Annotated in this window: 52 protein-coding genes and 2 other annotated features (1 of these 54 running past the window's edge); of the genes, 37 read left to right on the forward strand and 15 right to left on the reverse strand. The window is 35.6% G+C overall.

Going from position 1 to position 52,974, the window contains the following annotated elements; all coding sequences use genetic code 11:
- The 5 genes from dcuC to A5819_RS10680 all read left to right on the forward strand — a co-directional run.
- Window positions 1–300, forward strand: partial view of a C4-dicarboxylate transporter DcuC gene (gene dcuC, locus A5819_RS10660; RefSeq protein ID WP_086278775.1) — the final stretch only. Its footprint begins 1,074 nt before the window's first position; only the last 300 of its 1,374 coding nucleotides appear in the window; its start codon lies off the left edge, out of view; its stop codon occupies window positions 298–300.
- Between the two features lie 45 nt (window positions 301–345).
- The gene (locus tag A5819_RS10665; RefSeq protein WP_086278776.1) at window positions 346–813 is read left to right on the forward strand and encodes a GNAT family N-acetyltransferase; all 468 of its coding nucleotides are present in this window, start codon (window positions 346–348) and stop codon (window positions 811–813) included.
- Between the two features lie 16 nt (window positions 814–829).
- Window positions 830–1,729 (forward strand): ribokinase, encoded by a 900-nt coding sequence (gene rbsK / locus A5819_RS10670; RefSeq protein ID WP_086278777.1) that lies wholly within the window; start codon window positions 830–832, stop codon window positions 1,727–1,729.
- Between the two features lie 149 nt (window positions 1,730–1,878).
- A complete protein-coding gene (locus A5819_RS10675) occupies window positions 1,879–2,739 on the forward strand; it encodes a sigma-70 family RNA polymerase sigma factor (protein WP_086278778.1) in 861 nt (286 codons plus the stop codon).
- A 73-nt stretch (window positions 2,740–2,812) separates the two neighbouring features.
- Window positions 2,813–3,259, forward strand: a complete 447-nt coding sequence (locus A5819_RS10680) for a carboxymuconolactone decarboxylase family protein (protein ID WP_086278779.1) — start codon at window positions 2,813–2,815, stop codon at window positions 3,257–3,259.
- Window positions 3,260–3,307: 48 nt separating this feature from the next.
- On the opposite strand, the gene sdaAA is transcribed toward A5819_RS10680, so the two are convergent.
- Both sdaAA and sdaAB read right to left on the reverse strand, forming a co-directional pair.
- Window positions 3,308–4,195: an L-serine ammonia-lyase, iron-sulfur-dependent, subunit alpha gene (gene sdaAA, locus A5819_RS10685; protein ID WP_086278780.1), complete on the reverse strand. Its 888-nt coding sequence runs from the start codon at window positions 4,193–4,195 to the stop codon at window positions 3,308–3,310.
- A 25-nt stretch (window positions 4,196–4,220) separates the two neighbouring features.
- Window positions 4,221–4,889 (reverse strand): L-serine ammonia-lyase, iron-sulfur-dependent subunit beta, encoded by a 669-nt coding sequence (gene sdaAB, locus A5819_RS10690; RefSeq protein ID WP_086278781.1) that lies wholly within the window; start codon window positions 4,887–4,889, stop codon window positions 4,221–4,223.
- A gap of 302 nt (window positions 4,890–5,191) precedes the next feature.
- Between sdaAB and rplK the strand changes: the two genes are divergently transcribed.
- The 5 genes from rplK to A5819_RS10715 all read left to right on the forward strand — a co-directional run bounded on the left by rplK (window position 5,192) and on the right by A5819_RS10715 (window position 8,249).
- Entirely contained in the window at window positions 5,192–5,614 is a 423-nt protein-coding gene (rplK, locus tag A5819_RS10695; RefSeq protein WP_010765779.1) for a 50S ribosomal protein L11, read from the forward strand.
- 111 nt (window positions 5,615–5,725) lie between these two features.
- Window positions 5,726–6,415, forward strand: coding sequence for a 50S ribosomal protein L1 (rplA, locus tag A5819_RS10700; protein ID WP_086278782.1), 690 nt, complete (start codon window positions 5,726–5,728; stop codon window positions 6,413–6,415).
- Between the two features lie 68 nt (window positions 6,416–6,483).
- Window positions 6,484–6,611 (forward strand) — a sequence feature (ribosomal protein L10 leader region).
- A 128-nt stretch (window positions 6,612–6,739) separates the two neighbouring features.
- Entirely contained in the window at window positions 6,740–7,240 is a 501-nt protein-coding gene (gene rplJ / locus A5819_RS10705; RefSeq protein WP_086278783.1) for a 50S ribosomal protein L10, read from the forward strand.
- Window positions 7,241–7,300: 60 nt separating this feature from the next.
- On the forward strand, window positions 7,301–7,666 hold the full coding sequence (gene rplL, locus A5819_RS10710; RefSeq protein WP_086278784.1) for a 50S ribosomal protein L7/L12: 366 nt from the start codon (window positions 7,301–7,303) through the stop codon (window positions 7,664–7,666).
- A 340-nt stretch (window positions 7,667–8,006) separates the two neighbouring features.
- A complete protein-coding gene (locus A5819_RS10715) occupies window positions 8,007–8,249 on the forward strand; it encodes a GlsB/YeaQ/YmgE family stress response membrane protein (protein WP_176271410.1) in 243 nt (80 codons plus the stop codon).
- Window positions 8,250–8,339: 90 nt separating this feature from the next.
- Here the strand turns inward: A5819_RS10715 and A5819_RS10720 are convergent, their stop codons facing one another.
- Window positions 8,340–10,238, reverse strand: a complete 1,899-nt coding sequence (locus tag A5819_RS10720) for a BglG family transcription antiterminator (RefSeq protein ID WP_086278786.1) — start codon at window positions 10,236–10,238, stop codon at window positions 8,340–8,342.
- A gap of 596 nt (window positions 10,239–10,834) precedes the next feature.
- Between A5819_RS10720 and A5819_RS10725 the strand changes: the two genes are divergently transcribed.
- The 5 genes from A5819_RS10725 (at window position 10,835) to A5819_RS10745 (ending at window position 14,783) form a co-directional block, all read left to right on the forward strand.
- The gene (locus A5819_RS10725; protein WP_086278787.1) at window positions 10,835–11,158 is read left to right on the forward strand and encodes a PTS sugar transporter subunit IIB; all 324 of its coding nucleotides are present in this window, start codon (window positions 10,835–10,837) and stop codon (window positions 11,156–11,158) included.
- A 19-nt stretch (window positions 11,159–11,177) separates the two neighbouring features.
- On the forward strand, window positions 11,178–12,431 hold the full coding sequence (locus A5819_RS10730) for a PTS sugar transporter subunit IIC (RefSeq protein WP_086278788.1): 1,254 nt from the start codon (window positions 11,178–11,180) through the stop codon (window positions 12,429–12,431).
- 3 nt (window positions 12,432–12,434) lie between these two features.
- Complete coding sequence (locus A5819_RS10735) at window positions 12,435–12,779, forward strand: PTS lactose/cellobiose transporter subunit IIA (protein ID WP_086278789.1); 345 nt, start codon at window positions 12,435–12,437, stop codon at window positions 12,777–12,779.
- Window positions 12,780–12,797: 18 nt separating this feature from the next.
- Entirely contained in the window at window positions 12,798–14,222 is a 1,425-nt protein-coding gene (locus A5819_RS10740; protein WP_086278790.1) for a glycoside hydrolase family 1 protein, read from the forward strand.
- A gap of 303 nt (window positions 14,223–14,525) precedes the next feature.
- Entirely contained in the window at window positions 14,526–14,783 is a 258-nt protein-coding gene (locus A5819_RS10745; RefSeq protein WP_086278791.1) for a zinc ribbon domain-containing protein, read from the forward strand.
- Window positions 14,784–14,866: 83 nt separating this feature from the next.
- Here the strand turns inward: A5819_RS10745 and rlmD are convergent, their stop codons facing one another.
- Window positions 14,867–16,237: a 23S rRNA (uracil(1939)-C(5))-methyltransferase RlmD gene (gene rlmD, locus A5819_RS10750; RefSeq protein WP_086278792.1), complete on the reverse strand. Its 1,371-nt coding sequence runs from the start codon at window positions 16,235–16,237 to the stop codon at window positions 14,867–14,869.
- A gap of 137 nt (window positions 16,238–16,374) precedes the next feature.
- Here rlmD and recX point away from each other — a divergent pair, with 137 nt between their 5' ends.
- The 3 genes from recX (at window position 16,375) to bph (ending at window position 19,333) form a co-directional block, all read left to right on the forward strand.
- The gene (gene recX / locus A5819_RS10755; protein WP_086278793.1) at window positions 16,375–17,175 is read left to right on the forward strand and encodes a recombination regulator RecX; all 801 of its coding nucleotides are present in this window, start codon (window positions 16,375–16,377) and stop codon (window positions 17,173–17,175) included.
- Window positions 17,165–18,340, forward strand: a complete 1,176-nt coding sequence (mutY, locus tag A5819_RS10760) for an A/G-specific adenine glycosylase (RefSeq protein WP_086278794.1) — start codon at window positions 17,165–17,167, stop codon at window positions 18,338–18,340. Before recX ends, mutY begins: the two co-directional genes overlap by 11 nt.
- A 459-nt stretch (window positions 18,341–18,799) precedes the next feature.
- A complete protein-coding gene (bph, locus tag A5819_RS10765; RefSeq protein ID WP_086278795.1) occupies window positions 18,800–19,333 on the forward strand; it encodes a biofilm phosphatase Bph in 534 nt (177 codons plus the stop codon).
- 86 nt (window positions 19,334–19,419) lie between these two features.
- Here the strand turns inward: bph and A5819_RS10770 are convergent, their stop codons facing one another.
- The 3 genes from A5819_RS10770 to A5819_RS10780 all read right to left on the reverse strand — a co-directional run bounded on the left by A5819_RS10770 (window position 19,420) and on the right by A5819_RS10780 (window position 22,003).
- A complete protein-coding gene (locus tag A5819_RS10770) occupies window positions 19,420–19,854 on the reverse strand; it encodes a GNAT family N-acetyltransferase (protein WP_086278796.1) in 435 nt (144 codons plus the stop codon).
- A 236-nt stretch (window positions 19,855–20,090) separates the two neighbouring features.
- Window positions 20,091–20,351: a hypothetical protein gene (locus A5819_RS10775; RefSeq protein ID WP_086353049.1), complete on the reverse strand. Its 261-nt coding sequence runs from the start codon at window positions 20,349–20,351 to the stop codon at window positions 20,091–20,093.
- On the reverse strand, window positions 20,315–22,003 hold the full coding sequence (locus A5819_RS10780; RefSeq protein ID WP_086353050.1) for a C40 family peptidase: 1,689 nt from the start codon (window positions 22,001–22,003) through the stop codon (window positions 20,315–20,317). The genes A5819_RS10775 and A5819_RS10780 overlap by 37 nt, the downstream gene beginning before the upstream one ends.
- Window positions 22,004–22,224: 221 nt before the next feature.
- Here A5819_RS10780 and A5819_RS10785 point away from each other — a divergent pair, with 221 nt between their 5' ends.
- From A5819_RS10785 to A5819_RS10795, 3 genes are all read left to right on the forward strand, one after another.
- Window positions 22,225–22,413: a hypothetical protein gene (locus tag A5819_RS10785; protein WP_086278797.1), complete on the forward strand. Its 189-nt coding sequence runs from the start codon at window positions 22,225–22,227 to the stop codon at window positions 22,411–22,413.
- Between the two features lie 182 nt (window positions 22,414–22,595).
- Window positions 22,596–23,741, forward strand: a complete 1,146-nt coding sequence (locus A5819_RS10790; RefSeq protein WP_086278798.1) for an AI-2E family transporter — start codon at window positions 22,596–22,598, stop codon at window positions 23,739–23,741.
- 241 nt (window positions 23,742–23,982) lie between these two features.
- The gene (locus tag A5819_RS10795) at window positions 23,983–25,362 is read left to right on the forward strand and encodes a hemolysin family protein (protein ID WP_086278799.1); all 1,380 of its coding nucleotides are present in this window, start codon (window positions 23,983–23,985) and stop codon (window positions 25,360–25,362) included.
- A gap of 51 nt (window positions 25,363–25,413) precedes the next feature.
- Here the strand turns inward: A5819_RS10795 and A5819_RS10800 are convergent, their stop codons facing one another.
- The gene (locus A5819_RS10800) at window positions 25,414–26,907 is read right to left on the reverse strand and encodes a helix-turn-helix domain-containing protein (protein WP_086278800.1); all 1,494 of its coding nucleotides are present in this window, start codon (window positions 26,905–26,907) and stop codon (window positions 25,414–25,416) included.
- A gap of 511 nt (window positions 26,908–27,418) precedes the next feature.
- Here A5819_RS10800 and A5819_RS10805 point away from each other — a divergent pair.
- The 3 genes from A5819_RS10805 to A5819_RS10815 all read left to right on the forward strand — a co-directional run bounded on the left by A5819_RS10805 (window position 27,419) and on the right by A5819_RS10815 (window position 31,404).
- Window positions 27,419–28,996 carry a peptide chain release factor 3 gene (locus A5819_RS10805; RefSeq protein ID WP_086279675.1) on the forward strand — a complete coding sequence of 526 codons (1,578 nt, stop codon included), beginning with the start codon at window positions 27,419–27,421 and terminating at the stop codon, window positions 28,994–28,996.
- Window positions 28,997–29,202: 206 nt separating this feature from the next.
- Window positions 29,203–29,862, forward strand: a complete 660-nt coding sequence (locus A5819_RS10810; RefSeq protein WP_086278801.1) for a CatB-related O-acetyltransferase — start codon at window positions 29,203–29,205, stop codon at window positions 29,860–29,862.
- A 276-nt stretch (window positions 29,863–30,138) separates the two neighbouring features.
- Window positions 30,139–31,404: an MFS transporter gene (locus A5819_RS10815; RefSeq protein ID WP_086278802.1), complete on the forward strand. Its 1,266-nt coding sequence runs from the start codon at window positions 30,139–30,141 to the stop codon at window positions 31,402–31,404.
- 90 nt (window positions 31,405–31,494) lie between these two features.
- On the opposite strand, the gene A5819_RS10820 is transcribed toward A5819_RS10815, so the two are convergent.
- Together A5819_RS10820 and A5819_RS10825 are read right to left on the reverse strand one after the other, a co-directional pair.
- Window positions 31,495–31,809, reverse strand: a complete 315-nt coding sequence (locus A5819_RS10820; RefSeq protein ID WP_086278803.1) for a DUF1827 family protein — start codon at window positions 31,807–31,809, stop codon at window positions 31,495–31,497.
- A gap of 207 nt (window positions 31,810–32,016) precedes the next feature.
- Window positions 32,017–34,272 (reverse strand): ATP-dependent Clp protease ATP-binding subunit, encoded by a 2,256-nt coding sequence (locus tag A5819_RS10825; RefSeq protein ID WP_176271411.1) that lies wholly within the window; start codon window positions 34,270–34,272, stop codon window positions 32,017–32,019.
- Between the two features lie 330 nt (window positions 34,273–34,602).
- Here A5819_RS10825 and A5819_RS10830 point away from each other — a divergent pair, with 330 nt between their 5' ends.
- The 3 genes from A5819_RS10830 to ptsP all read left to right on the forward strand — a co-directional run bounded on the left by A5819_RS10830 (window position 34,603) and on the right by ptsP (window position 36,961).
- Window positions 34,603–34,794, forward strand: a complete 192-nt coding sequence (locus A5819_RS10830; protein ID WP_086278805.1) for a hypothetical protein — start codon at window positions 34,603–34,605, stop codon at window positions 34,792–34,794.
- Between the two features lie 173 nt (window positions 34,795–34,967).
- Entirely contained in the window at window positions 34,968–35,234 is a 267-nt protein-coding gene (locus tag A5819_RS10835) for a phosphocarrier protein HPr (RefSeq protein ID WP_010765749.1), read from the forward strand.
- Window positions 35,234–36,961 carry a phosphoenolpyruvate--protein phosphotransferase gene (gene ptsP / locus A5819_RS10840; protein ID WP_086278806.1) on the forward strand — a complete coding sequence of 576 codons (1,728 nt, stop codon included), beginning with the start codon at window positions 35,234–35,236 and terminating at the stop codon, window positions 36,959–36,961. The genes A5819_RS10835 and ptsP overlap by 1 nt, the downstream gene beginning before the upstream one ends.
- Window positions 36,962–37,029: 68 nt before the next feature.
- On the opposite strand, the gene A5819_RS10845 is transcribed toward ptsP, so the two are convergent.
- From A5819_RS10845 to A5819_RS10855, 3 genes are all read right to left on the reverse strand, one after another.
- Window positions 37,030–37,566, reverse strand: a complete 537-nt coding sequence (locus A5819_RS10845) for a ClbS/DfsB family four-helix bundle protein (RefSeq protein ID WP_086278807.1) — start codon at window positions 37,564–37,566, stop codon at window positions 37,030–37,032.
- Window positions 37,567–37,633: 67 nt separating this feature from the next.
- Window positions 37,634–38,539, reverse strand: coding sequence for a YafY family protein (locus tag A5819_RS10850; RefSeq protein ID WP_086278808.1), 906 nt, complete (start codon window positions 38,537–38,539; stop codon window positions 37,634–37,636).
- Window positions 38,540–38,669: 130 nt separating this feature from the next.
- Window positions 38,670–39,344: a helix-turn-helix transcriptional regulator gene (locus tag A5819_RS10855; RefSeq protein WP_086278809.1), complete on the reverse strand. Its 675-nt coding sequence runs from the start codon at window positions 39,342–39,344 to the stop codon at window positions 38,670–38,672.
- Window positions 39,345–39,415: 71 nt separating this feature from the next.
- On the opposite strand from A5819_RS10855, the gene A5819_RS19800 reads away from it, so the two are divergent.
- Both A5819_RS19800 and A5819_RS10865 read left to right on the forward strand, forming a co-directional pair.
- Entirely contained in the window at window positions 39,416–40,021 is a 606-nt protein-coding gene (locus A5819_RS19800; protein ID WP_086278810.1) for a flavin reductase, read from the forward strand.
- Window positions 40,022–40,167: 146 nt separating this feature from the next.
- Window positions 40,168–41,133, forward strand: a complete 966-nt coding sequence (locus A5819_RS10865; protein ID WP_086278811.1) for a DUF1002 domain-containing protein — start codon at window positions 40,168–40,170, stop codon at window positions 41,131–41,133.
- Window positions 41,134–41,219: 86 nt separating this feature from the next.
- Here the strand turns inward: A5819_RS10865 and A5819_RS19805 are convergent, their stop codons facing one another.
- Complete coding sequence (locus A5819_RS19805) at window positions 41,220–41,522, reverse strand: hypothetical protein (protein ID WP_254907256.1); 303 nt, start codon at window positions 41,520–41,522, stop codon at window positions 41,220–41,222.
- 885 nt (window positions 41,523–42,407) lie between these two features.
- Here A5819_RS19805 and A5819_RS10875 point away from each other — a divergent pair.
- The 8 genes from A5819_RS10875 (at window position 42,408) to tig (ending at window position 51,911) form a co-directional block, all read left to right on the forward strand.
- The gene (locus A5819_RS10875) at window positions 42,408–43,961 is read left to right on the forward strand and encodes a hypothetical protein (protein ID WP_086278812.1); all 1,554 of its coding nucleotides are present in this window, start codon (window positions 42,408–42,410) and stop codon (window positions 43,959–43,961) included.
- A 406-nt stretch (window positions 43,962–44,367) separates the two neighbouring features.
- Entirely contained in the window at window positions 44,368–45,186 is an 819-nt protein-coding gene (locus A5819_RS10880; RefSeq protein ID WP_086278813.1) for a toll/interleukin-1 receptor domain-containing protein, read from the forward strand.
- Window positions 45,187–45,201: 15 nt separating this feature from the next.
- On the forward strand, window positions 45,202–46,551 hold the full coding sequence (dgt, locus tag A5819_RS10885) for a dGTP triphosphohydrolase (protein ID WP_086278814.1): 1,350 nt from the start codon (window positions 45,202–45,204) through the stop codon (window positions 46,549–46,551).
- A 73-nt stretch (window positions 46,552–46,624) separates the two neighbouring features.
- Window positions 46,625–46,880 (forward strand) — a binding site (T-box leader).
- Window positions 46,881–46,944: 64 nt separating this feature from the next.
- Entirely contained in the window at window positions 46,945–48,060 is a 1,116-nt protein-coding gene (locus tag A5819_RS10890) for a 5-methyltetrahydropteroyltriglutamate--homocysteine S-methyltransferase (RefSeq protein ID WP_086278815.1), read from the forward strand.
- Window positions 48,061–48,085: 25 nt separating this feature from the next.
- On the forward strand, window positions 48,086–48,559 hold the full coding sequence (locus A5819_RS10895; RefSeq protein ID WP_086278816.1) for an S-ribosylhomocysteine lyase: 474 nt from the start codon (window positions 48,086–48,088) through the stop codon (window positions 48,557–48,559).
- A gap of 34 nt (window positions 48,560–48,593) precedes the next feature.
- Window positions 48,594–49,460, forward strand: coding sequence for a MetQ/NlpA family ABC transporter substrate-binding protein (locus A5819_RS10900; protein WP_086278817.1), 867 nt, complete (start codon window positions 48,594–48,596; stop codon window positions 49,458–49,460).
- Window positions 49,457–50,161: a 5'-methylthioadenosine/adenosylhomocysteine nucleosidase gene (locus A5819_RS10905; protein ID WP_086278818.1), complete on the forward strand. Its 705-nt coding sequence runs from the start codon at window positions 49,457–49,459 to the stop codon at window positions 50,159–50,161. Before A5819_RS10900 ends, A5819_RS10905 begins: the two co-directional genes overlap by 4 nt.
- A 466-nt stretch (window positions 50,162–50,627) precedes the next feature.
- Window positions 50,628–51,911 (forward strand): trigger factor, encoded by a 1,284-nt coding sequence (gene tig, locus A5819_RS10910; RefSeq protein ID WP_086278819.1) that lies wholly within the window; start codon window positions 50,628–50,630, stop codon window positions 51,909–51,911.
- 79 nt (window positions 51,912–51,990) lie between these two features.
- Here the strand turns inward: tig and A5819_RS10915 are convergent, their stop codons facing one another.
- Window positions 51,991–52,854 carry an alpha/beta hydrolase gene (locus A5819_RS10915; RefSeq protein WP_086278820.1) on the reverse strand — a complete coding sequence of 288 codons (864 nt, stop codon included), beginning with the start codon at window positions 52,852–52,854 and terminating at the stop codon, window positions 51,991–51,993.
- Window positions 52,855–52,974 lie beyond the last annotated feature (120 nt).

A 52,974-nucleotide genomic window follows, 5' to 3' on the forward strand; every position in this document is an offset into this window, starting at 1 on the left:
AGCGGTGCCACTACGTTGTTTGGTATTTTAAGCGGTGGCGGTTTAGCGATGTTTTATGCAGTAATCGAATTGATTCCTGATATTGCAGCTAAAGCGGGAATTGACGGAATTTTGATTTCTTTACCAATGCAAATGATTGCAAACTTAGCAAGAACAATTTCACCGGTAGCAGCAGTTGTGATGATCGTCGCTTCAACTGTTGGAGTAAGTCCAGTTCGCATTTTAAAAAGGACTAGTGTGCCTACCATTATCGGCATCATTTCTGTGATTGTATTATCGATTCTGTTACTACCGTATTAATGTGAATTGTAGGAGCTGAACTGCCTTTTTCGGAGATGAGTCTAAATGAAAATAATGTTAGCTGAAGCAATCGACTATCTAGAAATCAATGATTTGTATGAAGCGGCAAAACAATATATGCATCAAACAGAGGTTTACCAGTGGACGAACGATTATCCTAATGAACAAATCGTTCAACAGGATATCGCTGCGCAATGTTTGTATAAACTAGTTGATGATGGTCAGATAGTGGCGGTGGCTACCGTAGATATTTTGGATCAAGATACCTATATTTTAAGACGTATTGCCACCGATCCTAACTATTTATCTAATGGTTATGCATCAAACTTACTGAATGATATAATAAATAGTATAAAAGAAAAAAATGGGAAACATATTTATTCAAGTACAAATCACTCCAATCTCAACATGCAGCATTTTTTTAGAAAGCATGGTTTTGAAAAAATTTCAGCATACACTGAAGTTGAAAGAGAGCATCTGGGTTCTTTCTATAAGTATTTGAAGAAAATATAAGTAAGGAGAGTCCGCGATGAAAAAAGTTATAGTTTTAGGCAGTATCAATATGGATATGGTCATGGAAACAGATCGGTTACCAAAGGTTGGAGAAACACTGCTAGGAGAGACCATTGATTATTATGTTGGTGGCAAAGGCGCTAATCAAGCAGTTGCAGCTTCCAGAGTAGGAGCTGAGGTTTCCTTGATTGGGAAAATCGGTGACGATACATTTGGTTCAAAGGTGTACAAGCACTTAGAAAAAGAGCACATCGATGTGAATGCAGTAACGGTTGAAAAAAACATATTTACAGGCGTAGCATCGATTTTCAAGTTAAAAGAAGACAATGCAATTGTTGTTTTGCCAGGTGCTAATATGCTTTTGACTGATGTCACGAATGAATTAAACAAAAAAGTAAATGAGCAAGATGTCCTTTTAACACAGTTGGAAATTCCAATAACGACTGTGCAAAATGGTTTGAAGTATGCCAAAGACAAAGGAGCAATCACGATTTTAAATCCTGCTCCGTATAATGAAAAAGTTGTTGAAATGCTACCGTTTGTGGATATTATTACGCCAAATGAAACAGAATTTGAAGGTTTATTAGGACATTCGATCGCGCATGCTAATCAATTTGAACAGGAAATGTTGAACTGGTCACAAGCGAATCATACACAACTGATTGTCACTCGTGGCGGTGCTGGAATTTCCTATACAACTGAGAGTAACGTTGTGACTATTCCAGCAGAAAAAGTTGCGATTGTGGATACAACGGGGGCTGGGGATACTTTTAATGGAATTTTAGCTGCCTGTCTAGCCAAAGGTATGGCAATTCCAGAGGCAATTAAACTCTCTGGCAAAGGTGCCACTCTCTCAATCACTAAATTGGGCGCCCAAACTGGAATGCCGACATTAGCTGAAATTGAAGCATTTTAAGAACAACTAAAACTACCATTTCTTTCACTACTGAAGGAGATGGTTTTTTAGCATTTCGTTCAACATTGTATTGAATCATAATACCAACTATAATAAGGTACTAGTTGTATGAACAAAACAATGATTACTTGAAATGAGGAAGCCTAATAATGGATGAAGCTATTTTGATTTTTGAAAAATTCAACATTTTACTCTATTCAATTGCTTATCAAATCTGTCACTCGAAAGAAGAAGCAGAAGATATTTTACAAGAAGTTCAGTTGAAGTGGTTGGAACAGGATTTTACGTTGATTAAAAATCCTAAAGCTTTTTTATCCAAGCTAGTTGTTAATCGCTCAATCAATTACCTGAATTCTGCCCAAGTTCAGCGTGTGGATTATTACGGACCATGGATTCCGGAACCAGAAATAGAATATTCAGAAGATCCTTTGATTGGCAAAGAAAAAATCACCTACGCTTTATTAGTTATTTTAGAACAATTGACTCCGCAAGAACGTGTGGTTTTTCTGATGAAAGAAGTGTTTACCTATTCTCATAAGGAAATTGGAGAATTGTTGGATATTACAGATGAAAATAGTCGCAAGCTATTAAGTCGAGCTAAGAATGCAGTTAAGGATAACGATATTTCTGTGGACAATACCAGCCAAGCTGAAAACCAAAAATTTATTGATCTGTTCAACTTCAGTATCGAAAGTGGGGATTTAGCACCGTTGTTGGGTTATTTAACCACTGAAGCGAAAATGTCGATTGATGGTGGGCAAAAACGTCGTGCACCACTAAGAACTTTGATCAAAGCAACTCGGATCCTTACTTTTTTAAAAGGTGTTATGCCACACGATTTTTTTGGTGATGAACGTGTTATCGGTGAGATTTATCAACAACCTTGTCTCTTTATTAAAGAGCAAAACCAATTGAAAAGTATCTTATTTTTAGGACTAAACCAAGAAAAAACGAAGATCCAGCATATTTTTATTATTAACAATCCTGATAAGTTGAAAAATATTTTATAAATGCTGTCACGTTTTATACTGCTGATTGGTCTTATAAGTGTAACAACAAATATAGATCAAAGGGGATCATAAAATGAGCAAAACAAGATTTTTATTACCAAAAGAAAATAGTGCAGCTTATCAAAAAATTGCTGAACTAGATCAAATTGGAAAAACTGGCAGTATCAGTGAAAGCTTACAGGAACTGATTAAAATCTATGCTTCTCAATTAAACGGCTGTGTCTTTTGTATTGATATGCATTCAAAAGATGCCTTAGCAAAAGGGGAGACATTACAAAGAGTCATTGGATTAGTGGCCTGGGAAGAAGCCGTTTTTTATACAGCAGAAGAACGTGCAGGTCTAGCTTTTACGAAGGAAATCACGCTGATCCATCAAGGTGGTGTAAGTGATAAGACCTATCAAGAGCTACAGCAATATTACAATGAAAAAGAAATTGGAGAATTGTTGGTATTGATTGGGACGATCAATCTGTATAATCGAATTGGCATCACTACATTATTACAACCAAAAATGGATTAAAAAAGAACAGCTGCTAAAATGCTGACGTTTTAGCGGCTGTTTTTCTTATTATTTTGTTGTATTCTCAGTTTGATTATCCAAGATTTCTTTTGCTAATCGTTGAGCAGTGGGTGTTACGGCTAAGCCACCTTCAGCTGTTTCTTTAAAAATCTGTGGCATTTGACGACCAACTTGATACATTGCAGCGACAACTTCATCTGGTGGTATCACACTACGGATACCAGCCAATGCCATGTCTGCTGAAATAAAAGCTTGCGATGATCCTAATGCATTTCGTTTTACACAGGGAACTTCAACAAGTCCTGCTACAGGATCACAAATCAACCCCATCATATTTTTTAAAGTAATCGCAATTGCTTGAGCTGCTTGCTCAGCAGTACCACCAGCTACACAAACTAAAGCAGCACTTGCCATAGCACTAGCTGAACCTACTTCGGCTTGGCAGCCGCCTTCAGCCCCACTGATTGAGGAATTATTTGCAATGACCAGACCAAAAGCGCCGGCTGTAAACAAGAAATCTAATTGCTGTTCATGCGTCAGCTGTAGCTTTTCAATTGCTGCCATCAACACACCAGGGACGACTCCAGCACTTCCAGCAGTGGGTGTTGCACAGATCAAGCCCATGTTTGCATTGACTTCATTGACTGCAACGGCATTTCTGACCGCCGTTAAAATTGTTTCACCGCTTAAAAAGTTTCCTGCTTGAATATAGTCATTCATACGCACGGCATCGCCACCAGTAATACCCGTGACCGAAGTTACGCCATCCACACCTTCTTCGATCGATTGCTTCATAACAGCCAGATTTCGTTCCATGGTTTCAATGATTCGTTCTCGGCTATGACCATGATTTTCAATCTCAGTTGCGATCATCAATTCAGCAACTGATGAAAAATTTTCCGCTTGTTGCACTAATTCTTTTATAGATAGAAACATAACTAGTTTGCTCCTTTAATTTAAATTAATCAAAATAATTTACACTATAAATATGAGGGATCTGTACTAACTTCATCGTGATATCACCAATATCCGCATGATCGATCTCGATGATCATGATGGCTTTTTCCCCTTTTGATTCACGGGTCACAGTCATAGTACCAATATTGATATCTGTATCAGAGAGCAGATTAGTGACCTTGGCGATCATTCCTGGGACATCTTGATGCACGATAATAAAGGTTGGGGTTCCCATCGTCAATGAAATCTTAAAACCGTTTAACTCCGAAATTTGAATATTTCCGCCACCAATTGAGATTCCAGTGACAGAAAGTTTTCGATCTCCCTTAGAAACCAGTAATTTGACTGAATTTGGATGCTCAGCCTTTTCTTTAAGAGGCACAAATAAAACTTCCATATCCCGTTCATGGGCGATTTTTAAGGAATCAGCAAGGCGCTCATCATCAGGCTCCATATCGAGAAGACCACCAACTAAGGCGATGTCTGTACCGTGACCTCGATAGGTTTTTGCAAATGATTCATACAAATAAATATCTACTGTTTCTGGTTGTTCACCAAAAATGCTACGGACAATCTTACCAATTCGGGCAGCTCCAGCAGTATGAGAACTACTTGGTCCAATCATAACGGGACCGATAATGTCAAAAACACTTCTATAACGTAAATTTTCCATTGTTTATTTCACCTGTCCTTTGATTTAAAATCGGGATTTTTCTAACGAAAGTCTATCATAATTATGGCGAAGAAACTAGAAGCGTAATAAAAATGCGAGAAAAACTTATCTTCTTCCCATTTCAATTGCAAAAACAAAGGATAAAAAGAGTGAAAGGGTATTGAAATTTAATCAGAAGCAGAGTATACTATTTAAGTGTGCATTTTTGCATACAGGTTTTCTTTGATTCGTCAAAGAATGACGTGGGAGGAGAAATCTTCATCTCCAATTAACCACATCACGGACTCAAGGAGGTATGTCTCGTGGCAAAAAAAGTAGAAAAATTAGTTAAATTGCAAATTCCTGCAGGTAAAGCAACACCAGCTCCACCAGTAGGTCCAGCACTAGGTCAAGCGGGTATCAACATTATGGGATTCACTAAAGAATTCAACGCTCGTACAGCTGATCAAGCTGGTTTGATCATTCCAGTTGTAATCTCTGTATATGAAGATCGTTCATTTACATTTATTACAAAAACACCACCAGCTGCAGTATTATTGAAAAAAGCTGCAAAAATCGAAAAAGGTTCTGGTGAGCCAAACAAAACAAAAGTAGCGAACGTTACTAAAGATCAAGTGAAAGAAATCGCTGAACTTAAAATGGCAGACCTAAACGCAGCAGACGTTGAAGCGGCTATGCGCATGGTTGAAGGAACTGCAAGAAGCATGGGAATCACTGTAGGATAATTTTTATTCTAATAGAACCCAAAGAAGTAGCTTCTCAGTTTATTTCATATTCAAAGATATGAATTACGTGGGAGGTTCGACCGTTATAACCACAATCAAGGAGGAAACAAAATGGCTAAAAAAAGCAAAAAAATGCAAGATGCATTAAAAAAAGTTGAAGCAACAAAAGTTTACCCTGTAGCAGAAGCAATCGCTTTGGCTAAAGAAACAAATATTGCAAAATTCGACGCAACTGTTGAAGTTGCTTACCGTTTAAATGTAGACCCTAAAAAAGCAGACCAACAAATCCGTGGTGCTGTAGTATTACCTAACGGAACTGGTAAAACACAAAGCGTTTTAGTTTTCGCTAAAGGCGAAAAAGCGAAAGAAGCGGAAGCTGCTGGCGCTGATTACGTAGGCGATGCTGATATGGTTCAAAAAATCCAAGGTGGCTGGTTTGGCTTTGACGTAGTTGTAGCAACTCCAGACATGATGGCTGAAGTTGGTAAATTAGGTCGTGTCTTAGGTCCTAAAGGTCTTATGCCTAACCCTAAAACTGGTACTGTAACAATGGACGTAACAAAAGCTGTTAACGAAGTAAAAGCTGGTAAAGTAACTTACCGTGTTGACAAAGCTGGAAACATCCACGTACCAATCGGTAAAGTTTCATTTGATAATGAAAAATTACTAGAAAACTTCAATACAATCAACGATGTATTGTTGAAAGCTAAACCATCAGCAGCAAAAGGTCAATATATTAAAAACATTTCAGTAACAACAACATTTGGACCTGGAATCCACGTTGACCAAGCTTCTTTCTAATTAGAAAAGTTGAATGAATTTTAAATTTATTCTTGACTCACTCACTTTCCGTATGGTAAAGTGAGTGAGGTTAATAATTAACTGTACCGAAGACAGTAGGTGACGCAAGTCTTAATTTCCTACCGAGGACAATTGTTGATACATACAATTACGTCCCTCTATGTCAACGGTGGCATGGAGTTTTGTTGTTTTACACGACTTTTTGAAAAAAAGACGATGTAAAACAATACTTGGCGAACAAAGTGAGCGAAGTTTCTTTAGAAGCTTCTAACTAACTTATGATAACCCAAGCTCTACCCATCAATCATCAGGAGGTGAAAATAAATGAGTGAAGCAGCAATCGCTAAAAAAGAAACCTTAGTCGAAGAAGCAACAGCTAAGTTCCAAGCAGCAGCTTCTGTAGTCATTGTTGACTACCGTGGTTTAACTGTAGAAGAAGTGACAAACTTACGTAAACAATTGCGTGATGCAAATGTTGAAATGAAAGTTATCAAAAACTCTATTCTTTCACGTGCAGCTAAAAAAGCTGGATTAGAAGGTATGGACGAAGTATTTACAGGCCCTACAGCAGTCGCTTTCAGTAACGACGATGTAGTAGCACCTGCTAAAATCATCGACGAATTTGCAAGTACTGCCAAAGCATTGGAAATCAAAGGTGGCATTATTGAAGGTAAAGTATCTTCAGTAGAAGAAATGACATCTTTAGCAAAACTTCCAAGTCGCGATGGACTACTTTCTATGCTATTATCTGTATTACAAGCGCCAGTCAGACAAGTGGCTTACGCTGTCAAAGCAGTGGCAGAAAAAGAAGAAGAAGTTGCATAATTGCAGCTTAGCAATAAACTAAACTAAAAATAATGAATTATTAAAACGGAGGAAACCATAATGGCATTGAACATTGAAAACATTGTTGCAGAATTAGAAGGCGCAACTATTTTAGAATTAAACGACTTAGTAAAAGCTATTGAAGAAAAATTTGACGTATCTGCAGCAGCTCCTGTAGCAGCTGCAGGCCCTGCAGCAGCAGCTGGCGAAGAACAAACTGAATTCACTGTAGAATTAACTGCAGCTGGAGATCAAAAAGTTAAAGTTATCAAAGCAGTTCGTGAAGCAACTGGTCTTGGCTTGAAAGAAGCTAAAGCTGTAGTTGATGGCGCTCCTGCACCAGTTAAAGAAGGCGTTTCTAAAGATGAAGCAGAAGCTTTAAAAGCTGCTTTAGAAGAAGTTGGCGCTTCAGTAACAGTAAAATAATCTTTTTAAGATTAAATTTCAAGCTAGAATCCATTTGGATTCTAGCTTTTTTTGTATTATAAAATAATATAAAAAAGTATAGTAGTGAAGAAAAGAATCTGTCTCTTATACACATCTAGATGTGTATAAGAGACAGGAATAGAAGGAATGAAGATAAAGTGATAAAAAAATGATATAAAGCAAATGTAAAATGCATTTCTTTCGCAAGAAAGTCGATAATCTGTTAACATAATAAAGTAATCATTTTTATAGTTATTCTATTTAAAAGTACGTGTTCGTTGCCCTAGATGTTATCTAGTTTCGCAAGGTCGCTACACTTTTAAAAATAAGGGGGCACATTATGCATTGGTTATGGGTTTTAATCGTAGGTGGTGTTATCGGTGCAATTGCCGGGGCAATCACAAGTAAAGGTAAATCGATGGGCTGGATTTTCAATATTATTGCGGGTCTTGTCGGTTCATCAATCGGTCAATCACTTCTAGGAAGTTGGGGACCACAAGTTGCTGGTATGGCATTATTTCCATCAATTATCGGTGCTGTAATTTTAGTTGCAGTCGTTTCCTTTTTTGTAGGTAAAAAGTAAGCTGCACAAGTAGAAAACCGCTAGGAGATCAAATTCTCCTGGCGGTTTTCTTATTTACTAAATTCTTTAAGGGGCCTATTTAAATAATAATTAATTGAACAATTCATCAATAAACTCTTCATAATCTTCAACCTTTAAAAGGTTTTCCAATTTTTTCTGATTTGAAAATGTATCAATCATAAAATCAAATAATTGCCTAAATTTTTTCATATCATTCTGATTCATAACGATCATGATGATGACTTGCACGTAGTGGCTTCCCCATTTGACAGGTCGATCGTTTAAAATAATCGAGATTCCCGTTTTATTTGCACTCATTTCAATCGCATGAGGTAAAGCTACTGAATTATTGAATGAAGTGGCTGACATTTTTTCGCGCTCATTGATTAATTCAATAAAGTGAGTATCTATAAAGTTATGTTCAACCAATTGAGTACCCAAATAATCAATATATTCAGTAGGATTTTTTAAATAAATATTTCGTTGAAATCGTTCAGGTGTTAAGTAAGTTTGAATGCTTTCTTTTAATGCGTTCAGTAATTTCTCCTGTTTCACTATTTGGATGGATTGTTGGATTTTTTCAGTATCTTTTCCTGAGAAAAATGGTGAAATTTGGACGACATGCGTCAGCTCCTTCAATTCAATAGTTGCTAGAGTTAAATCTGCTTGCTTTATTTTTGCTAAACTTTCAGTGTCCAATCGATAAAAAGTTCCTAAAATATTTAAACTAGATTTGAATGTATCACTAATTTTATAAATCAAACGTTGGTGCATATCATAGTATTCCGGTGTATAAATCACACAACTTAATTTATTCTCAGTCTCGAATTTTTCCTCAAAATAAGAACCAATATGAAGCGCAATAAACGTGATTTCATCATCTGAAATTGGAATATTGATATGCTTTTGAATTTGTTTAGCTATAAAAACAGCTACTTCATAAATGAAAGCATAAGATTGTTTGATTTCTTCAGATAATGGATTCCGAACTTGTTTTCCGTTTTTTGCTCGTGAGATCAAGTTGGAAACGTGGATCGCTAAGTTCAAAACTAATTCATCTGAGATATGTGTAATAAAATATTTTTCTGCAACGGTTTCCATCATAGTTGAAATAAATGTATAAACTGAAGTTTCCATGTAATTTTTCAAAAAGGCATCGTTAGCTGGAGAGATTTTAGTCATTAATAAGAGAGTTAGATTGTTGATTTCATAAAGGTCCATTTCGACAGCAAAAGCTTGATCGAGATCTTTTCCAATCTGAGTAGCAAGTAAATATTCAAGTTGATCCTTCGTAAATAGTTCAGGAATAAGATCTGTCTCAAAGCGTTGATGATTGAGCTGACGATTGATAGCGATGGCAATGTGTAGTAATAAACTGTTGATTGCATAACCATTAATATAAAGGTGCTGGCTACTTAAGCGGTCGATCACGATTTTTTGGATCGTCTCAATAGAAATCTCTGGAAAGATTGTCTGAATATGGTCCAAAGATTGAAAGTTTTGTAAAGCTTCATCTTGTAACATATCGCCAGCCAGTTTTCTAAAGTTTGATTCATCACCTTCCATACTTAGAAAATGCCCATGTTTGATGATTTTCAAATGATATTTAGACATTTTTTTACGTAAGCGGAGGGTATCTTTTTCAATAGTTGGAATGCTGACAAATAATGTTTCTGCTACATCAAAGTAATCGACATTTTTATGCTTGATCAATAGGTTCATCAAGTAATTTATACGCTCAATAGGCGTATTTAGATCTTGCTCAGTTCGAGAAATAAAATCTTCGATTCTAAGTGTATTATCGATTTTATAACCTTGCCTAGAAGATTGGATCATTTCAAGCTTCGCACTTTGATTGATTCGCGATACATAATTGCGAATCGTTCGTGTTGATGTAGATAACGCTTCTGCTAGATAAGTTGCAGATAACCAATTGTGATGTTGGATTAATAGCTTTACTAGGGCCGTTTCTTTCTTGTTTAAGGACACAATGTCTGCTCCTCTCTTTTTTATATCCTCTATTATTCGTGCTTTTAAATAACAAATCAAGTACAGTTGTTTCCGCTAAACTGAGAAGACGAGGAAAAAATCATATTTGATAGAGAAGTGTAAATCATAGATGATAAGAATATAGTAACAAGCTGATTTTGCTTTATTCGAAAAAAGCGGTAGCTTCTTTTTTCCAGTCGGAGTTGAACGAGCCTGCTACGCTTTTACTTTGAAACATGCCAAGAAACACAACGAAGAACTGAGTTGATGTTGAATGCTCCTGCGATTACTCGTCGCACGAAAAGACTTGGTACAAGGTGACTGAAAGGAACGTTGCGTCCTTCTGTTATTAAAATGTTGAAAAGTACAAGTTGAAGTGAAGTGGAACGTTGTTACCATATGTTATCTAGCTATGCGGGCTAGTCACTACGCTCTACTTCGATCTCATCAATTCCTAAGAGCTAAAGCTCTAAGGATTGAAGGTCTCGGAAAAAAGAGAAAACCTGCCTGTGACAGAAAGCGTCACAAACAGATTTTCCTATTTTTCAGTCGAGACTGGACGAGCCCGCTATGCTTTTAAATTAGGAGGAGAAAACATGAGTGATTTAAACGTATTATTAGTCTGTGGGTCAGGTGCCAGTAGTGGGTTTATGGCAGCCAATATGCGCAAGGCGGCCAAAGTAAAAAATTTAGACATGAGTATTGTTGCAAGAAGTGAATCGGAGATCGAGAATTATATTGAGGAGATCGATGCTTTGATGGTTGGACCGCATCTTGAATATATCATTGATGAAATTGATGAGATTATTCACGGATTTCCAGTTAACGTGATTTTGATGAAAAAAGAATACTATGCAACGCTAGATGGGGATGCTGCAGTTGAACACTTGCTAAGTTCGTTAAAAGAAGACGAACAGTGAAGAAAAAGGAGACGTAAATATGAATAAGTTGATCTTTTGGTTGGAAAATAGTTTCTCACCTAAAATGAACAAAGTAAACAATAATCCTTGGATTGTCAGTATTAAAGATTCAATCATGCAGACGTTGCCTTTTATTTTCTTAGGGTCGATTTTTTCAATGTTGGCTATTTTGAATGAATATTTTCCAGCTCTACCAAGTTTTTGGGTGCCTTTTGGCTGGACGATGGGCAAAATTTCATTGTTTGTGGCTTTCTTGATCCCTTTTAACTTAATGGAGAAAAAAAGATTGCGCAAACAAAGAATTGTAGCTGGAATGAGCGGTTTAGTGCTGTTCTTGATGATTATTTCACCACAAATCGAAAAAGATGGTGTGGTCGGTTTTGGACATGATGCACTAGGTGCTGGCGGGATGTTTGTGGCAATTGTTGCGGGCTTGATTGCTGGATTTGTTTTAGTAACTTTAGGGAAATTTACGTTCTTTAAAGAAGAATCTGTGATTCCAGATTTTGTTAGAGCTTGGTTTGATTCAATGTTACCGATCGGCATTATTATTCTTTTTGGCTGGGTCGTTGTGTTGATCATGAAAGTGGATTTATATAATATTGTTTTAAGTATTTTCATGCCGCTATCTAGTTTTATGGAATCACCTGGAGGTTTTGTGGGAATGATGTTCTTGATTTGCTTCCTTTATTCTATGGGGATTTCTACTTGGGTACTAACGCCTGTGGTACAGCCCGTTTTACTAAAAGCGATTGCAGAAAATATTGCCCTTGTTCAAAATGGTACGGCTTCTGTTGAAACCTTAAATTTGGTGACAAGCAGTACTTTATACTCAGCTTATCTATGGATTGGAGGGATTGGTTGTACGATGCCGCTGGTGCTAATGATGATGCGGGCTCGCTCTAAGAAAATCAGTGCATTAGGGAAAGCTTGTATTGTGCCATCAATTTTTAATATTAATGAACCCGTGATTTTTGGAGCAGTTGCGTGGAATCCGTTATTGATGATTCCAATGTGGCTACAGGGAATTGTTTTGCCAATAGTGATTTATATTTTTACAAAAGTCATTCCCTTTGCGCCAATTCCTAAAGTTCAATTTGAATTATGGTATTGTCCATTTCCATTTGCTACGTGGTTTACGACCGGGACAATCACTGGAATTATTTTAATGCTGGTCATTTTTGCGATATCTACGGTTATTTGGTATCCATTTTTCAAAGCATACGATGATCAAGAAACCAAAGCAGAAAATCAAACGTTGAAGGAGGCTTAATAGATGGACGATTTATTGTCACAACAAGCCATGAAAATTATTTTATTTGCTGGAGATGCTAGAGTTAATTGTAAAAATGCCCTTATTGCAACTGAGAAAAACGATTTTGAAACAGCAGCTGAAGAAATGAAAGTTGCTAAAACCAATATAACAGCGGCACATAAAGTTCAGACAGAGGCAATTCAAAGTGAAATGAGTGAAGAAGTCAATGTACATGAGCATTCACTATTGTTTACACATGCTCAGGATACTTTAATGACGATTTATAGTGAAATCAACATGGCTAATCACTTGATTAAAATAGCGAAACAAATCGATGAACGCTTATCATTACTTGAAAAAAAATAAAGAAAAGAGGCCAAAGCTATGTATCAGGTACCAACTGGATTTCCAAAAGATTTTTTATGGGGCGGAGCTGTTGCAGCTAATCAATGTGAAGGCGCTTATGAATATGAAGGCAAAGGCACAAGCGTTGCGGATATCAATGAATTTAGAGCGGATCTACCACTAGAAAAAAGATCGAATGCTGAGATTTCTACAACCTATATTGAAGAAGCTCTTCATAGTAAAACAGGGATTTTCCCGAAAAGATGGGGGATCAATTTTAAAGAAACGTATCCAGCAGATTTAAAGTTACTAGGAGAGATGGGGCTAAAGTTATTTAGAACATCAATCGATTGGTCACGGATTTTCCCAAATGGTGATGAACTGGAACCAAATGAAGCAGGGCTACTTTTTTATGATAAATTGATTGATGAAATTATTGCTAATGGGATGGAACCGATGATCACTCTTTCTCATTATGAAATGCCACTGAACCTTACATTGAATTATCAAGGTTGGTATTCAAGAGAAGTAGTTGATTTCTTTGTTCGCTATTGTAAAGTTATTTTTGACCGCTATCAAGGCAAAGTAAAATATTGGATTGTCATCAATCAAATCAATTTGATCGGTCATGAATCGTTCAACCATTTAGGTATCGCAGAGGATCAAGTGGAAAATCTGCAGCAAGCGAAATATCAGGGCGTTCATCATATGATAGTAGCAACAGCTTTGGCTACTGAATACGCTCATCAGGTCGATGAAAATTATCAAGTTGGAATGATGCTTTGTGGCGGGCCAGAATATGCGGCTACTTGTAATCCAGAAGATGTGCTAGCAACCTTGAAAATCAACCAAATGCAGTATTTCTTTGCCGATGTATTACTACGAGGATATTATCCAGGTTATGCGTTTCGTTATTTTGAAGAACATGGCATTAAGCTTGAATTTGCTGAAGAAGATGAAACAATTTTAAAAAATACAGCCGATTATCTATCATTTTCTTATTACTATACTCAAATTTGCGATGCTAAACACGATGAGCCTTATCGAAATAAATCACTTCCTGCAAATCCTTGGGGGTGGACGATCGATCCACTTGGGTTAAGAACGTTATTAAATTCCTTTTATGATCGTTATCAATGTCCAATCTATATCACTGAAAATGGTATTGGTTGTTATGATCAGTTAGAAGAAGATGGTAGTGTTCACGATGACTATCGCATCGATTATTACCGAGCACATATCGAGCAAATGAAAGAAGCAATCAAAGACGGTGTTGATCTTAGGGGATATTGTGCTTGGGGACCCATCGATATTATTAGCTGCTCTTCTTCGGAAATGAGTAAACGCTACGGGTTTATTTATGTAGATCAAGATGATTATGGAAAGGGAAGTCAAAAACGTTATTTAAAGGATAGTTACGTTTGGATGAAGCAAGTGATTGCAAGTAATGGGGAACAGCTTTAAGAATAAAAGAAGTGACGAAGATACAGCTCATAGAGTTTTGTCTCTGTCACTTCTTTGCAATTAATTTTTAGCTTAAAAATTTAAATCAAATTAAACGACCAATTAATCCCGAACTTATCTGTTACCTGACCGAATAATTCCGACCAGTCTGTTTTTTGTAAGACATGACATTTGTCGCATCTTCCGATAATTTAGTGAAATAATGAGTTAATTTATCAGGATCAGTTACTTCTATGACCAAACCGACATTTCTACCATAAGGAATTTTATTCATAAAACTTGGTGTATCATAGAGGTGAAATTATGAGTAAATTTTGTCAAAGCTGCGGTATGCCACTGGAAGAAAGTACCCATGGGACAGAATCAAGGGGGTCATTATCAGAAAAATATTGTCATTTATGTTATGAAAATGGTCAATTTATTGAACCAGATATTACCTATGATCAGATGTTAGCAAGAGGAAAAAAGAATTGCAGAGGAAGCGGTAGTGGTATTGGTCAGTTCTTTTTATCAACATTTTATCCATTTCAATTAAAAAAATTAGATCGTTGGAAAAAATAGTTGAGCTTTAGAATCACTAAAAAACCGAAGATTAAAAATCTTTTTCATGATTTTTAATCTTCGGTTTTTCTTATTTTAGCATGTTACCTCTTAGTCAATTTCACAACCACTTCGCAACGTGCAGTTTGTGGAAACATATCTACAGATTGTAAGTATTGCACATCAAAGACTTTAGTTAAATCAACCAAGTCTTTTGCAAGTGTGGATACGTTACAAGAGATATAAACCATCTTCTTCGGAGGTTGCTTTAAGATTGCTTTTAGTAGCTTTTGATCCAATCCAGTTCTTGGTGGATCAACAATGATCGCATCAGGTTTAAAACCATTCTGAAACCATTCTGGTAGCAACTCTTCGGCTGTTCCTACTTCATAATGGGTATTTGTGACACCTAAGCGTTCAGCATTCATTTTTGCATCTTCGATCGCAGCTGGAATAATATCCATTCCACGAACTTCTTTCGCTTGTTTAGCAATACTTAAACCAATTGTTCCAACACCACAGTAAGCATCTACAACTGTTTCGTTGGGCTGTAAATCCAACGCTTTCACAGCTTCGCTGTATAACACTTCAGTTTGTTCAGGATTTAACTGGAAAAATGCTCTAGGAGATAAATCGAAGGTTATTTCATTGATCTTCTCTTCAATACTTTCTTTGCCCCAAACATGGATTGTCTCATCACCCATGACGATTGAAGTTCTTTTGTTTTGAACGTTTTGCATGATCGATACCACTTCTGGTAAGTGCTGCGTAATTTCATCGATCAAGGCTTTTTTTTGTGGGAATTTTACGGATTGTGTGATAAAAACGACCTGAACTTCATTCGTTTTAATACCGACACGCACCATGAGTGTTCGGAAAATGCCACTGTTTTTCCGTTCGTTATAGATTGGCAACTGGTATTTGTTCAGCAATTCTACCAAGGCGTTCATGACTTTAGTTGTCGCAGGTTGTTGAACTAGACAATCATCGATAGGAACTAGGCGATGAGAATCAGCTTGATAAAGACCAGCTTCAACTTCACCATCGATTTTACGTAGTTGAAATTGCGCTTTATTACGATAATTCCAAGGATTTTTCATTCCCATAGTTTTAGGTGTTGAATAGTTTTCAAAATTTCTTGGTCTGAATTTATTTAATGATTGCTTCAATAAATCTTTTTTGAAAAGTAGCTGGGCCGGATAAGCTAAATGCTGCAGCTGACAGCCACCGCATGTTTCATAAACAGGACAGGGTGGTACAACCCGTTCAGGTGCTGCCTTTACTATCTTTTTTAATTGTCCTTCCACAAAACGTGGAGCTATTTTAGTGATTTCCACTGAGACATCTTCTTTTGGTAAAGCGCCTGGAACAAAAACAATCGTCTTTTTATAATAGCCAATACCTTCTCCGTTGATTCCTAAACGTTTTATTTTTAAAGGGATCGTTTGTCCCTCTTTTAAAAGTTGTGTGGTCATAATTCCATCCTTTTGATCCGAAGATCTGTTAATCAAATATAACGATATTTCTTATTTTAGCACAATTTGCCTAGTTTAGCTTCTAGCAAATGTATGTTATAGTAGAATATATGTTCTCACTAGAAAGGCGGAGAAAGATGGAAACAATTACAAAAATCACCAAAGACAAAGGTCAGTTTTATCTTATCTGGCTGTCTTCAGGAGAAAAATTACGGGTCTCAGAGGATACCTTAGTTCGTCAGCGCCTATTAAAAGGCCAAGAATTAACAGAATCTGAGATCGAACAAATAAAAAAATCAGGTTCTTATGATGTTGGTTTACAAATGTCTTTAAATTATCTGAGTTATCAATTACGCTCAAAAAAAGAAATTTTAGATTATTTAAAGGAAAAAGAAATCTTGCCAGAAGATCGCAAAACAATTGTGATCCGCCTGGAAGAAATGAACCTCTTAGACGATAAAATTTTTAGTGAAAGTTATGTCCGTACCTTAATGCGAACAAGTGATAAAGGACCCAAAATGATCGAACAACAACTAAAACGAAAAGGCTTGAATGAAGAAGACATTCAACATGGGTTAACTTTTTATACTATGGATGATCAAGTAGAAGTAGCAAAAGCAACAGCTGAAAAAGCGATGAGACGTTATCGAACAAAGAGTTTTAAAGATGCTGTACAAAAAGTTCAAATGCACTTGATGCAAAAAGGGTTCAATCGGGAAGTGATCGATTTAGCACTTGAAGAGCTATCCTTTGAAAAAGATGAAGAACAAGAATTAGATGTGATCAGAAAAGAAGGAGATAAATTATGGGAAAAACACCGTAAATTGGATCCCTATAAACGTGTGATGAAAGTTAAACAAGGGCTGTTTCAAAAACGTTTTGACTCAGATTTGATTCAGCAATATTTTGATGAAAAGGAATTAGAGAATGAAATATGAGAAGTATTGGGAAACTTGGAGTGCTACTGAACTACAGGCTTTTCAAGAAGAGTTTATTAATTGGTATGAAAAAGAAAAGCGAAATTTACCTTGGCGTGTTAATTTAGATCCATATCGTATTTGGATTTCAGAAATCATGTTACAACAGACTCGTGTGGATACGGTGATCGATTATTATTATCGTTTTATGGAGTGGTTTCCAACGATCAAAGACTTAGCTGAGGCACCGGATGATCGTTTATTGAAAGCATGGGAAGGGTTAGGTTACTATTCAAGAGCAAGAAATTTAAAAGTTGCAGCGCAACAGATCATGACTGAGTTTGACGGTCAGATGCCTCAAACCATTGAAGAAATTCGCCAACTAAAAGGAATTGGCCCATACACGGCTGGTGCGATTGGCAGTATTGCTTTTCAAATCCCCGAACCTGCGATCGATGGCAATGTTATGCGGGTGGTCAGCCGTTTATTTGAGATCAGTGATGATATTGCCAAACCAAGCAGTCGAAAAGTGTTTGAAGAAGCAATGTATAGAATCATTGATCAGAAGCGGCCAGGTGATTTTAATCAGGCAATGATGGATCTGGGTTCAGGTATTTGTACCCCGACATCACCAAAATGTGAAGAGTGTCCAATCCAATCGTATTGCTTGAGTTACAAAAATAATACGATGACAAATTTTCCAGTTAAATCAAAAAAAATGAAACCAAAAGATGTTTATTATATCGGAGGAATCATTGAAAATAATCAGCAAGAATTTTTATTAGAACAGCGTGATTCTAAAGGCTTACTAGCGAATATGTGGTTGTTTCCAATTGCAGAAGTCAACAAAGACCGCTTTGAATTTCTACAGAAAATGTGGGTGAAAGATGATCAGCAACTATCACTTGATTTTGAAGAACCACTGTTAGTTGCTGAAGAAAATCCAGAAATTTTCGAAGATCATTCACAAGTTGTTTGGCAAAAGCGAACCTTAGGTGAAGTAACACATATTTTCAGTCATTTAAAATGGCATATCCTAGTTTTCTATGGGCGTCAAACAGGATTAACAGCTAAGAATGAAAACCAAGCTTGGGCAACAAAAGAAACATTCTCAAACTATGTTTTTCCAAAACCCCAGCAAAAGATGTTAGATCTGTACAAAAAAGAATTTAGAAAAAAAGAATAATTTCTTGGTGCAAACCCCAAGTGCACATAAAAAGCCTAGGAGATTCGCACCAGAATTTTGCTGAAAATAGCGGTAGAAATAGGCTTTTTCTCATTTTGATTTAATGTTATACTAGTTTTAGTGGTGGAATGGTGGAGATATGTCATGTATTTTAACCAATTTCACGGTCTAGCTCTGTTTAGAGCTAGTAGATTGAAATATAGGTTGGTACTCTACGTTAAGTGTTGGGGACAGAGGTAGCCTTTCTTTAAAAACATCTCAATTTCAACTTTATAAAAAAACTAAAAGCAAGCCCTATATTTCAAAAGATATTCCTCATCGCTGTGAGAAAACAAACTACTTAGTATGCAAAGCTGAAAATTATGATATAATTATAATGATATCGGTGTAATGAACACCCAAACGAAGAGTAATCAGCTTTGAGAAGCGATTTTTCGTACTAGGGAAAGTTGGGGGACTATGGCAATTCCAAAAGAAGGTGAATTTGTAACGATTCAAAGTTACAAACACGATGGACATTTGCATCGAACATGGCGAGATACTATGGTATTAAAAACAAGCGAGTATTCTTTGATTGGTGTCAACGATCATACTTTGGTGACAGAGTCTGATGGTAGGCGTTGGGTTACTCGTGAACCAGCTATTGTTTATTTTCATAAAAAATACTGGTTTAACATAATAGCGATGATTAGAGAAAAGGGGGTTTCTTATTACTGCAATCTGGCGTCACCTTATCTTTTAGATGATGAAGCGTTGAAATATATTGATTATGATTTGGATATCAAAGTTTTTCCTGATGGGGAAAAACGCTTATTAGATGTCGATGAATATGAATTTCATAGCAAAATAATGGAGTATCCTGAAGATATTGATTTTATTCTAAAAGAAAATGTTAAGACGTTAGTGGATTGGATTAATAATGAAAAAGGCCCATTTTCTGAAGCCTATGTCGATATTTGGTATAAGCGATACCAAGAGCTATCAAAGAAATAGCCAATGTAAGATGTTAAATGAAAAAAGTCACCCAAGTAGAACTTGATTAAGTTTTTCTTGGGTGACTTTTTATTTGGCTAAATAAACTAAAACTGTTTATTCATCTGATAATGTTCAATAGCGGCATCAAGAAACATTTCACCTTCTTTGATATACCCCATTTTTTCATAGAAGCCAAGTGCGGTAATTTGAGCACCTAAAGTAATTGTGTTGTATCCTTGCTCTTTTGCAAATTGCTCAGCGCTTTCTACGATCACGCGACCATAATCATGACCTCTAAACTCTTTTTGAACGGCCATGCGCTGTAATTTTATCATTCCCTCTGCAAGCGGTAATAAACGACAAGTAGCAATAGATTCGTTGTTATCGCCATACAAAACAAAATGAATACAAGCTGCTTCATATTTATCGATTTCAATTTCACCAGGAACTCCTTGTTCCAACATAAACACCTGACGACGAATTTTAACTGCATCTAAGTAGATATCACTCATAGTATCTTTAGTGTGAACAATTTTCATTTGGCACCTCTGTCATAAGTATTTTGTTTATTGTACCTTAAAATAAAGAGAGTTGTTAGAGTTATTTAAATAGGAAAATGAAAAATTAATTATTTTGGAATATTTTCTTATGAAATGAATAGTTATCAATTCTTTAATTTTAGCAATATATAGTTAACTGTTAAAAAAGTCACAATATTTTATTGTGACTCCTTGATGGTTTGGATTATTTTTTGAGAGTGGAAAAAATTATTAAATTAATGATTAACAGATACACCTGTTTTGTTAATAAACCCAATCCATTTTTTATTATTATCGTATAAAGAATAATAAACTGTACCTGAAAAGTGATTGTAACGTCCTTGTGCATGGTAAACTTTTTTGTATATATTATTAGTAGTTCCTTTTTTTGAAGAAAAAGTGTTAATATCTCCCCAAATAGTGTAATCTTTTTTTGCAATCGTCACTTGTTCATTATTGCTTATCCAAGCGCCTTGTTTCCCAGCACCTCGTTCCACATCTCTCTTGTTGATGAACCCTTGCCAGATACCTTTACTATCATATAAAGAATAGTAAACTTGTCCCGAAAAGTGATTGTAACGACCTTGAGCATGATAGGTTTTTTGATAAAGACTAGTGGCTGTCTCTTATACACATCTAGATGTGTATAAGAGACAGTACCTTTACTATCATATAAAGAATAGTAAACTTGTCCCGAAAAGTGATTGTAACGACCTTGAGCATGATAGGTTTTTTGATAAAGACTAGTGGTACTGCCTTTTACGGAAGAAAAATCATCAATGTTGCTCCAAATAGTACCGCCTTTTTTTATAACGGTGACGAAGTCATCATTTTTCATCCAAGCGCCTTGTTTCCCAGCACCTCGCTCCACATCTCTTTTGTTAATAAAACCTTGCCAAGCGCCATTACTGTCATATAAAGAATAATAAACTTGTCCCGAAAAGTGATTGTAACGACCTTGAGCATGATAGGTTTTTTGATAAAGACTAGTTGTACTACCTTTTACGGAAGAAAAATCATCAATATTGCCCCAAATAGTACCGCCATTTTTTGTAACGGTGACAAAGTCATCATTTTTCATCCAAGCGCCTTGTTTCCCAGCGCCTTTTTCTACGGCCTTGGAATTGACATAGCCTTGCCAAGTTCCATTGCTGTCATATAAAGAAAAATAAGTGATACCGTTTGAATGGTTATATTTTACTTTAGCTTGGTAGGTGTTATTAAGTATTTTGTCGGAAGTAGTCTTTATTGACCAGTCAAATGAATTATAGATATCGTATCCTTTTTTAGTGATGGTGACATACGAGCCATCATTAATAGGTTCTCCTTGAGCGACAGGATCTGATAAGTTCATTTTTAAGGCAAAGCTAGGTGGAAATTCTGACCACCAAATCTGAGATACTTCAACATTAGTATCATAGTTTGGAGCATGAATATATTGTCCATTACCAATGTAAAGTGCTACGTGATAGGTAGCACCAGTATTTCCCCAAAAAAGAAGATCCCCTGGTTGTAATTGCGAAATCGTTGCTTTAGAGATAGATACTTTTGTTCCTGATTTTTCTTGTGGTACAGTCCAATCACCAATATTTTTCCCCGTTACTTGTAAAAATACATAGCGAGTCAGTCCAGAACAATCAAACTTGTTCGGTCCTAATCGATCAGGATGTTTTTGTGTATAAGGTTTTCCTAAATGCTTTTTTGCTTCTGCTACAATTTGATCTCTTTGGGTTCCTGCACTAAAAGCGCGGGCAGCGGGCAGATCAGATTGAGTAGGAGTCAATTTTTTCAACGTTTCAATGAATGATTTATATTCTTCAAATGACATAACACTACTTCTGTAATCTGCTTCAAATTGTTTTCTTAATTCCTCTTCATCGTCAGTAACAGGAACTGGACTGGTTTGTTCAACATTATTAATCTGATTAGTTTCATCAGCGCTACTAATTACTGTTTCTTTTGTGCTAGAAGAACTACTAGCAGTTTCCATTGTGTTTCCTGTAGTTGAATCTTTCGATAGGGTAGTACTTTCAGAAATTTCGGTTGATGTTTGCTCAGCTGAAACAGTTTCTGTGAAAATTGCTGTGCTAGTTGATAATGAGATAAAAGTGATCGCCAACATAAGATACATATTATTTTTTATAAACATAAAAAAAACTCCTTTTTCGTTTGTGGAATTAATATCATTATACCATACCCTTTTATCTGTATGTGCTGTTCTCTTTTTGAAAGAGAATTGACAATTCTGTTATATTGATTATATCTAAAAAAAGATAGTAGGATTTTAAGAGAAATTGATGTATAACTTTTGTAAAAATAATAACAGCGGTGTACAGTAGAAATAACAAAAAAAGAAAGGTTGTGGGCGTCATGAATCCAGATGAAATTGTGCAAAAAGTCAAAGAGTTGATTGGTGAAGGAAATTTTGAAAAGGCTAAGCAATTCCTTGAAGAACACAAAGATGATATTGGTGAACAATATGAAAAAATTAAAGGAATGATCCCTGATGTTGATGCAGGAGGACTAGCCGATAAGGTCAAAGGCTTCTTTAAAAAATAACCAAATCAAACAATCACTAGAAACATCCGGACAGCTAATTTGGCGGATGTTTTTTTATATAAGTTCAATCGGCATTTTAGAAAGCAAACTAGTACAGAAAAATAGTGCTATCCTATTTAGTAACAATTATGCTAAAATCTATTAACAAGCAATCATTTTTTATTGATAAAGGAGGATCCTCTTTGTTTGAAAAATTAAGACAATCAAAGTTATTTTTTTGGTCGGCAGAGTTATTAGTCATCGTCACGTTGATTTTTGTTTCATCAAAGATCAATTTTATTTTTACGCCGATAGGGACATTTTTTTCAACCTTATTCGCACCAGTTTTGGTAGCCGGATTTTTGTATTATATTTTAAATCCAATCGTCAATTTATTGATGAAAACCAAAATGAAACGAATCTTTGCGATTTTGATCGTATTTTTACTATTGATCATAGCACTTGTATTGCTTTTAGTTAGTGTGATTCCTAGCCTGATTTCCCAATTATCTAGTTTAGCTTCTAATATGCCAGATGTTTTTAAAAGCGTGGAGGCATGGGTGTATCAAATGGCGGAGTTACCGATTTTTAAAGATTTTGATTTAACGAAATATATTGAGCAGTTAGATATTTCATATGGTAACATTATTCAACAGTTTATTAGTGGATTGTCTAGTAGCTTAGGCTCGATTGTATCAACCGTTGCATCGACCACAATCATTATTGTTACTGCGCCATTTATTCTGTTTTATATGTTAAAAGATGGGGATCGGATGGTCCCAGGAATCAAACGTTTTTTACCTAAAAAGCGTCAGAATGACATTGTTGAGTTGTTAGGAAAATTAAATAAAACATTATCAAGTTATATTAGTGGTCAGGCAATTGAATGTTTATTCGTAGCCACCTTTACTGTTATCGGTTACTCATTAATCGGTGTTCGATATGCATTTTTATTTGGTGTGATTGCTGGTATAACCAATTTGATTCCTTATTTAGGACCATATATCGGACTGGCTCCAGCGGTTTTTGTGACCGTTTTTGATGAACCTTTTAAAGCCTTACTATGTTGTTTGGTTGTATTGATCGTCCAACAAATCGACGGGAATATTATCTATCCAAACGTAATCGGTAAATCATTGCAAATCCATCCATTGACAATTATTCTTATTTTACTAGTTGCTGGGAATATCGCTGGACTTTTAGGGATATTCTTAGCAGTACCGTTTTACGCAGTGTGTAAAACAATCGTTGTCCATATTTTTCAAATGTTTCATCAGAATAAACTAGACGAACAACCAATCCTTGAGTTGCCTGACGAAATAAATTCGCCAGAAAGTAAGGAAAAATAGTTGCTGAATATTGAAATCAGCTCGTGTTTGTGATAGGATTTTAACGTGACTACCTCATGTAGTCACGTTTTTTTAAAACAAAGAAAGCAACCCTTTCTAGATTTGGGATTTGTTTGAAATACGAACTAAATTTTTGAAAAAAATAGTACGAATAAGATAACAAAAATCTGTTCATGGCGTCTATTTTTATTGAATTAGCTCGTTTAGTCATTCCCGCAGACATTTAAGGAGAGAAAACATTATGAATAATGCTGACCCCGAGAGTCAGTCGCTTATCGCGCAAATTTTATTGTTGGTCGTTTTAACGTTGATCAACGCTTTTCTTGCAGCATCAGAAATCGCGGTAGTTTCTGTAAATAAGAATCGTGTCGAACAAAAAGCTGAAGAAGGCGATGCAAAGGCTAAGAAATTACTGAAAGTCTTACAAGACCCGACAAGCTTTTTATCAACAATCCAAGTTGGTATTACGTTAGTCAATATTTTATCTGGGGCCTCGTTAGCTGACTCATTATCAGCAAAATTAGCACCAGTACTTGGTGGCGGTGCTGCTGCAAAAAATATTGCGAATATTATTATTTTAGCTTTATTGACCTATGTATCGATCGTTTTTGGTGAGTTGTATCCAAAACGAATTGCAATGAATAAATCAGAAGAAGTAGCGCAAGCTACATCAGGGTTCGTACGTGTAATAGGTGTTGTTGCTAAACCATTCGTATGGTTATTGTCAGCTTCAACAGATTTACTTTCAAAGCTTACACCAATGAAATTTGACGATGCTGATTCAAAAATGACCCGTGATGAAATGCGCTATATGCTGGAATCAGAAGGTGTTTTAGATAATGATGAGTTGGAAATGCTTCAAGGAGTATTCTCTTTAGATACTAAAGTTGCCCGTGAAGTCATGGTACCACGAACAGATGCATTTATGATTGATATTGAAGATGATATTCAAAAAAATATTGATGCAGTATTATCAGAGAATTATTCGAGAATTCCTGTTTATAACGAAGATAAAGATAAAATTGTGGGTGTCCTTCATACTAAAAACTTATTAAAAGCAGCCCATAAATTTGGTTTTGACAATATTCAATTAAAAAATATTATCCAAGAACCGCTTTTTGTCCCAGAAACGATTTTTATCGATGATTTATTATATGAACTAAAAAGAACCCAAAACCAAATGGCTATTTTATTAGATGAATATGGTGGCGTTGTTGGTTTGGCAACATTAGAAGATTTATTAGAAGAAATTGTTGGAGAAATCGATGATGAGACAGATGAAGTCGAAAACTTATATGCAAAAATCAATGAACATGAGTATTTAGTTCAAGGTAGAATGCTGATTGATGAGTTCAATGAGGCCTTTGGAACCGACTTGCACATGAGTGATGTGGATACAATGGCTGGTTATCTGATCACAGCCTTAGGGACGATTCCAGATGAAGGAGAGAAGCTTTCATTTGATGTTGGCAACCTTACTTTAACATCTGAAGAAATGGAAGGAACGAGAGTTTTAGCGTTAAAAGTTGTCTTCCATGATGAAGATGTTGTTGATGAAGAACCAGAAGAAAATCGTCGTTTTTTCCGTAAAGAATTAGAGGATGACGAACCAAGAAGATAAAAATAAAAGAGAAGGAACAGAAATAGCCTAGCTATTTTTGCTCCTTCTTTTTTAGTACGTTGGATCAATACCTTTTTGATTATGGACTGCTTTAATTGCTTGATAAAGACCGATGTATTGTTCGTCATTATCGGCTGAAAAGCGAAAGACAAAAGCAGGTACACGACATTCTTCTGGTATTAAATAGGAGGAAGTAGCCACAACAAAGTCAAACGAAGAAAACTTCCCATGACTATAAGCGACTAATTGCACAAAAGGTAATTCCTCTATAAACTGTGTTAAAGGCTGAATAAGTAGATAATTAGATTCTGCAATCAACGCAATACGGACAATCTTATTGACTCGGTAAGATTCATAAAGAGGAACTAGTAAAGCGGCTAACGTATCTGATAGTTGTTCAATATTCTCTTTAAGCCAACCAAAGTTCTTTCTTTTCGTAATCTTATGAAATAAAGCTTTAAAATGGGTCAATAACTGATAATAATATTCATTTTTGGAGTATGAAGAATGATTGATCAGGTGAAACAATGTTGGAAATGGTTTTTCGCTGATTGTGGTCGAAAAAATAATATTTGCTATATTTCCAAATAGGATAGGAGCATCTTCCCATGAAAAGTCACTGGGCATAAATTCCTCCTTAAATACAGCACAAAATTCTTCTAGCAATTTAGTAGCAGAATTTGTTTGATTTTTTAAATAATCAGACAATAAGGTTAGACGATGATCATTATTTCTAAAAAAATTTGGTGTAGCAATCAATAAATAAGCAGCATATTGGGCTTCTGCTTCCAAGATGTTTGTCTCTTTGATCAAATCACCAAAGAAAATTTTTGCATAAGCTGGGCTCGTTGGAATGTAAGGAGCAATCGTCGTTTTTTCTGTCACTAGGTGACCAGATTTGACTCGTAGATAAATAATATCTAAGATCAATGTGATTTGTTTGTCCGCCGAGTAACTAAAGCTATCTGGAAAATAAGGACTGATCACTTTGGTTATTTCTATATAATCAATGGGATTATTATCTATTTTAGGTAAATTTGTTCCTTGAGATGCCAGCCAAATCAGTGTGTATAATGTAATTCTAATGATACGTTCATCACCATAAAGAGATAGTTTAGAAGTGTTCAGTTTAATGTTGAATTGTTTAAAATAATCACTTAATAGTTTGGATTTTCGAACAACAGTAGTTCTACTCTGATAATGTTTTTGACAAAATTTAGTAAGATTGTCATTGGGATAAAAAAGGATAGAAATTAGTAACTGATAAGGAATACTTTGAGTAATCAAGTATTGATAGTAGTTATCATATTTAATCTTTTGATTATAACGAACACCATCTACTTGAAGAATCTTCACCTCTTCGCCAGTAATCTTAGATAGGTCTTGTTGAATTAATTCCAGCAGATAAACTACACGGCTATAAGAATAATCAAGTCTTTTTTCAAAAAAGTTAATACTATACTGCTGATTAGAAAAAGTAGCCAACAATTTAAAAAGTGTCAGTTTTCGTTTAGCAGTATCTTCCAACATCATTGCTGCTAACATTTTTTCCTCCTTAAAATAAATTTGTCAATAAAGTAAAAGGTATGGACCTAATTTGAATAATTCGTAAAAAAAGAAATAATATAATAACGCTTTTAATGATAAATATGTTGAAATATAAGCTATTTGGTTTTAATAAATAACGATAATAAGCTGAAAATAACTGAGTTAGTCTGAAATTTTAGACATTTGCACATTTGAATAGCTAACTTTATACTTAATTTAGTTAAGTGTAAAGCAATTCTTATGAAGCAATGCTAGCTTTTTAGCAAAATTATTATTAAGATCAATTTCTTCCCCAATTAATAGAGATCAAGACAAAATTCGTTGAGTTTTGTTTTGGTCTCTTCGATTTTTTTTTTGAAACTTAGCTAAAGACTTTGAAAACTACGGTAATTCCATGATATACTACACTAGTTGAATAATAAAGAGTAGGGAGAATTTTCCGATGTAGAGATCCTTTAAATAAATAATGACTTTTTTCTTAGAAAATAATAATAGATTGGAGCAACAAATGAATAATCCACATTTAAAAGAACAAGTAGATAGCCGCCGTACCTTTGCGATTATTTCCCATCCGGATGCTGGTAAAACAACGATCACAGAACAGCTTTTACTTTTTGGAGGAGCGATCCGTCAAGCTGGAACGGTTAAAGGGAAGAAAACAGGGAATTTTGCAAAATCCGACTGGATGGAAATTGAAAAACAAAGAGGAATTTCTGTAACAAGTTCTGTTATGCAATTTGATTATGATGGAAAACGTGTCAATATTTTAGATACACCTGGACACGAAGATTTTTCAGAAGATACGTACCGAACTTTGATGGCTGTCGATAGTGCCGTCATGGTAATCGATAGCGCCAAAGGGATCGAGGCACAAACAAAGAAATTATTCCAAGTTGTTAAAAAACGAGGAATTCCGATTTTTACATTTATCAATAAATTAGATAGAGATGGTCGTGAACCGTTAGAGTTACTTGAAGAATTAGAAGAATTGTTAGATATTGAATCTTACCCAATGAATTGGCCAATCGGTATGGGAAAAGGGCTGCATGGGTTATATGATATCTACAACAAACGTGTAGAAGTTTATCGACCTGAAAATAATAATGGTGAACGCTTTATTCCATTAGTGGATGGTGATATTCCAAGTGATTTGCCATTACACCAAGACAGTGTTTATAGACAAGTATTGGAAGAAGTTGAGCTATTAGTTGAAGCAGGCGATGAATTTGATACGGAGAAAATCGCACGTGGGGATCAAACACCAGTCTTCTTTGGTTCTGCCTTAACCAATTTTGGGGTACAAACAATGTTGGAAACATTCTTACAGTTTGCTCCTTCACCATATGGTCATAAAACAGAAGAGGGACAAGAAGTTAGCCCTTATGAAGAAGAATTTTCTGGCTTTGTGTTTAAGATCCAGGCCAACATGAATCCTGCTCACCGAGATCGTATTGCTTTTGTCCGGATTTGTTCAGGCACATTTGAGCGGGGCATGGACGTTATTCTTGGTAGAACAGGTAAGAAAATCAAGTTAAGTAATGTAACACAATTTATGGCTGATGCCAGAGAAAATGTTGAGGAAGCCGTAGCTGGAGATATTATTGGAATTTATGATACCGGTAATTACCAAATCGGTGATACATTGTACGAAGGAAAATTAAAAGTTCAGTATGAAGAACTACCATCATTTACACCAGAACTATTTATGAAAGTCAGTGCCAAAAATGTGATGAAACAAAAATCATTCCACAAAGGCATTTACCAATTGGTTCAAGAAGGTGCGATCCAATTGTACAAAACTTATTTAACTGAAGAATATATCATCGGAGCAGTTGGACAATTACAATTTGAAGTGTTCCAACATCGTATGCTGAATGAATATAATGCAGAAGTAATCATGACACCGATGGGTTCAAAAATCGCTCGTTGGATCGATCCAGCTGATTTAGATGAACGCATGAGTTCTAGCCGAAACATCTTAGCTCGTGACCGTTTTGATCAACCGTTATTCTTATTTGAAAATCAGTTTGCGATGCGTTGGTTTGCAGATAAGTATCCAGACGTTGAATTGAAGAGTTTGATGTAAGCGAATATTAGTGAACGTTCTTATCAATGTTAAATTGATGGGAACGTTCTTTTTAGTATTTGACATTAAAGAGACATAACCATATAATCAATTTCATTATTGGAGTGATAAATATGAGTCGTCGTTTAAGACAATTAAAAAATGTTTCAGTGGTAGTAAGCTTCTAAGTCAAAAGAAAAATCAAACTTAGAAGCGAGGAAGAAAAAATGACAAATAATCACAATTTTGAAAAGTGGTCAGACACAATGTTCTTAAAGGATTTGGTGACAAATCCTTTGATTGAAGTAGGCAAATGTTCTTATTACTCTGGCTATTATGGCAGTCAAGAGTTCGAGAATGGTTGTGTTCGTTATTTATGGGGAGATCCATTGACAAGAGCAGCTTTCGATCCTATCAAAGAGATGGGCTGGCATTTAGATAAATTGATTATTGGAAATTATGTATGTATTGCAGCAGGGGCTACGATTTTAATGGGTGGTAATCACAATCATCATCCAGACTGGATCACTGTATATCCTTTTGCTAGCCATGTAGAGAAATCTTATGAACCAAAAGGGGACACAGTAATTAAAAGTGATGCGTGGATCGGGATGAATGCGATGATCATGCCAGGTGTTACAATTGGTGAAGGTGCCGTGATTGCAGCTGGTTCTATGGTTGTTAAAGATGTTCCGCCATATACGATTGTCGGCGGTAATCCAGCGAGAGTGATCAAACAGAGATTTTCAGATGAGGAAATTAAATTACTTTTAGAACTGAGATGGTTTGATTGGACGATAGAACAAGTGGAGTCAGCAAAAGATATTTTGATGAGTGATTCTATCAAAGAGCTGTATACGTATTATAAAAGATATATTTTAAAGTAGAGACCGAAAAAAAGTGTTTACCGTAATTTCAGCTTATTACGAAAAAGTTGCGACTATTCTTATCTTTTACTGGAATATAAAACGTTTAAGGAATAACCTCATGAGGTTATTCCTTAAACGTTTTTGTGTCTCTATATTAAATTTAATTCCAGTCTAAGATAGGGCGATAGTCTTAGTGAATACAAGACTTTAGCCTGAGTGTTGTATAAAGTCAGAATGGTAAACTTAGGTATCAAGGTATTTTAGCTTGATAAATAAGGTAGATAGGGAGAAAAAATGATGGGGAAAGTGAATAAAAATATTTTGTATTTGGTATTGGGACAGGTTATATCAGTTTTCGGCGGAGCGATTTTACGATTTGCTTTATCGCTTTATGTATTGGATAAAACAGGAAGGGCGGATATATTTGCGACGATTCTTGCCATTTCCAGTATTCCAGTCTTGTTTGCTCCGATTGGTGGAGCGATCGCAGATCGATTTGATCGTCGTTTGTTAATGGTTTTAATGGATATTACGAATGCAGTGTTAGCTGTAATATTATTTTTTATTTTAGGCTTGACTGATTCAATCGTCATGATTGGTTTGCTGTTATTTTTACTATCAATTGTTGGTAGTTTTGATACACCCGTAGTAACTGCTAGTATCCCTCTATTAGTAAAAAAGGACCAATTGGAGCAAATAAATGGGTTGGTTAATGCTGTTTTATCCATGTCAAATGTAGTTGCCCCTATTATTGGCGGTATTTTATATAGTATATTAGGTGCTCAAAAATTGATTGTAGGAAGTGCTGTATTTTTTATTCTAGCAGCAATTATAGAAACTTTTTTACGGATTCCTTTTGAAAAGCGACCAATGGAGTCTGGTGTTTTAAGTACATTAACAGGTGATTTAAAGGATGGTTTTAGAGAAGTTCGTAATAATCGAATTATTTTCAATTCTATTTTGATTGCGGCACTTATCAACTTTACGTTATCGGCCTTTTTTATTGTAGGGGTTCCCATTGTATTAAGAGTTGTTTTACAAGCAAGTGATACAGTTTATGGGATTGGGTTATCAGTAATTAGTTTATCAACAATTCTTGGAGCGATTTTTACTGGGGTTTTCACAAAGAAATTACGAATAAATAATCTTTATAAAATGTTTACGCTATCTGGTCTATTATTGATTTTAATGAACGTTGGTTTAATGTTTGCAGGAAATCCTATGGGAAATATGATCGGCTTTGCAGTATTTATCATAACTGGAATTCCAATTGGAATGATGATGAGCCTTATTTCTATTTACTTGATTTCCATGGTTCAAAGAATAACACCAAAAGAAAATATTGGTAAAATAATGGCCACGATTATGGCTGTTTCACAATGTGCAGTTCCAGTTGGTCAAATCATAATTGGTTTCTTGTTTAAAACGACTACGACGAATGTGTTTTTTCAGGTGATGATCGTTGCAGTGTCAGTGTTATTAGTTTCAGGACTATGCTGGTATCTATTTAAAAATTCAACAGATGCTGAAATCGGTGAGGTAAGTTACAGTAAGGAGTAAAAAGAGGACAGAAGTGTTTAATTAAAAGAAATAAGAAGAGCGAAATAAAACGATAGTCCGTTTTATTTCGCTCTTTTGTATTGAATTTATCTAACTTTCAACAAGGTTAGAAGTCATCGGAATCGAAATTTCAATAACATCTTTTAGTTCAATGATCGAAATTTGATTACGGTCATATTTTTCTTTTGGTATCCGTTTTAAAACGTAAGTCAGAATTTCATTGATTTCTGTTTTACGAACGGCACGTTTTTTATTTACGATCAATATTTCAGCATGTTGAGCAGCTTCTGTATAAACGACGGTCGTGTTACCCGCTGAATAAACTTTAACAAAGTATGCATCGGTATTTTCTAGTTGTTTATTGACTAACTGTTTGTAGCTGTTGGTTACATTGACTAATTTCATTTTTTTCACCTCAATTTAAGTAATTATTTTTTATGATAATAATAAAAAACAGAGTATTCACAGATTTAATAGAGTTGGAATAATCTTTCTTAAAATTTGATATAAATTTCACTCACTCTTATTATAAATTTTTTTAACCGAAATAAAAAGAAATTTGTCTCAAAAAACACAAAAAAGTCAATCAGTTTGCCTGATTGACTTCACTTTTTATTCTTTTTCTAGAGTTGCTTCGCTGGTATCACTAGGATCTATCGTAATTTCTCCTGTAACAATGATTTTTCCATCGTCATCTAGCTTAGCAACTAATTGATGTTCTTCTGGATGGTCTAAGAAGTATTCAGCAATGCCATCTTCGATTTGTTCTTGAATGGTTCGACGCAATGGACGAGCACCCATCGAAGGATCATAGCCTAGATCGACTAATTTTTCTTTGACATCCGTTGGAACTTCAATCTGGATTTTTTGATGAGCAAGTAAACCGTTGACTTCATCTAACATCAAGCTAACAATATTCATCAAGTTTTCTTTACTTAAGGCTTTGAATTCAATGATACCGTCAAAACGATTCAAGAATTCTGGTGTGAAGAAATTATTCAACTGCCCTAAAACAGATTTTGTAAGCCCCTCACGAGCAGCACCGAAGCCGACATTGGCCTCTACATTACCTGTACCAGCATTACTTGTCATAATAATGATTGTATCTTTAAAACTAACAGTTCTACCTTGAGCATCCGTCAAACGTCCATCATCAAGAATTTGCAAGAACATGTGCAATACATCTGGATGAGCTTTTTCAATTTCATCAAGTAAAATCAAACTGTATGGATTACGGCGAACTTTTTCTGTTAATTGTCCAGCTTCGTCATAACCAACATAACCTGGAGGTGAACCGATTAATTTAGAGACACTATGTTTTTCCATGTATTCACTCATGTCAAAACGGATCATAGAATCTTCCGAACCAAATAGTTCGTATGCTAATTGTTTGGCTAATTCTGTTTTACCAACACCAGTTGGTCCTACAAATAGGAAAGAACCAATCGGACGATTTTGTTTTCCTAAGCCAACGCGATTTCGGCGAATAGCTTTGGATACTTTATCAACTGCATCGTCTTGCCCAACGACATGAGCTTTTAGGTCGACCGCTAGATTTTTCAACTGTGTTTGTTCTTTTTCTTTTAAATCACCGACAGGAATGCCTGTTTTTTGTTCAACGATGGCCTCGATATTTTTCTCACCAATTACTGGCGTTTCTTCATCGCTGATTTGTTTTTCTTTCATTGCTTGCAGCTTATTGATTTGATCACGGTAATAGGCCGCTTTTTCGAAATCTTCTTCAGCAGAGGCTTGTTGTTTTTGTTGCTCAGCATCTGCAAGTTTCATTTCAATCGTTTTAGGATCGACAATTTGGATCGTCAAGTTCATTTTAGAGCCAGATTCATCTAAAAGATCAATTGCTTTGTCAGGCAAGAAACGATCTTGGATATAACGATTGGATAAAGTTGCAGCGGCTTTGATTGCTTCATCAGTGTATTTTACATGATGATAATCTTCATAGCGTTTTTGCAACCCTTTAAGAATAGCAATCGTTTCGTCGACAGTTGGTTCATCTACACGGACTGGTTGCATCCGACGTTCTAAAGCAGCATCTTTTTCGATGATACGATATTCATTTAATGTCGTTGCACCAACCATTTGCAACTCACCACGAGCGAGTGCTGGTTTTAAAATATTTCCAGCATCCATATTGCCGTCACCAGCAGCACCAGCGCCAACGATTTCATGTACTTCATCAATGAATAAAATGATGTTTTCTGCTTGCTTGATTTCTTCGATCAATTTTTGCATACGTTCTTCAAATTGACCGCGAATACCTGTTCCTTGAACTAATGAAACAACATCTAAACGAATGACTTCTTTGTCTAATAGTTTTTGCGGAACATCACCATCCACAATTTTTTGTGCTAATCCTTCAACGACTGCTGTCTTACCAACACCAGGTTCGCCAATCAAGACAGGGTTATTTTTCGTACGTCGATTTAAGATCTCAATCACACGTTTGATTTCTTCATCACGACCGACAACTGGATCAACATCACCATTTCTAGCGGCTTGTGTGATATTGATGCCGTATTCACCTAGTAAGCCATTCGATTGTCCAGCACCACCTCTAGGGGGCTGACCACCGTTAAAGCCGTTACCATCGCCAAATTGGGTCGGCGGAGTTTGACCATTAGGGTTTCCTTGTTGTTCTTGCATTTGACGTGATAAAGAGCGGTATAAATCATCTAAGCTTCCAAAACCAAATGGATCTTGTTGAGACATTGTTGGTTGAGTATCATTTGCTTGTGCTTTTAATTTTTGATAGCAACTTTGGCAATAGTCCAGTTGTTTTCTTTGACCATTAACATTTGCATATAAGTGGATCGTTGCTGGATTTTGTTGACAATTTTGACAAATCATAGGATAAAACACGTCCTTTCAAAATAAGACTGATTTTGTATCAAAGTCCTCTAGAAAAGGTCAAATAGTTCGCTGACCATTTTTGACCTTTGAAATTATTATAGCATCTTTTTAGTAAGAATCAAGCAATTGAACTCTAAATTGAGTCGATAAATAGCACAGTCAAACAAAGTGAGTGAGACGTTTAATTTACTTAAATAAAAATTATTATATTTTTCTAAAGTTGTCTAAGTTTATTTATATAATGAATAAGTATAATTTAGACAATTATCTTTTTTTGTCATACAATACCTAGAGGATAAAAATAAAAGTGAAAGCTGTGATCGATCAATGTATGAAAATCCATTTGAAGAACAAATCAATGCCTTAAAAGAAGGCACTATTTCTGAATTAGTGATAGAACCGCAAGACTTTACAGCCTTTAGAGAAGTTTGGAAAAATTTACCAGATCGAATGTCTTTTGTCGGGGAAGCTGGATTAAATGGACGAATTATATATCGTTATATGAAGGAAGAAAATTAATTGATGCTTTCAATCGATAAAAAATAGGTGAAAAGTGTTGTATCTACTCACAAAAAATGGTAATCTTAAAAATTGAAAGGGCATTTTCTCGATTCTAGTTTCACTTGAAACGTGTCAAGAAAGGAAAACCCTAACATAAAAAAATATTTTACTTACGAAGGAGACCGATTCATATGGAAAAGAAAGATTTTCACATCGTAGCAGAAACAGGGATTCACGCTCGTCCAGCTACATTATTAGTACAAACTGCAAGTAAATTCAACTCAGATATCAACTTAGAATACAAAGGTAAATCTGTTAACCTTAAATCAATCATGGGCGTTATGTCTCTAGGCGTTGGCCAAGGTTCAGACGTAACTATCTCAGTTGACGGTGTTGACGAAGCTGATGCATTAGCAGCAATCGTAGACACAATGAAAAAAGAAGGATTGTCAGAATAATGTCTGAAATGCTAAAAGGAATTGCCGCAAGTGATGGTGTCGCTATTGCTAAAGCTTACCTGTTAGTTCAACCTGATTTATCTTTCGACAAAAAATCTGTAGATGATACATCTGCTGAAGAAGGTCGTTTGGATGCTGCCTTGGCAAAATCTACGACTGAGTTGCAAGCAATCAGAGAAAAAGCAGCGCAAAGCCTTGGTGAAGAAGAAGCACAAGTATTTGACGCACATTTAATGGTTTTAGCTGACCCAGAAATGATTGGTCAAATCAAACAAAACATTCAAGATAACAAAGTAAATGCTGAATCAGCATTAAAAGAAGTGACTGATATGTATATCGGTATGTTCGAAGCAATGGATGACAATGCCTACATGCAAGAACGTGCAGCAGATATTCGTGACGTTGCAAAACGTATTTTAGCTCACTTACTAGGTGTAACGCTTCCTAATCCTTCAATGATTAACGAAGAAGTTGTTGTGGTTGCCCATGACTTAACACCAAGTGATACTGCTCAATTGGACCGTACGTATGTAAAAGCATTCGTTACAGATATTGGCGGACGTACATCACATTCAGCGATCATGGCTCGCTCTCTTGAAATTCCTGCAATCGTAGGAACAAAAGAAATCACTGCCAAAGTCAAAGAAGGCGATATTTTAGCGGTTAACGGAATCGATGGCGATGTTATCGTTCACCCAACTGATGCTGAAAAAGCTGAATTTGAAGCAAAAGGCAAAGAGTATGCTGATCTTAAAGTTGAATGGGAAAAACTAAAAAATGCTGAAACAGTAACTGCTGATGGTAAACACATCGAGCTCGCTGCAAACATTGGTACTCCTAAAGATTTAGAAGGCGTACACAACAATGGTGCTGAAGCTGTTGGTTTATATCGTACAGAATTCCTTTACATGGATTCTCCAGATTTCCCAACAGAAGATGAACAATATACAGCTTATACTGCAGTACTTGAAGGCATGAACGGCAAACCTGTCGTGGTTCGTACAATGGATATCGGTGGAGATAAAGAATTACCTTATCTTCAATTACCGCATGAAATGAACCCATTCTTAGGCTACCGTGCATTACGTATCAGCTTGTCTGAACGTGGCGACGAAATGTTCCGTACACAAATGCGCGCATTATTACGTGCTTCTGTTCACGGTAACTTACGTATCATGTTCCCGATGGTTGCAACGTTAAAAGAGTTTAGAGCAGCGAAGAAAATCTTTGAAGAAGAAAAAGCAAAATTAGTTTCTGAAGGAACAAAAGTTTCTGATACGATTCAGGTCGGTATCATGATCGAAATTCCTGCAGCAGCTGTAATTGCGGATAAATTCGCCAAAGAGGTTGATTTCTTCAGTATTGGAACAAATGATTTGATTCAATACACAATGGCAGCAGACCGTATGAACGAACGTGTTTCTTACTTGTACCAGCCATATAACCCATCAATCTTACGTTTGATCAAAAACGTAATTGACGCATCTCATGCTGAAGGTAAATGGACTGGTATGTGTGGAGAAATGGGTGGCGATCAAATGGCTGTACCATTATTGGTAGGAATGGGGTTAGATGAGTTCTCAATGAGTGCGACATCTATTCTTCAAACTCGTAGCTTAATGAAACGTCTAGACACTAAGAAAATGGCTGAACTTGCGGATCGTGCGTTGAATGACTGCGATACAATGGAAGAAGTTATTGACTTGGTTAAGGATTATACAAAATAAGAATTTAAAGCTTCTGTTGTTTAGAAATATTTCTAAACAACAGAAGCTTTTTTTGTATGAGAATTCTTTTATGATTTGATATGCTGCTTGATCTTTTTTATTGCCCATTCGTAGTGACTGGAAGTTGCGGAAACACAGTAGCTTCCTAGTGTAGATGTTCCAGTCCAAGGCAACGCATTTTTAGCGAATAATTCTTCATTTGTGAATGTCTCAATCATTTTTAACACCTCAGCATGGCTATTTTTTAGAAGCTCCTTTGCCTCATTCAGGGAGGTATTTTGGTGCTCTTCTATAAATTCTTCATTGAGTTTACCATAAGTTCGCCAATTATAGGGAGCGGGTATGAAAGGCTTTGCTTCACCGTTTTGATTAGAGTCTACCCAATTTAAAAGCAATTGATGCCATTCATATAAATGAATCAGCACATCCCGCAAATTCTTATCACGTTTCCAGTGAGCTTCCTTTCTTTTTTCCAAAAAGGTTTCACTAAAGACAAATGATGCACTCTGTTTCTCAGCAGACATAGAATCAATCAGCTGCCATAATTTTGAAAACTGTTCGTCTGCTGTTGTGATCAAGTCTATTTTAGTTGTAGGTCTGGGCATAATATACACTCTCCTTTGCATTTATACTTTCATAGTAGCATAGATAAGGTGACAGCTGTTTGTCACTTTATAGATCTAAATAATTTTTCTTTATCTCTTCGACCTGAGTCAGTAACTTTTTTTCTACATGTGCTGGTGAGAGGACTTTGACTGAAGCACCTAGAGATAAGAGAAAAGAGTATAACCAATAATCTTCCGGCAATAGTGTATCTACAAGCAAAGAACCGTCTTGGTTGATCTGGATATCCTGCGCATCAAATTCATCATATGCTCTAAAAGCAATCTCCTCTGTGAACAAAAGAGTTAAATGCAATAAAGTAGGGCTATCTTTTTCTTCAATAGCAGGAACTGTGTAGCTACTTCTCGAGAAAGCTTCGTCAAGTATTTCCAAATCAGTAATCCTATTGATTTTATAAGTTCTGTAATCTTGTTTTGAAGTGCAGTAAGCTTGTAGATACCAGGCTTTAGATTTAAAGAGCAGTTTTAATGGATAAACGATTTTTAAACTTGTTGATCCGTAAGAGGTTGCATAGGAAAAAGAAAGGGCTTTTTCTGTAAGCACAGCATTCTTCAAAAGGTCAAATTTTTGGTTGTCGGGATCAGTTTTTCCCCAACGTGAAAAGTCGACTTCGATCCAACTAGTGTCAGTCTTTTTAAAAAGAGTTTGTAGTTTTGATAAAGTCGTTGCAGCATTTAAGTGATGTGTCACAGCTAAGCTTTGAAGAGCAAAGAGAATTTGGTCTTGTTCGTCAGCTGAAATCATCGATTTGTCTAACACATAGTGATCAAGCAGCGAAATCCCGCCGCCTTTTCCTTTAGTTGTGTAGATTGGAATACCAGCGATAGATAATGCTTCTATGTCACGTAAAATCGTCCGTTTAGAGACTTCGAAATGTTTCGCTAACTCCGTTGTTGTGATCTTTTTTCTTTCTAGTAGAAGATAGACGATTTCAAACATTCTATTTAGTTTCATGATATGTCACCTACTTATTTTAAATATACGTAAAAAACTACTACCGTATAGAAAAGAACAAATTTTTAGATTTAAGAAAGGTAGTATTTTGAACAGAAAAGATAGAAATTATACAAAGTTTATTGATGACTTATGAAAACTGCTGAAAAAAATGTTTTCCTGATCGAGTTAAAGTGACACTTCGATTGTCTGAACTCTGATAAATATATTCTTTCCTAATAATCATCTCCAGAAAAGCTTTAGCTAAATTTCCGCTTAAGTGGAACGTTCGCTCAGTCCAGTCTAAACAGGGTTTAGCGAAGGTCCCAGCCCTTTTTTTCACTTCACTAGTGTCTATTTCAATACGATTCAAAAAGAGTATACCTTCATGCGTGAGTTCGACTTGGTTATTTGCTAAGATCAGATAATTTTTTGCAACCAGAAAATCAAAAAATGAGACACCTAAAGCCCCTGCCAGATGGTTGTAACAGGTTCGACCAAATTTCAATTCCTGGTATTCTTTATTTTGATTATAAGAGTTGATTGTCTTGATAGGACTGATCATCATCAAGCTTTCTAGAAGTTCTGCTATCGCAGGATTTATCAGTTGGTAATAAACATGGCGGCCTTGTTTGTAGTAGGTCACCCATTTCAAAGCCTCAAGTTTTTTCAAGTGGTATGAAGCTGTATGGTCTTTTATTTTCACTGCTTGCGCGATTTCATGGACCGTGTGAAATTTTCCATCCATCAGAAGCGTTAAAATTTCTAAGCGTGACTGATCGGCTAATAGTTTTGTTGTCTGCTGTAAATCTGGAAAACCATTCATTTTTTTCTCCTTTGACAGTTCGATACGTATCGAGGTTTATCGTTAGTATACTATATTTAGAGGTGAAAGATATGTTTAAAAAAGTAGAAAAGACAAGTTTTTATTATGGATTTCCAGTTGTGTTGATGACAACGAAAGATTTGGAGACTGCTCGAGACAACATCACACCAATCAGCTCTACTTGGACATTAGGCAAGTCAATTGTTCTAGGGATCGGTTTGCATAATAAGGGATTTTTGAATCTCAAACTTGGAAGTGAAGTGACGCTTAATCTTGCTGATGAAACACTTTGGAAAAATATTGAACAAATTGCGCAAGTTACAGGGACTAAAAAAATTCCAGAGTATAAAAAGCAGGCAGGCTATTCATATTGTGCAGATAAATTTGGTTTAGGGAACTTCACTAAGCTAGCTGGCCAAGAGGTTCAAACAGTGAGAATCAAGGAATGTCCAATTCAAATAGAAGCAACGGTCGCAACTATTTCGCTCAGAGAAGAGTTTGCAATCGTAGAGTTTACGATAAAAGGAATTTTTATTGATGAAAAAATCTTGCATGATGAGCGATACATAAATGTTGATCTGTGGCATCCGCTCATTTATAAATTTAGAGAATATACAACGACAACGCAAGGAATCGGTAAGAATTTTCGGTTCCAAGAATTTGATAGTACTATTTAGAAGGAACTTACAATAATTAGAAATTGGTATAACAAAAACACAAGATATCTCCTAAAATTTTCTTAAAAACGATCCTCCTTAAAGTATATTAAAAAATATTGTTGTATAGTAGTATGCAAGAAATACTTTTATAGGAGGATTTTTTTATGAAACATAAACAAAAAAAACTGGCACTTGCGATGACCTTACTTTTAATTTCTACAGGTGTTTATAGTGGAACGACTGCTTTTGCGACACAACAAAGCTCAACTGATAGCACATCAACTAGTAAATCATCAACAGCAACAAGCAGCTCTGAAGAAGCACTTCAAATCAATGCAGTTGCTTTAGGAAATGCTTTAACTCAAGAACAAAAAGACTATACCTTAAAAGCACTTGGTGCAAAGGGCGAAACGCCAACCTATACAACAAATGGATCAGATTTGATGAGTTTTATCCCTGATGGGGGCTTCACACCAGAATGGGCAGTGTATAGTTCTGTTCGGATGGAAACACAGAAAAAAGGGGCTGGAATCTCTGTAGATATTGCTACACCTAAAAATATCACGAAAATCACAGAAGCCCAGTATCAAAATGCAGCATTGACAGCAGGAATCACAGATGCTAAATTAACTGTTGCATCAGCTGTGCCAATCGATGGGTCAGGTGCTTTAGCAGGTGTTTATAAAATCGTCGAAGAATCTGGTGGGATCATCAATCGAGACCGTGTAGGCGTTGCACAGGACGAAATGGACGTACTCTCTAAGATCACAGAAGAAAATAAAGACAAAGATGGCTATTCCGATGAAGCCTTGAATGCGGCACAAGAACAAGCGAAAAAAGAATTAGCAGCAAAAACGGCTGATGGTAAAAATCTGACGCAAGCAGATATTCAAAAAACAGTTGAAAGTGCTTTGCAAAGTCAAGGGATCAAAGATGTGATGTCATCTGATCAGGTGAAAGAATTAACGACGTTGATGAGCGATATGAAAGACAAAAATATTTTTGAAGATTTTGTAAATCAACTCGATTTGTCTAAAACGAAAGAACAAATTCAAGAGAAATCTAAAGGACTTTGGGAGAATATTAAAGGCTTCTTTAGTGGACTTTGGGATTCGGTTACTGGGAAATAATGTTTCCTTAATATTTTTTATAAAAGATGGATGAGTGAAAACTATTTATTGGTTTCCACTCATCTATTTTAATTATTTTGAAGAAATTAAAAGACTTTAACAGAGCTTTTCAAAACGGTCATTTTCTCTAGTGTGTTCATAGTAAGAAATTGTTTGTTCACTTGTTCAGTAAGTGAATCATAATTATTTTTAAAGAGTTGAAACAATTGAGAACAAGCATAATAATCTTTCACAACCTGCTTCTTATTAATCGGCGTATTTGGATTAGTAAAATACTTCTCCAAAACCGCCAGCGGTTCTTGCCATGATTGCAATCGTTCAACCGTATCTCTAAGATCAATAATATCCTGATAAGGAACAGCTTTAAGACAAAGTGCAGAATTTTTCATAAGTACGTTCTCCTTTTTATTGTTTAGTTAAGCACCAATCAACAATTGAGAAAAAGAAAAAACTATAGAGATTGCCGCCTCTATCGTTGAGATGACTAATAGACTATAGCACGTTTCTTAGCCCAATTTGAAAAAAATTTCAAAAAATGTCTAGAAATTCTTACAAAAATTAGGTACAATAAAGAAGCTAGTGCTACGGTACTAGTAATCAGGCAACTTGGATAGATAGGTCGTAATGTCTATTCCGGGCTTCATTTACTGGGTGGTACCAGTAAGTGAAGTGCCTATTTTTTTATTCTTTTTCTCAAAGTTTATAGGATAGTAACAAAAAAACGACTACAGTTATACCTGCAATCGTTGACAATAGGCACTTCAAAAAATAGTTATTTTTACTCGTTTGTACTTGGAAGGAGAAGATTTGCGGTCTTCTGGTAGACAAAAGAATGTAAAAATAAAAAGTTGACGTACACTATTGGCGATTTGCTTAAGCAGGCCGTACTGTTTAAGCAAAACTTCTCTAGTTTGGTTGGTAGCCAGATCAGGAAGTGCCAATTATTTAGTTTTATCGTTAGGAGAAATTATATCTAATTCACTCATTTCGTGCTAAGTGAATTGTACTATTTCCCGTGTTAATTATTTCTATCCTATGGCTATTAGTATACCGAAAAAAACAACTGTTCGCAATAAAAAATCTAACATTCCTCAATTAAATAACACCCAAAACTCTCTCTCTTATATATAAAGAAAAATAACAAAAAAAATTACACACCTCAAGCAACTTAGCCCAAAATCCCATCGATTTCCTTCCACTATTTTAACCTTGATAATTCCAAAATACTTGCTACAATGAGACTATGGATAAAATGATAAAATAAGGAGAGTATTATGGATCAGGAACTCTTATACATTGAACTATTAGCAGAAATAGAAACAATCAAACAAAAATTAAGAAAAAATGCGAACCGTTCAATGTTACGTTTGTTAGGGATTTTGGGGATCACTATTTTTGTATTCATTGGTTTAACTGCAGTCATCCATTTTCGAATCAACTATTACGGTATGCGCTACCTGCAACTCATAAGAAGTTATCAAGCAATCATTGTAGTTGGGGGGACAATCTGCATTGGTCTTCTTGGATTAATGCTCGCAATTTACATCCGAAAAATTCGAAATCAACAAACTATTGATACATGGCTAAAAAAACAAATAGCACAAATCGTAGACTATGAAACGATCTACAGCGATGAAGAAAATTATTATCTAGCAACAAAACAAGCGCGTATCCCTCAAATAAAACTATCGAAGTCAAACACAATCTGTGTAACAACCTCTTTAGATGATGAACCAATCATGATGGGAACACAGAAAATAGTTGCTGGCTTTGAGCGAATCCAACTATTTATGATTACGGAAACTGAAAAAGAACTTCCATTTTCTTTTAAAAGCCAAATGCCGAACCAAAGTAAAGCGCTTATTTTATTCGTTACTGTGGGATTGGGAGTATTTCTTTTGTCCTTTGCCTATGTAAAAGACCTATATGCACGATTTGATGCGCCACTTGCAGCCGAAGATATCAGTGGAAACGAGGGAGAACAAGCAGATTCAGTTGGGGAAAATAGTTCAGTAGCACCGGTTAAGCAAGGGACAGCTCCCGACTATCAAGTCAGCGAGCAGATGAAATTAGAGTGGAATCAACAAACCGATGAACTATATATGACAACAGATAGCGGACAGAACTGGCAATTTGTGCCACTAAAACCAGCATGGCTACGAGCAGGTAATTATATGCTGACAGGTGGAGAAATTCCGCAAGGTTACTGGATGGATAAAAGCTATTCACTGGCACCTGATTTTTCGTGGTTTATTTTTTCACCAGATGAAACAGCACTATACACACTGCAAACAACCGATGGCGGAGAAAATTGGACGCAAGGGCTAGTAGAAGAACACATGGGACGTTTACGTTATCGCAAAGCAAGTTATTACACACCAGATAGCGGTATTTTAGTTACTTCTGGGGAAACAGATATGTCAGAAGAATCTATTTCAATCTATTCAACGGTAGATCATGGCGAAAATTGGACGAGGATTGGGGGAACTTCTATTAGTCAGCCGATTCAAAATAGTAGTTTTTTATCGCAAATGATGGGCTTTATTGCGACTAGAGAGCAGCTTTACTATACAACAAATGGCGGTTCGTCGTTTAAAGAAGCGATTATAACACTACCAGAAGACTATGAAAAGGGCGGATTAGACCTTTTTCAATCACCAAACGAAATCATTCAAACAGGAACCAACACATTAGAAGCTAAATTTTACTTGTTAAAAACGGGTGATATTGACCGTGGAAAAATGTTTGCTTGCTTATTCCGTTCTACTGATAATGGAGAAACATGGCAATTTGCCAAGGAACTAGCCAAGGTTGAATTAACTGATTAAGTACTTTTTTAGATTAAAAAAATATATTGATTATTTTTATTAATGTTTAACTAGAACGTATTAAAGATATTAATCTGAGATTATACTAATTAATTTGTCGGAAATGTAAAATGTTCTAAAAAGCTAATTTTTAGGTAAAATCTTTTAAGTCATAAAAAGTGAAAATGCTTAAAATGGTATCAGTTAAACGCACTGATACTATTTTTATATTCAAAATAAATCAAATTTTCTAAACATATTAGCCTAATTTAGGTATCAAATATCTCAAATTTGAGGTTATTTCGATTGTATAAAATTTTAAATAATCTATTTGGTTGTTATTTATTCTTATTTATTAAAAATAATTAACTGTTTGGTTATATTTTTGTTATAATAATTGATGAAACTAACTTTGGAGGGATCAGAAATGAGTAGAAAGCTTTTCATCAGTCATAGTTCTTTAGATCGGAAGTATGTGGATCAGTTTGTAGAATTACTGAAAAGATTTGGTTTTCGGGAGAAAGATATTTTCTATAGTTCAAATATTACAACAGGTGTAAAACCAGGCGAATTAATTTTCGATCGCTTAAAATCAGAACTTACAGATAGCCCAGTTGTTCTCTATTTTTTATCTAAAAATTATTATGAGAGTGTTATCTGCTTAAACGAGATGGGGGCTTCTTGGGTAATGACGGATAAACATTATCCAATTGCTTTACCAGATTTTTCACCTGACGAGATTGCAGGTGCAATAAAAAAAGAACGTTTAACTATCTGTCTGAATGAAAAAACCAATGTAAAAGCGATTCATTCTTTATTAAGTTGTCTCTCAAATGATACTGGCGTAACCGCAGATGAAGATGTGGCTATTGATATTAAAGGGAATATTGAGCCTTTTCAAGAAAAACTTCAAAAATTAATTGAGCAAGAAAATTATCTATTTCCTGATGAAGAAGGTTTTTTTGAAGCTGTTTTGGGCGAAGAAAGAAAGTTACCAAGTACTTGGCAAGAAAAATCCTCTTGTTTTAAGCTTTTCAACTTAATTGAGCCAAATTCATTAGGAATTGAAAAATTGCCAAAACAGGATAGTCATTGGTTGTTTTTTTACAGAGAAAAAGGGGAGTTTAAAGAAGGCGATAAAGTACGTTTCCAACTAAATACTCAGTCACCGTTTGAAGAAAAAAAGTTTAAAGATATTGGAAAATGTAAAAATATCTATGTTTCTCACATTGAAAAAACGGACTAAAACGGAGGATAAATCATGTATTGGAAAAGATTGGTTGGTACTTTTAGAATTTCATTAAAGAGTGATAAAGTTTGCCCAAATGATAAATTAGCGCATAAAAACTATTTGTTGGATTTGAGTATGGCTTTTAATAGTGATTATCGTCGAGTGATTAAAAGCGATTCTTTTAGACGCTTGCAGGATAAAACACAAGTTTTTCCATTAGAGAGGAATGACTTTGTTCGGACTCGTTTAACACACAGTTTAGAAGTAGCGATGCATACGAGGGATTTATTAATTGGTATGGTTAGTAGGCTAAATAGAAAAGGAATTATCATTGAGGAATTAGATGAAAGTTACCGTTTGTTAGAAACGGCTGCATTAATTCATGATATTGGAAATCCGCCATTTGGTCATTTTGGTGAAGAAGCTATTCGAATTTGGTTCAGTAAATACGGTAATGACCTTGTTTGTTGGTCAACTTTTTCAGAACAGCAAAAGCAAGATTTTTTAAAATTTGAAGGAAATGCGCAGACGATTCGATTGCTGACAAAGTTGCATAATGACAATGGTTCTTCAGAGACAGGAATGAACTTAACAGCCTCAACATTGGATTCGGTTATTAAATATATTGCTCCTTCAGATCAGGTAGACAAATGTAATTTATTAACAAAAAAGGTTGGCTATTTTTATTCTGAAGAAAAGGTATTTAAGAATATTAAGTTTGTAACTGGAACAACAGGTTGTAGGCATCCACTAGTATTTTTACTCGAAGCAGCCGATGATGTTGCTTATACATTTTCTGATATTGAGGATGCGTATAATTATGGGTTATATAGTTACCGAAAACTTAAATCTTTTATTGATATAAAGACAGGTACGGATAAATTTTTAGTGAAAAAAACTTCGGAAGCAGCAGCGATTCAAGAATTTTTAAGAGACACTCAAAAACTTGTCTACCAAAGTGCTAGTAAAACTTTTGCTGAGAATTATGATGAAATCATGGCTGGAACTTTTCATGGTGAAATTATCAACGAAGAATGTGATGAAGTAAAATGTTTTCATGCACTAAAGGAGTTCTCGTATGAACATGTTTTCCAGACAAAAACGATTCTGGATCAAGAAGTATTAGGATTTAATATTATTAATCGTTTACTAGATGAATTTGTTCCTGTGGTATTGAAATATGATAAAGAACCAATGAATAAGTATGAAGAGCGCTTATTTAATAATCTACCAAGAAGTGCAGATGAATTGTATAGAAGAGAATCGGAAAACTGTTCAGAAGCAGATAAGGATTATTATCGCTTAAAAATGGCAGTTGATTTTATCTGCAATATGACAGATGGCTATGCAAAAAAATTACATGATACCTTATTCAATTAAAATACCTTTGTAAAGTTAATTTTCCCATTTGACATCTAACTAACCATCTGCTATCATAATGAAAAATAAATAAAAAAACACGTAGAAAAAGAAAGTAAAATTCTGTGGAATTTCTAAAAGAGAGCCTTGGTAGCTGAAAAGAGGCGAAAGAAAACGAATTTGAAAATGGCTTTTGAGTGGGCATTTCGAGAAATGATTTTAGAGATGCACGGTTGTTCCCGTTACCAAGAATCCTAATATCAAGCAGTAGCGGCGTATTAGAGTAGAGGCAAAAATCGCTTATTTTTGTAAATTAAGGTGGTACCATGTAAGTTTATTACATCCTTAGAAGAGTCTTTGACTTTTCTAGGGATTTTTTTGTTTTCTATTTAAAAAATGAGGGGGAATTTAGTTATGTGTCAACATTCAGTACAACGGTATGAAATCGTAGGGAGCTTTTTACGTCCAGAATCGTTGAAAAAGGCGCGGGAAGAGTTTGCGTCTGGCGGGATTTCAGGAGATGAATTAAAAGTAGTTGAGGATCAAGCGATTCGGGATTTAGTTGCAAAACAAAAAGAAATCGGGTTGAACGTTATCAGTGATGGGGAATTTCGTCGTAGTTACTGGCATCTTGATTTTTTCTGGGGATTTAAAGGAATCGAGCATAATGTGATGGATCAAGGCTATTTATTTCACGGAGAAGAAACACGAGCAGATTCTGCACGACTAACAGGAAAAATAAGCTTTAATCCAGAACATCCAGTTTTTGAGGAGTACGAGTTTTTAACAGAAATTGCTGATGGGACGCCTGTTCGCCAAAGTATTCCAGCGCCAGCCCAGTTATTAGCGGAATTGGTTCGCAGTTCAAATGAAGAAAAGGTCAATGAATTTTATCCAGATCGGGAACGACTCTATCAAGATATTGCTAAGGCATATCGAGAAACGATTCTAGCTTTGTATGACTTAGGTTGTCGGGATATTAAGTTGGACGATTGCACTTGGGGTATGTTAGTGGATAAGAATTTTTGGACAACGATGACGAATGGGGAGTATGATACCCAGGCGCTACAAGAGTTGTATTTACGGTTAAATAATGCTGGGACTGCTGATTTACCTGAAGATTTGCATGTAACAACACATGTTTGTCGGGGAAACTACCATTCAACTTGGGCAACATCTGGAGGGTATGAGCCTATTGCAGATACATTGTTAGGCAAACAAAATGTCGAGGCCTTTTTCTTAGAGTTTGACGATGAGCGTTCAGGAGATTTTGAGCCATTGCGTTTTGTTCCAGAAGATAAACAAGTGGTTTTAGGCTTAGTTACAAGTAAAGACGGTAAATTAGAAGAGAAGGAAACCTTAGTGAAGCGAATTAAAGAAGCAAGTAAATTTGTCCCATTGGAGCGTTTAAGTTTAAGTCCTCAATGTGGATTTGCGTCGACAGAAGAAGGGAATATTTTGACGGAGGAAGATCAGTGGAAAAAACTATCGTTAGTGATTGATGTAGCGAATGAGGTTTGGGGTAACTAAATAATTTATTGGAAGGATGAGTTTTATGGCAGAGGTGGAAAGTTTTACATTAGATCATAATAAAGTGATTGCGCCATATGTGCGAGTAATTACAACAGAGGTTGGGAAGAAAGGAGACGAAATCACGAATTACGATTTGCGTTTTGCTCAACCAAATCAGGCAGAAATTCCGACGGCAGCGATTCACACGTTAGAGCATTTACTAGCTGATTTATTGCGTGATCGTCTGGCTGGGATTATCGATATTTCTCCTTTTGGCTGTCGTACAGGGTTTCATTTAATTGTTTGGGGCAACTATCCAGTCCAAGAAGTTGGGCAAGCATTAAAAGACACATTGACTCAAATCGTAGCAGAAATTCAATGGTCTGACGTTCAAGGGACGAATGCAAAAAGTTGTGGGAATTATAAAGATCATTCTCTTTTTTCAGCAAAAGAATGGGCTCAATTAGTATTAGATCAAGGAATCAGTACCTCAGCATTTGAGCGAGAAATAATTTAGGGTGAATCATAGTAAGGACTTGAAGGAGGCTGTTATGAAAAAGTGGATAGGATTTAGTATTTTAGCGGCTTTATTTTTGATGACAGGTTGTAATAGTCAAAATAAAAAAGAGACAATCGGAGAAAAGGATCAAACGACAAAAATAATTTTAGGATCAGTAGACAGTGATGCAGATATTTGGCGCTTTATTGCAGAGTCAGATTTAGCTAAGAAAGCTGGTTTAACGATAGAAGTTAAAGAAATCAATGGCGGTCCTCAACTAAATAATGCAACGGTTGAAGAACAAGTAGATGTAAATGCTTTTCAATCGTTAGGCTATTTAAACAGTTTTAATCAAGATAGCGATCAAAAGTTAGTACCAATCGCAACAACTTATATGGAGCCAATGGGCATTTATTCAGATAAATACAAATCTGTTACAGATATCAAAAACGGGGCTATCGTTGCAATCGCAGATAATCCAGCGAATACGGCACGTGGATTACGATTGATGGAAACAGCTGGTTTGATCAAATTAGCCAAGGATTTTGATAATGGAACAGGCACGCCATCGGATATCATTGAAAATCCTAAACAGTTAGAGTTTAAAATGATTGATGATACAACAGGACCAAGGGTGTTGCAAGATGTTGATCTAGCACTGATTAGCAATACAATTGCGTTTGAAGGTGGTTTGAATGTGTTGAAGGATGCTTTGTTTAAAGAAGAAATCGATGAAAATACCCAGCAAAGTATCAATGTTTTAGTAACAAAAGAAGAGCGTCAACAGGATCAAACGTTAAAAAAACTAGCAGCACTTTATCATAGTCAAGCAGTCACAGACTACATCCAAGAGCATTTTGGTGGTACGAAAGTTGATGTTCAAGAAGAGATTGGAAAGTTGTGGGAGGCAGATAAATGAAAATCGTCATAGCAGCAGCGATGGAAGAAGAATTAGAACCATTTCGTGGTTCCTATCGATTACAATCAATAGTTAAACGTGGTAAAACTGTGATCGAGGAGGTTTTAGATCAGCCAAGTTATTCTTTATTTTTAGTAGAAACGGGGATTGGCAAAGCCAATGCAGCAGCTTCAGCAAGTTTGCTTTGCGAAACAATTCAACCAGATGTGATCATTAATACAGGATCGGCAGGTGGCTTTTTAGGTGAGGTTGAAATTGGCGATGTTGTATATGGAACCAAACTTACCTATAGTGATGTGGATGCAACAGGCTTTGAGTATGAGCTTGGACAAGTACCGCAAATGCCAAGTGATTACGTATTAAATCAAAAATGGGTGGAAATTTTTGATTCTCTAGAAAAGCCTAAAGGGTATAGTTTACACAAAGGGTTGATTGTAACTGCTGATTCTTTTATGAGTGAGCCGAACTTTGTGACAAAGGTTAAAGAAGCGTTTCCAGAAGTGAGAGCCTCTGATATGGAAAGTACTGCCATCGCACAGATTGCTAATTTTTATGATATTCCCGTCGTAAATATTCGCGGAATTTCCGACATTGCAGGAATTAAAGCGGCCGAGTCTTTTGACAATCATTTAGATACCGCTGCGCTTCATGCTTTTCAAGAAACAAACCGTTTAATTCAGCTATTGGTGAAAGATAATTAACTGATTAAAAAGATGTTTGAGCTTTAACTGGCTGAACGTCTTTTTTGTTGCCAATGTAAGAAAGCTGTACGAATGATTTGTGCAAGCCAAAAGTAAAGAATTTAACGATTTAAAAGGAAATGGCTATATTTTTGAGTATATTAATATGTTGCCTATTCTGCTTTGTTCGACAAGTAGGAGGTGATTTTCTATGCTAGAATCATTTGTAAAGTAAGTATATCGTTTTTTTGTTCTATTTCAATACTATTATCTTGCTCGGAATTATGATTTTTAATAAGTTTGTACCTTTGCTTACTTGAGCTAAATTAGTAAAATTTTCTAATCTTAAATAAAATCAAAGAAAAAATCTGTGTTATTCGACTTCTTCTCATCTAAAATGTTTACATTTATCCAGTGATAGTGTACTATTTAAAGGTATGCATAACATAAATTCATGTATAAAATTAAGTTATTCGGAGGGAAACAAATGTCTGCGAAATTTGAAAAAAAAGGCACCAATGATGGTGTGTTAACTTTTTCAGTTGATCAAACTCTAATTGAAAAAGGCTTGAAACAAGCATTCGATAAAGTCAAAAAAAATCTTAACGTACCTGGATTCCGTAAAGGGAAAGTGTCACGTCAAGTATTCAACCGTATGTACGGCGAAGAAGCATTGTATGAAGATGCTTTGAACGCAGTATTACCAGAAGTATACGAAGCAGCTGTTAAAGAAGCTGGAATCGATCCTGTTTCTCAACCTAAAATTGATGTTGAAAGCATGAACAAAGGTGAAGATTGGGTCGTAACTGCTGAAGTGACTGTAAAACCTGAAGTAAAATTAGGCGAATACAAAAACTTAACAGTTGACAAACAAGACCGTGAAGTGACAGACGAAGACGTAGATGCACGCATCCAACGTGAATTAGAAGCACAAGCTGAACTAGTAATCAAAGAAGATGAAGCAGCCTTTGATGGCGACACTGTCGTGATCGACTTTGAAGGATTTAAAGACGGCGAAGCTTTTGAAGGCGGAAAAGGCGAAAACTATTCTCTTGAATTAGGTTCAAACTCTTTCATCCCAGGTTTTGAAGAACAATTAGTTGGCAAAAAAGCTGGCGAAGATGTTGAAGTAAAAGTAACTTTCCCAGAAGATTACCAAGCAGAAGATTTAGCTGGTAAAGAAGCTGTTTTCCAAGTGAAAGTTCACGAAGTGAAAGCAAAAGAATTACCAACATTAGATGATGAATTTGCGAAAGACGTTGATGATTCAGTAGAATCATTAGACGAATTAAAAGAAAAATATCGTAACGAATTAACAGAATCTAAAGAAGCTGCTGCAACAGAAGCAAAAGACGAAGCTGCAATCCGTCAAGCTGTTGATAATGCTGAAATCGTTGATCTTCCACATGTAATGGTACATGACGAAGTTCACCGTTCAATGGATGAATTCTTAAACAACATGCAACGTCAAGGAATCGCTCCAGATATGTACTATCAATTAACTGGAACAACAGAAGCTGACTTGCACAAACAATTTGAAGCAGAAGCAGAAGTTCGCACGAAAACAAACCTTGTAATCGAAGCGATCGCTAAAGCAGAAGATATCGAAGTATCTCAAGAAGATATGGATAAAGAAATCAATGAATTAGCAGAACAATACAACATGCCGATTGATCAAGTGAAAAAAGTCTTAACAGAAGACATGTTAAAACACGACATCCGCATGAAACGTGCAGTAGAAGTGATTACTGAAACTGCAACTGAAAAATAAAAAGTAATTTTAAAAGACATTCCTGAGTAATTGGGAATGTCTTTTTTACTATATTTAGAAAAGAATACTTATGTTAAAATCAAATAGTATTTATTGTTTTATCAAGCCATTCAATCAGGTTTTGGTAAACTTGAAGCCCTTCAGGTTTTGTGATATCGCCATCAAAATCATGAGGTAAATGTTCAATTTCCTCATAAGTAACATTAACTAACTTAGTGCGGGCAATACGCGATGTTTCCACAGGGACATCTTGATCAGCTGAGCTGTGAGCTAGAAATGCAGGTGGAAGTTTAGCAAGCTCTGTATCTGTTAAACTAAAGGTCTCTTTTTCACTAGGAGAGTTCACAAGATAACTTAGCCAATTACCAAATTGTCGACCAGACAAATAAAGTGAAAAACGTTCATTAATAGAAACTTCTGTGATTGGTTTAGGATATATTAGTGCTTGTGCAGTTAAAGGAGCAATCTTAGGAAACTGATTATAATAGCTACTTGGCTGACTGAAAGCTGAATTTGTTAAATCATAATAACCATAAAAACTAATCAAACCTTTTTGTTCTGGTTGCGGATAACGAGCAGATAATAAATAAGTAAGAAAAGCACCAGCAGACCGTCCAAATAAGAAATAAGTCGAATCTTTCAACCCTAACGTTGTTTGATAATTTTGCAAGAACCAATCAATAGCTTCTTTTAAACAAGTAACAATAGTAGGAAGCTTGACCTCAGGGGCTAATGGATAGTCAACAGTCAACAAGTTGTAACCACTCTCAACTAAAAGCTCGCAGTAAATTTCTGGCAAATCATCTCTAGTGCCATATAAAAGTCCACCACCATGAAAGTAGAGGAGTGTGGCTTTAGCTGAAAAGTCATTTGGGTTTGAGTAAAAGGTCATAGATAAATCTAAATCTTCTAGTGTGCTGTAAAGAAATGTTTGTTTTCTCATTAATGGTCCTCCTAAATTAAAAGCGTAGCGGGCTCGTCCAGCTCTGACAGGAAAATAGAAAAAATCGATTGTGGTGCTTTTCGCCACAAACTATTTTTATCTTTTTCCCGAAGAGTTAGC

This window comes from Enterococcus sp. 7E2_DIV0204 (assembly GCF_002140855.1).
Lineage (GTDB): Bacteria > Bacillota > Bacilli > Lactobacillales > Enterococcaceae > Enterococcus_L > Enterococcus_L lemimoniae.

Bases quoted from the DNA above. Each gene is read 5' to 3' on its own strand.
- A5819_RS10665 (WP_086278776.1), top strand. From the start codon at position 346: ATGAAAATAATGTTAGCTGAAGCAATCGACTATCTAGAAATCAATGAT.
- rbsK (WP_086278777.1), top strand. From the start codon at position 830: ATGAAAAAAGTTATAGTTTTAGGCAGTATCAATATGGATATGGTCATG.
- A5819_RS10675 (WP_086278778.1), top strand. From the start codon at position 1,879: ATGGATGAAGCTATTTTGATTTTTGAAAAATTCAACATTTTACTCTAT.
- A5819_RS10680 (WP_086278779.1), top strand. From the start codon at position 2,813: ATGAGCAAAACAAGATTTTTATTACCAAAAGAAAATAGTGCAGCTTAT.
- sdaAA (WP_086278780.1), bottom strand. From the start codon at position 4,195: ATGTTTCTATCTATAAAAGAATTAGTGCAACAAGCGGAAAATTTTTCA.
- sdaAB (WP_086278781.1), bottom strand. From the start codon at position 4,889: ATGGAAAATTTACGTTATAGAAGTGTTTTTGACATTATCGGTCCCGTT.
- rplA (WP_086278782.1), top strand. From the start codon at position 5,726: ATGGCTAAAAAAAGCAAAAAAATGCAAGATGCATTAAAAAAAGTTGAA.
- rplJ (WP_086278783.1), top strand. From the start codon at position 6,740: ATGAGTGAAGCAGCAATCGCTAAAAAAGAAACCTTAGTCGAAGAAGCA.
- rplL (WP_086278784.1), top strand. From the start codon at position 7,301: ATGGCATTGAACATTGAAAACATTGTTGCAGAATTAGAAGGCGCAACT.
- A5819_RS10715 (WP_176271410.1), top strand. From the start codon at position 8,007: ATGCATTGGTTATGGGTTTTAATCGTAGGTGGTGTTATCGGTGCAATT.
- A5819_RS10725 (WP_086278787.1), top strand. From the start codon at position 10,835: ATGAGTGATTTAAACGTATTATTAGTCTGTGGGTCAGGTGCCAGTAGT.
- A5819_RS10730 (WP_086278788.1), top strand. From the start codon at position 11,178: ATGAATAAGTTGATCTTTTGGTTGGAAAATAGTTTCTCACCTAAAATG.
- A5819_RS10735 (WP_086278789.1), top strand. From the start codon at position 12,435: ATGGACGATTTATTGTCACAACAAGCCATGAAAATTATTTTATTTGCT.
- A5819_RS10740 (WP_086278790.1), top strand. From the start codon at position 12,798: ATGTATCAGGTACCAACTGGATTTCCAAAAGATTTTTTATGGGGCGGA.
- A5819_RS10745 (WP_086278791.1), top strand. From the start codon at position 14,526: ATGAGTAAATTTTGTCAAAGCTGCGGTATGCCACTGGAAGAAAGTACC.
- rlmD (WP_086278792.1), bottom strand. From the start codon at position 16,237: ATGACCACACAACTTTTAAAAGAGGGACAAACGATCCCTTTAAAAATA.
- recX (WP_086278793.1), top strand. From the start codon at position 16,375: ATGGAAACAATTACAAAAATCACCAAAGACAAAGGTCAGTTTTATCTT.
- mutY (WP_086278794.1), top strand. From the start codon at position 17,165: ATGAAATATGAGAAGTATTGGGAAACTTGGAGTGCTACTGAACTACAG.
- bph (WP_086278795.1), top strand. From the start codon at position 18,800: ATGGCAATTCCAAAAGAAGGTGAATTTGTAACGATTCAAAGTTACAAA.
- A5819_RS10770 (WP_086278796.1), bottom strand. From the start codon at position 19,854: ATGAAAATTGTTCACACTAAAGATACTATGAGTGATATCTACTTAGAT.
- A5819_RS10780 (WP_086353050.1), bottom strand. From the start codon at position 22,003: ATGTTTATAAAAAATAATATGTATCTTATGTTGGCGATCACTTTTATC.
- A5819_RS10785 (WP_086278797.1), top strand. From the start codon at position 22,225: ATGAATCCAGATGAAATTGTGCAAAAAGTCAAAGAGTTGATTGGTGAA.
- A5819_RS10795 (WP_086278799.1), top strand. From the start codon at position 23,983: ATGAATAATGCTGACCCCGAGAGTCAGTCGCTTATCGCGCAAATTTTA.
- A5819_RS10800 (WP_086278800.1), bottom strand. From the start codon at position 26,907: ATGTTAGCAGCAATGATGTTGGAAGATACTGCTAAACGAAAACTGACA.
- A5819_RS10805 (WP_086279675.1), top strand. From the start codon at position 27,419: ATGAATAATCCACATTTAAAAGAACAAGTAGATAGCCGCCGTACCTTT.
- A5819_RS10810 (WP_086278801.1), top strand. From the start codon at position 29,203: ATGACAAATAATCACAATTTTGAAAAGTGGTCAGACACAATGTTCTTA.
- A5819_RS10815 (WP_086278802.1), top strand. From the start codon at position 30,139: ATGATGGGGAAAGTGAATAAAAATATTTTGTATTTGGTATTGGGACAG.
- A5819_RS10820 (WP_086278803.1), bottom strand. From the start codon at position 31,809: ATGAAATTAGTCAATGTAACCAACAGCTACAAACAGTTAGTCAATAAA.
- A5819_RS10825 (WP_176271411.1), bottom strand. From the start codon at position 34,272: ATGATTTGTCAAAATTGTCAACAAAATCCAGCAACGATCCACTTATAT.
- A5819_RS10830 (WP_086278805.1), top strand. From the start codon at position 34,603: ATGTATGAAAATCCATTTGAAGAACAAATCAATGCCTTAAAAGAAGGC.
- A5819_RS10835 (WP_010765749.1), top strand. From the start codon at position 34,968: ATGGAAAAGAAAGATTTTCACATCGTAGCAGAAACAGGGATTCACGCT.
- ptsP (WP_086278806.1), top strand. From the start codon at position 35,234: ATGTCTGAAATGCTAAAAGGAATTGCCGCAAGTGATGGTGTCGCTATT.
- A5819_RS10845 (WP_086278807.1), bottom strand. From the start codon at position 37,566: ATGCCCAGACCTACAACTAAAATAGACTTGATCACAACAGCAGACGAA.
- A5819_RS10850 (WP_086278808.1), bottom strand. From the start codon at position 38,539: ATGAAACTAAATAGAATGTTTGAAATCGTCTATCTTCTACTAGAAAGA.
- A5819_RS10855 (WP_086278809.1), bottom strand. From the start codon at position 39,344: ATGAATGGTTTTCCAGATTTACAGCAGACAACAAAACTATTAGCCGAT.
- A5819_RS19800 (WP_086278810.1), top strand. From the start codon at position 39,416: ATGTTTAAAAAAGTAGAAAAGACAAGTTTTTATTATGGATTTCCAGTT.
- A5819_RS10865 (WP_086278811.1), top strand. From the start codon at position 40,168: ATGAAACATAAACAAAAAAAACTGGCACTTGCGATGACCTTACTTTTA.
- A5819_RS19805 (WP_254907256.1), bottom strand. From the start codon at position 41,522: ATGAAAAATTCTGCACTTTGTCTTAAAGCTGTTCCTTATCAGGATATT.
- A5819_RS10875 (WP_086278812.1), top strand. From the start codon at position 42,408: ATGGATCAGGAACTCTTATACATTGAACTATTAGCAGAAATAGAAACA.
- A5819_RS10880 (WP_086278813.1), top strand. From the start codon at position 44,368: ATGAGTAGAAAGCTTTTCATCAGTCATAGTTCTTTAGATCGGAAGTAT.
- dgt (WP_086278814.1), top strand. From the start codon at position 45,202: ATGTATTGGAAAAGATTGGTTGGTACTTTTAGAATTTCATTAAAGAGT.
- A5819_RS10890 (WP_086278815.1), top strand. From the start codon at position 46,945: ATGTGTCAACATTCAGTACAACGGTATGAAATCGTAGGGAGCTTTTTA.
- A5819_RS10895 (WP_086278816.1), top strand. From the start codon at position 48,086: ATGGCAGAGGTGGAAAGTTTTACATTAGATCATAATAAAGTGATTGCG.
- A5819_RS10900 (WP_086278817.1), top strand. From the start codon at position 48,594: ATGAAAAAGTGGATAGGATTTAGTATTTTAGCGGCTTTATTTTTGATG.
- A5819_RS10905 (WP_086278818.1), top strand. From the start codon at position 49,457: ATGAAAATCGTCATAGCAGCAGCGATGGAAGAAGAATTAGAACCATTT.
- tig (WP_086278819.1), top strand. From the start codon at position 50,628: ATGTCTGCGAAATTTGAAAAAAAAGGCACCAATGATGGTGTGTTAACT.
- A5819_RS10915 (WP_086278820.1), bottom strand. From the start codon at position 52,854: ATGAGAAAACAAACATTTCTTTACAGCACACTAGAAGATTTAGATTTA.